The organism is Rhodococcus opacus B4, from assembly GCF_000010805.1.
GTDB lineage: Bacteria > Actinomycetota > Actinomycetes > Mycobacteriales > Mycobacteriaceae > Rhodococcus_F > Rhodococcus_F opacus_C.
Genome location: NC_012520.1, coordinates 514469 through 558192, shown reverse-complemented (window position 1 = coordinate 558192; position 43724 = coordinate 514469). Strand labels below are relative to the sequence as shown.

At 64.0% G+C, this 43724-nt stretch carries 54 protein-coding genes (1 of these 54 cut by a window edge); 28 read left to right on the top strand and 26 right to left on the bottom strand.

What is annotated here, in order from left to right; all coding sequences use genetic code 11:
• Nucleotides 1-623: 623 nt before the first annotated feature.
• From ROP_RS38715 to ROP_RS38700, 4 genes are read right to left on the bottom strand one after another with little or no spacing between them, the layout of a single operon-like run.
• Nucleotides 624-893, bottom strand: coding sequence for a hypothetical protein (locus tag ROP_RS38715; protein WP_012687053.1), 270 nt, complete (start codon nucleotides 891-893; stop codon nucleotides 624-626).
• Nucleotides 890-1249, bottom strand: a complete 360-nt coding sequence (locus ROP_RS38710) for a hypothetical protein (RefSeq protein WP_012687052.1) — start codon at nucleotides 1247-1249, stop codon at nucleotides 890-892. The genes ROP_RS38715 and ROP_RS38710 overlap by 4 nt, the downstream gene beginning before the upstream one ends.
• Before the next feature lie 20 nt (nucleotides 1250-1269).
• Nucleotides 1270-1659: a DUF3846 domain-containing protein gene (locus ROP_RS38705; RefSeq protein WP_043827356.1), complete on the bottom strand. Its 390-nt coding sequence runs from the start codon at nucleotides 1657-1659 to the stop codon at nucleotides 1270-1272.
• A gap of 32 nt (nucleotides 1660-1691) precedes the next feature.
• Nucleotides 1692-2363, bottom strand: coding sequence for a hypothetical protein (locus ROP_RS38700; protein ID WP_231869129.1), 672 nt, complete (start codon nucleotides 2361-2363; stop codon nucleotides 1692-1694).
• Between the two features lie 289 nt (nucleotides 2364-2652).
• Here ROP_RS38700 and ROP_RS38695 point away from each other — a divergent pair, with 289 nt between their 5' ends.
• The 3 genes from ROP_RS38695 to ROP_RS44700 all read left to right on the top strand — a co-directional run bounded on the left by ROP_RS38695 (nucleotide 2653) and on the right by ROP_RS44700 (nucleotide 4338).
• On the top strand, nucleotides 2653-3165 hold the full coding sequence (locus ROP_RS38695; RefSeq protein ID WP_043827405.1) for a hypothetical protein: 513 nt from the start codon (nucleotides 2653-2655) through the stop codon (nucleotides 3163-3165).
• A 79-nt stretch (nucleotides 3166-3244) separates the two neighbouring features.
• Nucleotides 3245-3676 carry a GNAT family N-acetyltransferase gene (locus tag ROP_RS38690; RefSeq protein WP_012687048.1) on the top strand — a complete coding sequence of 144 codons (432 nt, stop codon included), beginning with the start codon at nucleotides 3245-3247 and terminating at the stop codon, nucleotides 3674-3676.
• 116 nt (nucleotides 3677-3792) lie between these two features.
• On the top strand, nucleotides 3793-4338 hold the full coding sequence (locus ROP_RS44700) for a hypothetical protein (protein ID WP_231869128.1): 546 nt from the start codon (nucleotides 3793-3795) through the stop codon (nucleotides 4336-4338).
• 35 nt (nucleotides 4339-4373) lie between these two features.
• On the opposite strand, the gene ROP_RS38680 is transcribed toward ROP_RS44700, so the two are convergent.
• The 3 genes from ROP_RS38680 to ROP_RS38670 form a co-directional block, all read right to left on the bottom strand.
• Nucleotides 4374-5309: a DUF2971 domain-containing protein gene (locus ROP_RS38680; RefSeq protein ID WP_012687046.1), complete on the bottom strand. Its 936-nt coding sequence runs from the start codon at nucleotides 5307-5309 to the stop codon at nucleotides 4374-4376.
• Nucleotides 5310-5579: 270 nt separating this feature from the next.
• The gene (locus ROP_RS38675) at nucleotides 5580-6053 is read right to left on the bottom strand and encodes a hypothetical protein (protein WP_012687045.1); all 474 of its coding nucleotides are present in this window, start codon (nucleotides 6051-6053) and stop codon (nucleotides 5580-5582) included.
• Nucleotides 6054-6360: 307 nt separating this feature from the next.
• The gene (locus ROP_RS38670; RefSeq protein ID WP_012687044.1) at nucleotides 6361-7485 is read right to left on the bottom strand and encodes a DUF4062 domain-containing protein; all 1125 of its coding nucleotides are present in this window, start codon (nucleotides 7483-7485) and stop codon (nucleotides 6361-6363) included.
• 120 nt (nucleotides 7486-7605) lie between these two features.
• On the opposite strand from ROP_RS38670, the gene ROP_RS38665 reads away from it, so the two are divergent.
• Nucleotides 7606-8598 (top strand): hypothetical protein, encoded by a 993-nt coding sequence (locus ROP_RS38665; RefSeq protein WP_012687043.1) that lies wholly within the window; start codon nucleotides 7606-7608, stop codon nucleotides 8596-8598.
• Between the two features lie 115 nt (nucleotides 8599-8713).
• Here ROP_RS38665 and ROP_RS38660 read toward each other — a convergent pair whose 3' ends face one another.
• Entirely contained in the window at nucleotides 8714-9523 is an 810-nt protein-coding gene (locus ROP_RS38660) for a hypothetical protein (RefSeq protein ID WP_012687042.1), read from the bottom strand.
• A 147-nt stretch (nucleotides 9524-9670) separates the two neighbouring features.
• Here ROP_RS38660 and ROP_RS38655 point away from each other — a divergent pair, with 147 nt between their 5' ends.
• Nucleotides 9671-10690, top strand: a complete 1020-nt coding sequence (locus ROP_RS38655) for a DUF6414 family protein (protein ID WP_012687041.1) — start codon at nucleotides 9671-9673, stop codon at nucleotides 10688-10690.
• Nucleotides 10691-10954: 264 nt separating this feature from the next.
• On the opposite strand, the gene ROP_RS44695 is transcribed toward ROP_RS38655, so the two are convergent.
• Entirely contained in the window at nucleotides 10955-11293 is a 339-nt protein-coding gene (locus tag ROP_RS44695) for a hypothetical protein (RefSeq protein WP_231869127.1), read from the bottom strand.
• Between ROP_RS44695 and ROP_RS43050 the strand changes: the two genes are divergently transcribed.
• The gene (locus tag ROP_RS43050) at nucleotides 11286-12632 is read left to right on the top strand and encodes an LGFP repeat-containing protein (protein WP_231869126.1); all 1347 of its coding nucleotides are present in this window, start codon (nucleotides 11286-11288) and stop codon (nucleotides 12630-12632) included. The two genes, ROP_RS44695 and ROP_RS43050, sit on opposite strands and share 8 nt — an antisense overlap.
• Nucleotides 12633-13237: 605 nt before the next feature.
• Here ROP_RS43050 and ROP_RS43325 read toward each other — a convergent pair.
• The 4 genes from ROP_RS43325 to ROP_RS38625 form a co-directional block, all read right to left on the bottom strand.
• A complete protein-coding gene (locus ROP_RS43325; protein ID WP_158306533.1) occupies nucleotides 13238-14197 on the bottom strand; it encodes a hypothetical protein in 960 nt (319 codons plus the stop codon).
• Nucleotides 14198-14234: 37 nt separating this feature from the next.
• Nucleotides 14235-14615, bottom strand: coding sequence for a PLDc N-terminal domain-containing protein (locus ROP_RS38635; protein ID WP_012687038.1), 381 nt, complete (start codon nucleotides 14613-14615; stop codon nucleotides 14235-14237).
• A 103-nt stretch (nucleotides 14616-14718) separates the two neighbouring features.
• The gene (locus ROP_RS38630; RefSeq protein ID WP_012687037.1) at nucleotides 14719-15804 is read right to left on the bottom strand and encodes a M48 family metallopeptidase; all 1086 of its coding nucleotides are present in this window, start codon (nucleotides 15802-15804) and stop codon (nucleotides 14719-14721) included.
• A gap of 177 nt (nucleotides 15805-15981) precedes the next feature.
• Nucleotides 15982-16239 carry a hypothetical protein gene (locus ROP_RS38625; RefSeq protein ID WP_012687036.1) on the bottom strand — a complete coding sequence of 86 codons (258 nt, stop codon included), beginning with the start codon at nucleotides 16237-16239 and terminating at the stop codon, nucleotides 15982-15984.
• Between the two features lie 624 nt (nucleotides 16240-16863).
• Here ROP_RS38625 and ROP_RS42150 point away from each other — a divergent pair.
• The 4 genes from ROP_RS42150 (at nucleotide 16864) to ROP_RS43035 (ending at nucleotide 20268) form a co-directional block, all read left to right on the top strand.
• Nucleotides 16864-18363 carry an LGFP repeat-containing protein gene (locus tag ROP_RS42150; protein ID WP_148222670.1) on the top strand — a complete coding sequence of 500 codons (1500 nt, stop codon included), beginning with the start codon at nucleotides 16864-16866 and terminating at the stop codon, nucleotides 18361-18363.
• Nucleotides 18364-18387: 24 nt separating this feature from the next.
• Nucleotides 18388-19176, top strand: a complete 789-nt coding sequence (locus tag ROP_RS43040) for a hypothetical protein (protein ID WP_148222669.1) — start codon at nucleotides 18388-18390, stop codon at nucleotides 19174-19176.
• Between the two features lie 376 nt (nucleotides 19177-19552).
• On the top strand, nucleotides 19553-19927 hold the full coding sequence (locus ROP_RS38620; RefSeq protein WP_043827348.1) for a hypothetical protein: 375 nt from the start codon (nucleotides 19553-19555) through the stop codon (nucleotides 19925-19927).
• Nucleotides 19928-19989: 62 nt separating this feature from the next.
• Nucleotides 19990-20268, top strand: coding sequence for a hypothetical protein (locus tag ROP_RS43035; RefSeq protein ID WP_148222668.1), 279 nt, complete (start codon nucleotides 19990-19992; stop codon nucleotides 20266-20268).
• Between the two features lie 306 nt (nucleotides 20269-20574).
• Here ROP_RS43035 and ROP_RS43665 read toward each other — a convergent pair whose 3' ends face one another.
• The gene (locus ROP_RS43665; protein WP_167315994.1) at nucleotides 20575-20739 is read right to left on the bottom strand and encodes a hypothetical protein; all 165 of its coding nucleotides are present in this window, start codon (nucleotides 20737-20739) and stop codon (nucleotides 20575-20577) included.
• Between the two features lie 135 nt (nucleotides 20740-20874).
• On the opposite strand from ROP_RS43665, the gene ROP_RS38615 reads away from it, so the two are divergent.
• From ROP_RS38615 to ROP_RS38595, 6 genes are all read left to right on the top strand, one after another.
• Complete coding sequence (locus tag ROP_RS38615; RefSeq protein WP_012687033.1) at nucleotides 20875-21246, top strand: helix-turn-helix domain-containing protein; 372 nt, start codon at nucleotides 20875-20877, stop codon at nucleotides 21244-21246.
• 35 nt (nucleotides 21247-21281) lie between these two features.
• Complete coding sequence (locus ROP_RS38610) at nucleotides 21282-21794, top strand: ImmA/IrrE family metallo-endopeptidase (protein ID WP_231869125.1); 513 nt, start codon at nucleotides 21282-21284, stop codon at nucleotides 21792-21794.
• A gap of 826 nt (nucleotides 21795-22620) precedes the next feature.
• Nucleotides 22621-23193: a hypothetical protein gene (locus ROP_RS42145; protein WP_012687031.1), complete on the top strand. Its 573-nt coding sequence runs from the start codon at nucleotides 22621-22623 to the stop codon at nucleotides 23191-23193.
• 584 nt (nucleotides 23194-23777) lie between these two features.
• Complete coding sequence (locus ROP_RS38605; protein ID WP_050785275.1) at nucleotides 23778-24446, top strand: LGFP repeat-containing protein; 669 nt, start codon at nucleotides 23778-23780, stop codon at nucleotides 24444-24446.
• A gap of 120 nt (nucleotides 24447-24566) precedes the next feature.
• Nucleotides 24567-25166, top strand: coding sequence for a hypothetical protein (locus tag ROP_RS38600; protein ID WP_148222667.1), 600 nt, complete (start codon nucleotides 24567-24569; stop codon nucleotides 25164-25166).
• A gap of 171 nt (nucleotides 25167-25337) precedes the next feature.
• Nucleotides 25338-25856 (top strand): hypothetical protein, encoded by a 519-nt coding sequence (locus ROP_RS38595; protein ID WP_148222666.1) that lies wholly within the window; start codon nucleotides 25338-25340, stop codon nucleotides 25854-25856.
• Nucleotides 25857-25948: 92 nt separating this feature from the next.
• On the opposite strand, the gene ROP_RS38590 is transcribed toward ROP_RS38595, so the two are convergent.
• The 5 genes from ROP_RS38590 to ROP_RS38570 form a co-directional block, all read right to left on the bottom strand.
• Nucleotides 25949-26686 (bottom strand): hypothetical protein, encoded by a 738-nt coding sequence (locus tag ROP_RS38590; protein WP_043827346.1) that lies wholly within the window; start codon nucleotides 26684-26686, stop codon nucleotides 25949-25951.
• Nucleotides 26683-27534: an RAMP superfamily CRISPR-associated protein gene (locus tag ROP_RS38585; protein ID WP_012687026.1), complete on the bottom strand. Its 852-nt coding sequence runs from the start codon at nucleotides 27532-27534 to the stop codon at nucleotides 26683-26685. The genes ROP_RS38590 and ROP_RS38585 overlap by 4 nt, the downstream gene beginning before the upstream one ends.
• Nucleotides 27531-27971, bottom strand: a complete 441-nt coding sequence (locus ROP_RS38580; RefSeq protein ID WP_043827343.1) for a hypothetical protein — start codon at nucleotides 27969-27971, stop codon at nucleotides 27531-27533. Before ROP_RS38580 ends, ROP_RS38585 begins: the two co-directional genes overlap by 4 nt.
• 866 nt (nucleotides 27972-28837) lie before the next feature.
• Complete coding sequence (locus ROP_RS38575; protein WP_012687024.1) at nucleotides 28838-29071, bottom strand: hypothetical protein; 234 nt, start codon at nucleotides 29069-29071, stop codon at nucleotides 28838-28840.
• A 159-nt stretch (nucleotides 29072-29230) separates the two neighbouring features.
• Nucleotides 29231-29884: a hypothetical protein gene (locus ROP_RS38570; RefSeq protein WP_043827340.1), complete on the bottom strand. Its 654-nt coding sequence runs from the start codon at nucleotides 29882-29884 to the stop codon at nucleotides 29231-29233.
• Nucleotides 29885-29908: 24 nt separating this feature from the next.
• Between ROP_RS38570 and ROP_RS38565 the strand changes: the two genes are divergently transcribed.
• Both ROP_RS38565 and ROP_RS38560 read left to right on the top strand, forming a co-directional pair.
• Nucleotides 29909-30703: a phosphoadenosine phosphosulfate reductase family protein gene (locus tag ROP_RS38565; protein ID WP_043827337.1), complete on the top strand. Its 795-nt coding sequence runs from the start codon at nucleotides 29909-29911 to the stop codon at nucleotides 30701-30703.
• 90 nt (nucleotides 30704-30793) lie between these two features.
• On the top strand, nucleotides 30794-31222 hold the full coding sequence (locus tag ROP_RS38560; RefSeq protein ID WP_012687021.1) for a YciI family protein: 429 nt from the start codon (nucleotides 30794-30796) through the stop codon (nucleotides 31220-31222).
• A 127-nt stretch (nucleotides 31223-31349) separates the two neighbouring features.
• Here ROP_RS38560 and ROP_RS38555 read toward each other — a convergent pair whose 3' ends face one another.
• Both ROP_RS38555 and ROP_RS38550 read right to left on the bottom strand, forming a co-directional pair.
• Entirely contained in the window at nucleotides 31350-31559 is a 210-nt protein-coding gene (locus ROP_RS38555) for a hypothetical protein (RefSeq protein WP_012687020.1), read from the bottom strand.
• An 11-nt stretch (nucleotides 31560-31570) separates the two neighbouring features.
• Complete coding sequence (locus ROP_RS38550; RefSeq protein ID WP_012687019.1) at nucleotides 31571-32446, bottom strand: hypothetical protein; 876 nt, start codon at nucleotides 32444-32446, stop codon at nucleotides 31571-31573.
• 391 nt (nucleotides 32447-32837) lie between these two features.
• Here ROP_RS38550 and ROP_RS38545 point away from each other — a divergent pair, with 391 nt between their 5' ends.
• Both ROP_RS38545 and ROP_RS38540 read left to right on the top strand, forming a co-directional pair.
• A complete protein-coding gene (locus ROP_RS38545; RefSeq protein WP_012687018.1) occupies nucleotides 32838-33530 on the top strand; it encodes a class I SAM-dependent methyltransferase in 693 nt (230 codons plus the stop codon).
• A 104-nt stretch (nucleotides 33531-33634) separates the two neighbouring features.
• Nucleotides 33635-33937 (top strand): hypothetical protein, encoded by a 303-nt coding sequence (locus tag ROP_RS38540; protein WP_012687017.1) that lies wholly within the window; start codon nucleotides 33635-33637, stop codon nucleotides 33935-33937.
• A gap of 53 nt (nucleotides 33938-33990) precedes the next feature.
• On the opposite strand, the gene ROP_RS43660 is transcribed toward ROP_RS38540, so the two are convergent.
• A complete protein-coding gene (locus tag ROP_RS43660; protein WP_012687016.1) occupies nucleotides 33991-34155 on the bottom strand; it encodes a hypothetical protein in 165 nt (54 codons plus the stop codon).
• 129 nt (nucleotides 34156-34284) lie between these two features.
• On the opposite strand from ROP_RS43660, the gene ROP_RS38535 reads away from it, so the two are divergent.
• The 5 genes from ROP_RS38535 (at nucleotide 34285) to ROP_RS43315 (ending at nucleotide 38032) form a co-directional block, all read left to right on the top strand.
• Entirely contained in the window at nucleotides 34285-34785 is a 501-nt protein-coding gene (locus ROP_RS38535; protein ID WP_012687015.1) for a hypothetical protein, read from the top strand.
• 555 nt (nucleotides 34786-35340) lie between these two features.
• Nucleotides 35341-35754 (top strand): hypothetical protein, encoded by a 414-nt coding sequence (locus ROP_RS43320; RefSeq protein WP_012687014.1) that lies wholly within the window; start codon nucleotides 35341-35343, stop codon nucleotides 35752-35754.
• 242 nt (nucleotides 35755-35996) lie between these two features.
• Entirely contained in the window at nucleotides 35997-36146 is a 150-nt protein-coding gene (locus ROP_RS44690) for a hypothetical protein (RefSeq protein WP_231869123.1), read from the top strand.
• Nucleotides 36147-36318: 172 nt separating this feature from the next.
• Nucleotides 36319-37266 (top strand): hypothetical protein, encoded by a 948-nt coding sequence (locus tag ROP_RS38520; RefSeq protein WP_012687013.1) that lies wholly within the window; start codon nucleotides 36319-36321, stop codon nucleotides 37264-37266.
• A 229-nt stretch (nucleotides 37267-37495) separates the two neighbouring features.
• Complete coding sequence (locus tag ROP_RS43315; protein ID WP_158306532.1) at nucleotides 37496-38032, top strand: hypothetical protein; 537 nt, start codon at nucleotides 37496-37498, stop codon at nucleotides 38030-38032.
• Between the two features lie 97 nt (nucleotides 38033-38129).
• Here ROP_RS43315 and ROP_RS38510 read toward each other — a convergent pair whose 3' ends face one another.
• The 4 genes from ROP_RS38510 to ROP_RS43450 form a co-directional block, all read right to left on the bottom strand.
• Complete coding sequence (locus ROP_RS38510) at nucleotides 38130-38459, bottom strand: hypothetical protein (protein WP_012687011.1); 330 nt, start codon at nucleotides 38457-38459, stop codon at nucleotides 38130-38132.
• A gap of 16 nt (nucleotides 38460-38475) precedes the next feature.
• Nucleotides 38476-38823 carry a histone-like nucleoid-structuring protein Lsr2 gene (locus ROP_RS38505; protein WP_012687010.1) on the bottom strand — a complete coding sequence of 116 codons (348 nt, stop codon included), beginning with the start codon at nucleotides 38821-38823 and terminating at the stop codon, nucleotides 38476-38478.
• A gap of 527 nt (nucleotides 38824-39350) precedes the next feature.
• The gene (locus ROP_RS38495) at nucleotides 39351-40649 is read right to left on the bottom strand and encodes a CopG family transcriptional regulator (protein WP_012687009.1); all 1299 of its coding nucleotides are present in this window, start codon (nucleotides 40647-40649) and stop codon (nucleotides 39351-39353) included.
• A gap of 164 nt (nucleotides 40650-40813) precedes the next feature.
• Entirely contained in the window at nucleotides 40814-40969 is a 156-nt protein-coding gene (locus ROP_RS43450) for a hypothetical protein (RefSeq protein ID WP_162130652.1), read from the bottom strand.
• Between the two features lie 613 nt (nucleotides 40970-41582).
• Here ROP_RS43450 and ROP_RS38490 point away from each other — a divergent pair.
• The 3 genes from ROP_RS38490 to ROP_RS43030 all read left to right on the top strand — a co-directional run.
• Complete coding sequence (locus tag ROP_RS38490; RefSeq protein ID WP_043827329.1) at nucleotides 41583-42350, top strand: hypothetical protein; 768 nt, start codon at nucleotides 41583-41585, stop codon at nucleotides 42348-42350.
• 329 nt (nucleotides 42351-42679) lie between these two features.
• Complete coding sequence (locus tag ROP_RS38485; protein WP_050785273.1) at nucleotides 42680-43375, top strand: hypothetical protein; 696 nt, start codon at nucleotides 42680-42682, stop codon at nucleotides 43373-43375.
• 280 nt (nucleotides 43376-43655) lie between these two features.
• Nucleotides 43656-43724: the 5' end (the start) of a hypothetical protein gene (locus ROP_RS43030; RefSeq protein ID WP_148222665.1), read on the top strand. The gene runs 330 nt beyond the window's last position; the window shows 69 of its 399 coding nt (coding positions 1-69); its start codon is at nucleotides 43656-43658; its stop codon lies beyond the right edge, outside the window.

Below are 43724 nucleotides of genomic sequence, written 5' to 3'. Positions count from 1 at the left end.
CGCGGCGCTGCTCCCGGCGCTCCGCGCCGGGAGACGGGGCGAGTCGCTTCGCTCCCCGCCAGGGAGCCGCTGCGCGGCTCGCAGTGGGCCGATTCCCGTTGCCGTCGATCGAGTCGCTTCGCTCCTCTGAGTTTTCCAAGATTAGGTTCTCACCTGCACTTTTACTCGGAACGTTTGATCCGGTCCCCCACACCCCAACGAGGCCGGGGAGGCGGAGGAACGTGCCTGACCCGCCGCCCACTCGCCTTCCCTCGCCGCTCCATGTCATACCCACAGCATACCACCCCACCCCCACGCAACCCAAAACAATCGAAAATCTCAAAACACCCAAAACTATTGATCAACAACAAATTACGAACCTTACAACCTGACATTTGTGCACAACACGGGTAAAAACTTATTCACCAATTGATTATCCAAACATGTTGTAAATCAACATCATTCAAAAACGGCTCAAACCGGACGAAACAGACACACGCGTGCCCCCCGGCACGTCGCCGGCACCCCCACATCACAAACCGGGGACATGTCATCACACCAGGTCACAGCACCATTACGCCCACACGCAGCACACAGCCCGCACCCCAGGGGTCGGGTGCGGGCCGTGTACGGAGAGAGGCGGACTAGGCTGCGGGGTCCAGCCAGGGCCGATCGTCGCGGCCCTCGACATAGACCCCGCCGGGCGGACCGTCGAGCAGTGTGAGCATCAATTCACGGGCCGCCGGAGAGGCACCGGCGAGCATCTCGTCCCGGTGCTCGCACCAGTCGTCCCAGTCCCAGCCCGCACCGGCATCGATGCAGCTCTCCACGGCCTCGACCGGCTCACCGCCCACGAACACCCACACGCTGGTCGGCCCATCAGGATCGCGGACGATCACCGCCTCCACCGTCACGCCTGCACCGCCCTCGTCACCGTGTAACCGAGCGACTCCGCCAACAGGTGCAACAGATCATCCGCCGTAGGCAGGGCCGCCCGATCCATCCGATCCCGGATCGCGTTGCACTCAGCCTTGTCCTCACACATGCACTCACTGTTGCGGGCACCGTTCTCGAGGCCGGAGTCCAGCCCGCAGCCATCCACCGTCACCGGATCGAGCACCCACCGATCGATGCCGTCCCAGTCGCGCATCAGGTAGACCCAGATCGATTCCTCGATGAAGTGGGTGCCGCGATTGAGGGCGCGCTCGCCCTGCGACATGTAGACCTCGGCAGTGGTGGGGATATTCGTGTTCGCCGTCGCTGTTGTCATCGTGGGGTTTCCTTCCGAGGTCAGTGGTTCACGGTGGGCGCGAACACCGCACCGGTCAGCAGGGCATCCTTCTGGGCGTCAGACAGGCCCACCGTCGCGCCGTTGCCGTCGTGGGCCGCGAACACCACGGCCCCGCAGAACGGCTGCCAGATCGCCCCGTGGGCGCGCGCAATCGCCGTCGCCATCAGATTGACCTGGGCGGCGGCCTGGATTGCGCCCTCGTCGTCGACCCACATATCCAGATCCGGCGTCAGCCGCACCACGTCGAACCAACGGCACCCGATCGCGGACCGGATCGCCGCCCCGGTGCTCACCTCCGCCCCGAGGTCGATCACCTCCAGGCGCCCGTCCACACCGATCCGCACCGCCTGCACAGTCACCGTGGTCTGCGTGCTGGTAACGGCGTTCATGCCTGCACCTCCGTCACCGTGTACTCACGCAACTACAGACCGTGACGGCGGAACCCACTGATCCGGCGGCCCAAAGCCCGCGCCAGCACCTCCCCGTCCACCTCGTCTTCGGCGACCTCCTCGGACCGGGCCGACACCGGCACCGACACCTTCGTGGTGATCGTCACCAATGCCTCGACCGTGAACTCCCGGCTACGCGGCGGCAGCCCGTGCTCCTCCATGAACCGATCGAACTCACTGCACAAGTTGTTCTCATCCGCCCAGGTGCCCGCGTCCTTCGCGATGTGCTCCACCCAGTCCGCGTGTGCCTTCTGATTGGCCTGCAGGTGCTCACGCAGCCACGCCACCTCCCGGCGATCGCGCATCGCCTCCGCCAACGACGTGGCGATCCGCTCCCACCACACCGGCACCGGGCGCTGCAACGACGCGACCACCACCTGATCCGGGTGCACCCGGCCCTGCCACACCGGCGCATCCGGTGAGAGCGGCACCAACGCTACCGACACCAGACGCTTGTCCTCGGCGACACCGCTCACCGACAACGCCGCCACATCGGTGCGGTCCGCGACCAGCCAGCCAGCCGTCCACGCCTCACCCTCACACACCTCGACGAACACCCCATCCGCCGGGAACACCCCACCGGCAGGGGCAGCTACACCCGCCCCGCTCGTCACGTTCTCGACAACTGCAACGTCCACAGACATCACAACTCCAAACCCCCGGACAACACCCCGGGCTCACCGGAACGGAAGGGTGGTCAACCCCTCCGTCCCGCATCAATTGGGACACCGAAAACATAGCCCACCCCACCGACACAAACAACCCGAAACACACTGCACAACAAACGAATTCGATCCGTATACCGCTCACAAAAACACCCCAGAATCAAGCCCCCGAGCACGTAAAACGCCACCTACCCATCCCGTGCCGGGGCACGGGATGGGTAGGGCAAAGGCGCATCGCGGGGAGTCGTCGACGGCGATGATGGGTTCCATGCCGATGCCGGAGTGGAACCAGGACAGTTTGGTGTGGCGATTCGCCATGACCGACGACGGTCCGGACTTCCACGACACCCCCGGCTTTGAGCCACCGGACCCGTGGCTGCTCGCGATCGCAGCCGTTGTGCGCGACCTGCGGTGCCTGCGATACGGACGCGACGTGCAGGTACACCGTCTGGTGTGGGAACTCGCGATCAGCGACCAGTACGCCGTCACCATCGGCTGGCGCGGACCGGGGGTTGGTGGGTTCAACCTCTGCCACGGCGTATCGATGGATGCCCCCTACCCGCAGACAGCGGTCTGGGTCGCCGAGACCACGCAAGGCGAGCTGACCGGATACGAATTCATCCAGTGGCCATCGCGAGGACGGCACATCCTCTACCCCCGCCTACGCCAGGAAGGACCGGTGTGGGTCGACCCACACACCGACACCGCGGTCGCCGCCATCGGTGAACTGTGCGCGCAGCGCGCCGCCTGGGACGCCCTCGACCGGTGCCAGGGAGGATGAAGGTCGAAGGTTCCTGGGGAATCGAACTCGTCGGGTCCCGCAGACGGCGCGTCCAGCACCCCGCCTTACCGTGGGCCACGTGAGCGCAACCCCGGCCGCTATCGACGTGACCGATCCCGACGCCGACGGAATCATCCGCCTTCTGACGTACGCGGTCGGATCGGCAGATCGGGACCGCCTAGACGTGGCACTCGTGCCCTACCGGACCAGATCCGCGGTCCTCGCCGTCGCCCGAACCTCCCGGCTGCCGGTCGGTGTGATCGGATACAGCGCCACACCGGATCAGCTGACGCTGCTGCACCTCGCCACCGACCCCACCTGCCGGCAACAAGGCATCGGCACCGCCCTCATCCACTGGGTGCACGCACGCCATCCCGACATCCCGCTCGCCGCCGAAACCGACGCCGACGCAGTGCGCTTCTACGAAAAGACCGGGTTCACCAGCACCTCGCTCGGCGAGAAGTACCCCGGCGTCGAAAGATTCCTCGTACGCCGGCCCCCATCCAGCTAGTCGCATCGATGACCCCACGGCCAGAACGATCATGGCCGCACGGTTTTGACTGCCCGCATTGCTCCGGCCACCGTGGGGACACGCTGCCGGAAGGCACGGTTCTAAGGTGGGTGCTCGTGCATGCCTTCGTCGATGAGAACACCGTCCGCGGGATCATGGTGGCTGCCGCCATCGCCGATCCGCGGTCGCTGGCGCATGCCCGGAAGGTGCTCACCGAACTACGCCTGAAGGGGCAGGAGCGTCTACATTTCAAATCCGAACGCGATTCCCGTCGGCGGGAAATCTGTAACCAGTACGCGCTCAACGTTGCACTCCGACAGCTGTGTTGGCAAAAGCACGAAGGTTACGAAAGTGAGGAAGAGATCCGCATCGCCGTGATGAATCCGGCGTCTGACACGCGACACGAACGGCCAAGCGCCTACGGGCCGCGCACCGTTGAGTATGTCGAACTCGTCAATGGCGACCCCACCGATCACGATGCCACTCTCATCGCCGCAACCGAGACCGTTTTCGCACTTCCGATCCTCGCCGTCCGCATCGGGCCGCGGAACACCCCCACCAAGCTGACCGAGGACCTCAACGAAACCGCGCGTCTCCTCGACGAGAACGGCTACAACGTTCCCGTCGTCGCATCGACGACGCCTTTCCTGCGAGGACGGTAGCGGCGCGGATGCCGACCGGTGCACTGCTCGGTCGATTACCCCCGGAAGGGGACGTCGGATGGAACGACCACTTCAGGGTCGTGCCCGTTGTTTCGCAGTAACTCTCGGGCCGCTGCCACCTGGGCCGGCTGGTGAGGACCCGGTCCCACTACCAACCGTGAGATCGTCGGGCAGGAAGACGCATCGGACTCGGTTCGTATATTCACGGCCATCTCCAGGTAGGGCAACAGCCCGGACCGACCTGCACGAAGATTCGCCGGGTACTTCACGTCGCCCTCGGTTGTCAGGCGCCATTCATGTTCCTGCTCGAATGCAGAGTCCTTTACCGCCGCGATTTCTCGAAAGGCCGACGCCGCCAGCATGAACATATCGAGCTTCCCGTCGGGGCCGGCGACATGGAACCCAGACCCTGAAACCACCCCCTGCACGAACTGGATCGCGGCCTTCTTCGCTTCGTCTTCGCCGTACACCACTTGTCGAAGTGTTGCGCGCACCGTACCAGTACCCATGACTGTGGTTCCTGGATGAAATGCCCACGTATTGAGGGCAATCGATTCCCCGGAAAACCCGACCGCGTACCCACCGACGCCACCGGCATAACCACGCCACTGGCTCAGCAGATTGCCCTTCTTGCAGAAGCAGGTGGCAAAGCATCGCAGTCCCCACTCGAACAATCTGTCGGGATCAAACCAGCGCGCGAGTTCGGCGAATACTTCACGCAACTCCGGGCTCACTGCCGGATCGGCGGCAGCCGCCGTGAACTGTTCACGAAACACCTCTGCCCCGAACTTCAGCTCGGATGAGTCATTCATGTACCGCACGTCCGATGCCCACAACTTCGCCGCAACCCCGTACGCGAGCTTGTTGTTCTCGTACTTGACCGGCCACGAGGACGGATTCACAATTCCGGCGAGCCCCGCGGCGTCTGTGTAGTGATACAGAATCGGCGGCACGGTCATGGTCTCATCCATGGCCAAGAGTCTCCCCTAGCGGCTCCGAACTTCCGCTCAGCGGCACCCTCAGAAAGTCCACTTGAGCGGGAAACGGTTGTCGGGTCCCACCTGTGGTCACGTTGCAGGTAGCACCACTTGGCGACGACGGGTACGGGGCATGCACAGCGGCCGCAACCCATCCGGCCCTCCGCACCCGTTCGCACGTCGCCGCGCTCGTGCAGGCAGGCCGCGGGTACGGTGCGGCCGGCTCTGTCATCCCGGGTGCAGGTGACGCGGAGACGCGGGCCGTCATCCAACCTTGCGCCAGCGACCGAACTTCGGAGGATCCTCGGCGCGGACTTGCAGCTGACTCAGGTTCTCGCCGATAACCTGGCCAGACGTCATCGACCCGGTGATCATCCATTTCCAGCCGCCGCCGAGATAGATCGTCTCGCCACTCGATTTGTCGGTGACCGTCAGCTCGACACCGTCCACCTCCACCGAGCCATCGTTGAGGTCCAGCCGCCACCACGGAAGAGTCTCCAGATGATCCAAGTACTTACCGACCGCCTCAAGGTCGGGGAAGTAACGATCCTCTCCCCCATCTTCGGCCCCGAAGGGGCGCACGGAGTAGTGAGCCTCGAATGTTTCACCATCCTCGCGTCCGAGTCTCCCGTGGGCTGACGTCAGCACGGCGTAACCAAGCGGGACGGCACGTTTGTTCAGTTCCTCGGCGCCGACGAACGCGGAGGACGCGCTCGTGACGAAGTCGTCGGTAGTCACGCGCAGAAGCTACATCGGCCCACCGACATCCTGGCCGACACGGACGTCACCAAATCGTGGTGGCGGCTTGGCGAGCGGCTTTCTGGAAGCTGTTTCCTAGCAGGTCTGCCGCGACTGACACCCGTCCGCTACTCCTGGTTGTTCCCGCAGCGCGGCGGTGATTCCGAGCGAGCGAACCAGTTCATCAGTGCATACGCCAACAGCTTTCAGAAGGCCGGAAGAGGGTACTAGTAACCGCGCCGCCCGGAGTGAGGCACGTCCGCGATCACCTCGCCCTGTCGGGTGCGCGTTGCCCTAGGTAGGACTGTCATCGGGTGGATGCGCGGAACGCGTCGAGGAGGCCCGCTACCAGGACCTGCGCGGACTCTTCGGCACCGCGATCGAACGCGGCGGCCGATAGGCTCTCGTCCGGGTCGACGCGCACGGTCGGGACGCTACCGAAGCCGAGAGACACCCGGCTGCGGGGTACACCGGTGACCTTGTCTTCAGTAATTGATCTCTGTTTTCCGCCCAACCCGATGCCGAGCGCAAAACGCTCTCCGGTCAACAGCTTCATCGCGCCGATCAGTCGAAGATGCCTCGCTGTCGTTGCCGTGAGTTCCTCAGCGTCGATGATCGAGCTCAGGCTGTCGTACGGCAGGGACCACCACAGTGAGCACTGCCCGGTGCCGTCGACCCGCACGCCCCGCAGCTCGGTCGGGCGCGTCTGTTCGAACCCTGCAGGACCACGGGTCGGTAACTCGACCACGACCGCATCACTGGTCGCATCCGGGCTCGCCCCTGCCTCCGGGGGCAGAGCCCCCGCTGTTCGCAGCGCACTGATGAGCTGCTCTGGCAGGGTGCGCATCAGCCGGGCGGAGCGGGGCTCGCCGTCGAGTGGGCGTACGTGCAGCTCCACGTAGGGGTCTTGTCTCTGCGGTCCGGCAGGAGGTCGATCCCACTGGTCTTTCCAGGCGAATGCAACTGGTTCGGTGAGTCGTTCGTAGGTCAGCGCTGTCGGCAGGGTGTCGAGTGTCCTGAGCGCCTGGACCACCTTGGATTGCAGGTCCACCGCATCGGTGAATTCTCCGTAGAAGTTGCCGGTGCTGTAGTCGCCAACCATTCGAGCGAATTCGTCCTGCTTCGGTTCGAAGTCCACACCAACTTTCCGGAAGACCAGCCTCGGCATGCCCCTTGTCAGGGCCGCTACCCATTCGTCGTGAGTGGCCGACTGCCCGGTTTCGGGAAAGACGTGCCCGTACTTTGGTCCGAGAAGCAGCAGATAAACATCACTGCTGTCGACCCCTCGGATGCATGCTTCGCGGCTCGGGTGCGGCTGGGCCCCGAAGTCCTCGAACCGCACCGGCTCGTGGGCTACGGCCTGAATCAGGCCGGGAAGGCTGTCCCGCTCCGGTTCCAGACCTGACCGGACGCTGCTGATGAAGATCCGCATACCGCAAGTGTGCCCGGTTCCTACGACAGACCACCGACGTGACGGTCCCCCACGGGCCGGCACAGTGAACGCGAGGCGTCGCCCGCGCTACGCTGTTACGTCTATGAGGGGAAGGGCACCGTGGAGTTCAGGAAGCGGACACTGAGGCAACTTGCGGACATGATCTGCGGTAACGCCACGTCGGAGGACGCCCATTTTCTGTATCGGACCAGCTCGTCGCTCACCGAGTTCTTCGAGGACCTCGACACCGACTACCGCCACGACGGGTCAACGCGACGCGACTGGGTCGCCGACGTCCTCACCCAGATCCTGCAGGAACCGACCACGGGTGCGACGACTCTGCCCGACACATTCTCCCGGGTCATCAGCCACTTGATGGAACCGAAGGATGCCCTCAACGAGGGAACGGACAGACCCGGAGCGCTCTCGCTACTCAACGTCGCGTTGGAACGAGAGCAGTACGAGGCGTTCTACGGCCCTGACCAGATCTGTTACCTGCGACATCTCCCCACCAACACGATCGCCATCCCCGGCCCCAACCCCCATCGACCGTTCTCCGCCGCCGAACGCGAGCGTCGGGAGCTGCTGATCGCCTATCTGGATACCTCATCCGAGGACCAGCTGATCGAGGAGGTCCTACTCCCTCTGTTCCGACAGCTCGGCTTTCATCGCATCACCGCCGCCGGCCACAAGGACAAGTCCCTCGAGTACGGCAAGGACGTGTGGATGCGCTACACACTGCCGAGCCAACACGTCCTCTACTTCGGAATTCAGGCCAAGAAGGGCAAGCTCGATTCCTCCGGAATGACGAAGACCGGCAACGCCAACGTCGCCGAGATCCACAACCAGGCGCTGATGATGCTTGGCCACGAGATTTTCGATCCCGAGATCGGAAAGCGAGTCCTGGTCGACCATGCCTTCATCGTGGCCGGCGGCGAGATCACCAAGCAGGCCCGAAACTGGCTCGGCAACAAGCTCGATGCCGCCAAACGGAGTCAGATTCTGTTCATGGACCGTGACGACATCCTCAATCTCTATGTCGTTACCAACCTTCCGCTCCCAAACGACGCCTTGCCCGCCACCGGGACCTGGCCCGACGGTCCTCCCTTCTGACGCTGCCCCGCCGTCCACATGCGCCTACCGCTCGGTCGGAATCAGCGAGAGGGTGGTTCGACTGCGATCAGCCGCGGCGCCGACGTCAGGTGACGGACTCACCCGGCCTCGCCGCCTACCGAATCGTTCTACCCTGCTGGCCGGCGCTGTATGCGAGGGCACGCTGCGCGGCAGGATCGGCGATCAAGTGATCGACCACCGTGCAAGTGCGCATCCACGCCTCGACATCTACATCGAACCGCCCCACCAGGGTCCGGCACTCCTCCACGATGCTCTTCGGGCTGTACCGGATCTGGCCGTGCTGCACCTGTCCTGGCTGGGGAAACCCGAAAACGACGCTTTCGCAGTGGTTGACTCGGTTACGCGCCCAATTCAACCGCTGACACGCCTTCTGCGTCATGCTCATCGTCCACGCCGGCGCCCCTGGCCGACGATTGGCGTTGAAGCATGCCTCGAGCGCGGGAGTCCACAACGTCGTCTGATGATCGGCATCGTTCGGTGTGCGCAACAGCGCTACCCAGAAACCGAGCATCAGCGCCGCTACCACCTTGTCCGCCGAGGGTGTTTGCGTCTGTGCCGGCGCTGCGCGGCCAGCCGCGGCGCGACGCTGACGTTGCGGCCTCAGAGTGTCGTATGCATCACGCACCTTCTTGCTGGCCTCGCTGGACAGATTCGCCCCCGTCCGGCTGTCGAACCAGCGCGCTCCGTACGAAACCTTGAGAGCCACATGCATTTGTTGGCGAAGGACAACCTCGACAATCCGCAGGTGAGCGTGGATATGCGAGGCGAGCTTCGCGTCGAGAAGGTATAGGGCCGCCGCCGGCCCCTCGTGACCCGAGTACGTACGACGGAACGGTGCCAGACGGACATTTGCCGTGGTGGCAGTCAACGCCGCCTGCTGCCGGGGCGTGAGTTGAGTAAGCACGCGGCGAACGCTACACTTGTGCCATATTCCCGGCTTGGACCGGGTTTTCGAAGCCGCCGTCGCCCTCCGGGGAACGGTGGCTTCTTTTTTGGGGAACCGTAGCGTCGACCCTTCGACGAACCGGCTAACTGTGCAACCATCTCACCCGTGACAGATTCCGAAATCGCCCCCTACGTCGCGGTATACCAGAACACGGACTTCATCGGCGGGCTGACCCAGTCAGCGACCAATTCCGGCATCTCCCTGAGCGGCGAGAGCGAATACACCGAGGGCGTCGAACACGGAGACCAACGCGGTCGCGGCGGAAAGACCCACCTGACAGCCCGCGCCGCCATGCCGGGACTGGGCGAAGCCGGCCTCGACGTCGGCGGCAATCTCGACAAAGCCACCACCGACAAGAATACAAGCGCCACCCGACACAGGCTGTCGGTTTCCTACGACATGGCGTTCCACCTGCACCGGTTGCACGAGCTGCTCGAGCAGCACACCACCACCGTCGCAACTCCCGACGATGCCGAGCCCCTTGAAACCGGCGCCATCGTCAAGTTCACCGGCAAGTTCAACCCTGACCCGATCAGCGCGATCCTCGACATCGCCAGCCCCGATCTCATCTCGGAAGTCGCTCGGTTCGCAGCCCGAACTCGTCGGCCTGCGGTTGATGGGGAGACCTTCAACGTCGATGAACTCAAATACAAATGGGAACTCGCCGAGCAGAACGCGACCACGCAAGCCGATTTCGCCCGGGCGATTACCACAGCACTGCACACCGACTTTCGGCGCAGTACTACCATCGAATTCCACTGCGCGATCGCATCAGGCCTGACCGCCATCGTGGTATGCGAGACCGAGCACTTCACCACCGCCGATCCGGACAGACTGCTCGATGGCGAATTCACCGTGCTCGGAAAAGTCGTGACTTCGCCCGAAACCGACATCCCCGTCCTCCGCAAGAACAAGTTCCTGCGCAGACTCGACACCGACTGGGTGCGGTGGCTCTTCCACAGCCTCGGAAGCAGCGTCGACAGGCTCAACGATGCTGAGGTCACCGCCTTTGTCAGAGACCACCTCAACCGCAACGAAGCAGCCGCACCACCCCTCGACTTGCACTTCCCTGCAGTGATCGAGGGCCGATCATTTACCGTTCTCCCGATCGGCATATACGCCTAGTACCTCCCCGGGCGCGCGAACCATATCGAGATGACGTAAAGCACTGCATAACAATCTGTTCCCGGTTTCTCCGACACGCCGGAGGCGGCCGTTGGAGTGGAAGCGCCAGCCGAACGTGCAGTTCACCAGTGTCGGAGAGGACACTTCGCCCGCTGTTACTGGAGGGGCTAATGATTCCTGAGTGGTTCCTGAGCATGATCGGTTAGGTTGAAAGGAGCGAGCGGGCCCGCCGCTGACCGAAGTCCCCCACAGAGACGACAGGTGTCAGATGGCTAACGCAATACTAAATGTGGTTTCGCCACGCCCCAAACGTGGTTCACCGCTGAAAACCCTAGTTGTCGCCTCGCTGACGTCGGCGTTGCTCGCCTCCGGTGCCGGTCTCGCCGCGGCGCAACCGACCACCACACCAACTCCGACACCGGGCACCACCACCTCCACGGCGCCCACCACGACCACAACGACACCGTCGGCACCGTCGGCGGAGGCCCCGGCGCAGCGGATGGCACCGAACAGCTCCACCGCAACCCCACCAGCACCGCAGTCGCAGGAGTCGGCGCCGACGGCACCGGAGACACCCTCGGTACCGTCCGCGGAGGTGAGCACACCGGTTCCCTCCAGTGAGGTGCCCGCCACCTCGCCCATTACCGAGGCACCGGCGCCAGCTCCGGGCGAGAAGCAACCGTTCGTGGAGTGGACACCTACCGAGAACCCCAACGCCACGATCGTGCCCGGCAAGATGCGCTCGGACCGCCAAGAACTGCCCGAGGGCTTCACCAAAGAAGACGCCGACAAGGCCGAGATCGCCGAAGCGAAACTCCAGGCATCGTCCCGGTCGCGCAGCACCGCCACCACCGCCACCACCGCCCTCGCCGCCGCCGCTCCCACCGACTGCATGGTCTACTGGCCCGCCTGGCAGTACACCGTGTGCGGGCTGATACGGGTCAAATACGACTCCCTCGGCGGCCCGAACAGCTTCCTGCTCTGGCCCGCCTCCAACGAGCTCACCAATCCCGACGGATACGGCAAACGGTCGGTGTTCAACAATGGCCCGATCTACTGGTCTTCCGCCAGCGGCGCTCACCCGGTGGTGAACCACTTCTTCGCCGCCTGGCAACGCAACGGCTGGGAAGCCGGACCTCTCGGATACCCCACCACCGACGAAATCGCCAACCCAGGCACTGCGCCCGGGCGGCGTCAAGAGTTTCAGAATACCGCCGCCATCTACTGGAAACTCAACGAGGCCTACGCCATCCGCGGAGCGATCCGCGCTAAATGGAATGAACTCGGCGCAGAGCAGGGCTCGCTTGGCTACCCGCTCAGCGACGAGATCGTCCCTCCTCCAGAACTCTCCGTGGCTGGCACGCGAATGAACAAGTTCGAGGCCGGCATGATTCTATGGAGTGCAGAGCAAGGGGCTGCCGAGGCGAACTGGTTCGTCACGCAGGATGGATCGTCGGCCAGAACCATGGACCAACCAGGAGATGGTGTCGTCAAGATTTCTCCAGGTAAGCCACGGGAGACGGAATGCCCAGCGGAGACAGTGCACCCTGGAACCCCCTTCAACTGCGAAGAAGCATGGCCCGACTCGTATGACAGGACGGTCGTTGCACGGTTCGGCCGACAGAATTCACAGGCCACCCCCGGTCATGGGGCGTTTGGGTGGATGCATGCACTTGTCGACCACAATCTTGATCTGGACGCGATGGGAAAGATCATTAACGTATCCCAGAAGGTACCCATTGGTGACCGCCTGGAGTACCAGGCGGAGTTCAAAGCAAGAGGTCAGACGATCATCCGAGCAGCTGTGCGTACTCGGGAGGTTGCGATGGACGAAGATGGCCATCTTGACGAATTTGCTCAGGGCGTTGTCACCGGATACTGCAAGACCGGATCAGAGGCCGGGGAAGGATGGTGCCCCGACTGGGTCAACGGCACGCTGTAGAAGTGTCCGGTCACCATCTCCTTAACCTGTGATTTCATGTGTGGTCCTGTCCGCCTCCGTCTGCGGGCAGGACCACACCGACGTGGAATACAGCGGCATCTCGATCGAAAGCTCGTCACACTCTCTCGTCCCCGTCTGGGGAGATCGCCGTCCATTCGCCTGGGGGAATCGGCGAGGGATCGCTCGGTACAGCCGTACCCGCCAGTCGAGCGGCGACCACCCTCCAATGGAGCAACTCCGCATCGGTAGCCTTCAGTTCCCCACGCGCGTTAGCGAGCAATTCCTCGTTCCCACCCGGGCCTTCTGAATAGGCTCGCACGTGTCGGCGAAGCAGATTCGCTCGCGCTTCTATACGGTTCACTATCTCATTGGCGAGAAGGACAGAGTCAACCGCCGGAGACAAACTTGCCCCGAACTGGTCGACAAGGTCGAAAACCGACTCATGCATGCAACCAGCCTGACAGAGAATCTTGAGACTGGTAAGAACGCCAGCAAAAGAGCAACCTATCGGCCTTCGGAGCCCTACCTTTGAACACCAATGGGCCATGACGGCGATCCGATGGCTACGATCTCTATGTCATCGGTCTGTTTCACCCTCCGCTGAATCAATCCGAACTTCGTATGACCCGCGAGGTCAGTACGGACCGCTGGGTCCTGTTGTGTCGGAGTCGGGTTCGGTAGTCGTCGGCGGCGCGACGTTCCATCTCCGAATACGCTCGTGCTGTGCCGTAGGAACTCCCCGGGAGCGGAGTGGTAGTCCGGGCATGCCGGCGCAGCCTTTCGACCAACTCACGGACCGCGTCGGCGGCGTCGGCGTCGGCTTCGGTGACGCCGGCGCCGGCGCCGGCGCCGACGCATTCGACGATGACCGGGCCGGTCCACCCCAATCGCCGGGCTTCGGCCTCCACGGCCGCGGCATACGCCGCGGTGTACGCGGCGACATCGCGCAGGTAGCGCTCCTCGACCTCGGTGAGCTCCGCTTCGAGAACCTCTCTGCGCCGCAGAAGCGCCTGCACCTGCTCATGGGCTCGCTCGGATTCCTGGTCGGTGGCGGTCTCCCGGTGGGTGGCGAGTTGCTCGTCGACCGCCGCGAGCTCCCACCCGATCAATGCTTTCTCTGCCTCGACGACCCCGTCGATGCCGATGTCGACGAAGAACGCCTCGAAATCCACCCGGACCCGGATCAGCCCGGCACGCGCAGCCGGATCCTCGACCTCCCGTGCTTCATCCCCGAAGGCTGGATCCGCAGAGGCGGTGTGTCCGACGCCCCTGCCGTCGACCGCCTCGGGGAGGGTGTCCGCCGCGGTGAGGGTGCGACCCCAATAGATCTCCGGCGGAGCAACGCTGTCGGTGCCGGTCAGGATTCGCAGGGAGGCGCCCTCGGGCCAGCCGAGGGACTGATCGATCCGGACCAGAGTGGTGTGCTTGACGGTACCCTCACCGGATTCGATCTTGGCCAGAGTCTCCAGTGACGGACCACCGATCCTGTGCAGCTGGATCGGGGTCAGCCCCAGCTCTTCCCTCCGGTGTTGTACTAGGGCGCCGAACCATCGCTGGTTCTTCATCACCCCAGATTAAGCGGCGAACCCGCTGCGGCCGCGGTCACACGCTGGGGTCGTCGCCACCTTGTTCGCGCCGCCGCTTCTCCTGCTCCTTGGCGATCCGGCGCTGTTCTTCGGCCCGCTGACGGCACCGGCGCAGAAACTCCTCATCCGATTCAGACTGCTGGCCGGCCTGCCGACCGGGACGGTCGTACTCCGGGAACCCCGACGACGCACCCGTGGTGAGCCGCGGCCCAGACCACCCGCCGCCATGCGGACGGCCTACCACAAGCCACAACACCGACCCCACCAGAGGGAGCAGGATCACGATGATCAACCACACCGTCTTCGGCAGGTGCCGCACCCGATACTCCTCGGCGCAGATCACGTCGACCAGACAGCCCACCCACACAATCAGCACGATCAACCCGAGATACGGCATACCCACCCCTGTTTCGTTCCCGGCCGGCACCGGCCCGTCTGTTCATCACGACAGCGGGCACTGGCGTTACGACGACCGCTCCGCACCCGGTGCGTCTGGGTGATCATTCGGGAGTCTCGGGCCCCTCATTGTTGTTCCCGGACCCCCGGCGCCAGTGGTTGAACCGGTCTTTGATGTCGGTGGCCACCTCCCCCACACCGTTTCCGACCACCGTGGCCGCCCCGCCGAGCCCGGTGCCGATCTCTCGCAGCATCCGGATCAGCGGATCATTCGAGGCATCGAAGTTCTGCTTGTACGTGCGTGCCGCGGTGCGGAACTCGTCACCGATCCGGGCGTCATCGTCCTCCCCGCGCCGCAGGTACTCCCCGCGCAGGACCGCCGCATATCCGCCGCCGTCGACCCACTTCTTCAGCTCCGCCGCCCGCAGCACCGAGAACGGGTGCGCGAGCAGCTCGATGTTCAACAGTTTCAGGACCCCGTCCCGCAGATCCCCGCTCGCGTCGTATTCGGCGGCCTGGGAGAGAAAGGCGTCGATATCGATCTCACTGACCCGCGAGCCGCCGGCCAATTTCATCTGCACCCGCAGCGCGGTGTGCACGTCCTGACCGCACAGCAACCCGGCCCGATCCCCCGAGAGTTCGGATTTGCGTTGCCATTCCATCAGGGCGGCGATGATCGCCCGCAACGCCCACCCGCCGACCGGTATCCAGCCGATCGTGCCGGCCAGTCGCATCAAATGCAGCAAGATCGTGCGGTAGACAGCATGACCGGAGAGCGCGTGGCCCAGTTCGTGGCCGATAATGAACCGCTGTTCCTCGTAGGTCATCACGTCCAGCAACCCGGTGGTGACCACGATGAACGGTCTGTCCATGCCGATGGTGAAGGACTGCACCACCGGAGTCTGCAACACGAACAGCTCCGGAGTCTCGTCGGCGCCGAGGATGCGGACACAGTCCGCGCGTAAATCGTTGAGGTCGCTGAACTGGCGACCGTCGACCCGGACCGAGGTGCCCAGGTACATCAACCGGTGCTGACGTTCCTGCAGCAAACCCGACAGGGTCCGCAGCACGGTGTCGAACCCCTTCAACGTGCGCAGGGTGACCAACGCTGCGCGGTCCGCCGGGTGCTCCCACGCCCGCGAACTGATACCCGGAAACTCCATCCGGGTGCGATCCGGTGCTGTGCTCAACGTTCTTCTCCTCGCCTCAGCCCCGACAGTCCTGCCTGTTCACAACATCAAACTCGTTCAAGCGGTCCCACCGACGCATGTGCGTTTGCGTCACGCGAGAGACGTGACCGCGAGTACACGGGCCCGGTCGGTGGCCTCACGGTCGACGAACGACGAGAAGCCACCACCGGAGAATGCCTACTCCACGTAGGCACCGGTCGCCGCGGTCCAGACGATCGCACCACCGAGGAATTCTTGCCGCTTACTGCCGTCCGGGTTGGTCACCTCATTGCCCTTCGGGAACGACAGGCTGCTGCTCGGGCCGCCGAGGCTGTCGTACAGATCCTTGATCTCTCCGCACACCTGATACGGCGAAGGCCAGTAACCCTTGCAATCGGCCGCCTGCACGTGCACCGGGCCCGGCGCAGGAGCAGCGGCGGCCGTCACCGTGCCCATCGATAAAGCCCCCGCTACCGCACCGGCAACCGCCAACGCGGACACCATCGAACGCGACCGAGCGAACATCGAACTAGTTGTCATCAAGACAAGTCCTCTCACTTCCATGAAAACTACGGTCCCTACCTCGCGCGGCGGACAACACGATCGCCGTGCACCCCCATACTCTGGGTTCACGCCCCGCACGCGTGCTGGATCAAACCAGCCGCCCCGTTTTGTTATAGAAGCGTCACCTGTTACCTGTGAGCAAACTGTGAATCATTGGTTTAGGTTACTAACGAGCGACGGGCCCGCCGCTGACCGAATTCCCCAAAAGAAGATGGGCGTCAGATGGCCAGAACCACGAAGTACTTGAACTTGTCACGCCCGAAACGATATTCGCCAGCAAAGACGCTGGTCGTAGCGGCACTGGCGTCGGTGTTGGTCGCAACGGGCGGAGGGCTCGCGGCCGCACAACCCACTAACACCCCCACTCCTACTCCGTCGGGTGTGCCGGAAGCCGCGCCACTTCAATCACCCGAACCCGCATCCGATCCGTGCGCGACGACCACGCCAAACGCACAGCCCACAACAACAGCAGCACCGACGACACCGACGACGACGCCTGCGCCGTCGTGTGACACAGTGCCGACAGAACCCGAATCGACGACGACAGCCCTTCCGGTTCCCACCTCAGAATCCGTCACGTCGACGGCAGCCCGCCCAGCGCCGACCTCGGAATCCTCTCAACCATCGGCCGCTCCGCAACCAGCGGACGCCACACCGGCAGCACCTGCGCCAGCGGCACTCGCCGATGCTCCGCTACCTGCAGACCCGCCGGCCGATCAGCCGGTCGCTCCGGACAATCCGGAGCTGTCCTCGAAGACCGCCGAACCTGATCCCGACTGGGCCCCGACCCAGGACCCGAAGTCGACGGTCGTTCCCGGGCAGATGCGATCCGACCGTGAAGAAATCCCCGCGGGCGCAACCAAGGAAATGGCCGACAAGGCCGAGACCATGGAAGCACGGCAACGGATGTCCCGAGTCGCGGTGGGATGCCAAACGTACTGGCCCTTCCCCTACGAGGTGTGCGGGGCGATCAGGGACAAGTACAACTCCCTCGGCGGGCCGGGAAGCTTCCTCTCCTACCCGAATTCACCCGAATACACCAACCCCGACGGCTACGGAAAGCGCACCCAGTTCCTGAACGGACCGATCTACTGGTCCGCCGCCACCGGCGCGCACCCCGTGGTCAACAGCTTCCTCAACCGCTGGGGCCTCAACGGTTACGAGGCCGGTCGCCTGAAGTACCCTACGACCGATGAGATTTTGTTGCCGGACGGCGGACGCCGTCAAGAATTCCAGCAGGGCGCGATTTATGTCGCGTTTCAGAACGCAGTCGGTTCCTTAGTTTTAAACGGCCCAATTAGGGACAAATGGAATACAGTAGGCGGCGCAGCCCCAGGGGGAAGCTTCTTGGGTTACCCGACTGAGGACCAGATTGCCCCCCTCCCGGATGGTCAAGGCCAGATGGCACGCTTCCAAAATGGCGTGATTTACTGGTCGCCCGCAACTGGAGCATATCCAATTACCGGAGACATACTAAGCAGTTGGTCTGAAAGCGGTTCCGAAAGAGGGCAATTCGGCTATCCTACAACAGATCAAATTTCTACCCCGTCCGCACAATTCTCGCAGACTTTTCAGGGCGGTACAATCGACATCGAGTCATCACCGGTGCTCCAACTCGAGAATACAAGCGGAGGATACTGCTTATTCACGCTCAACAACGATAGGATACACATATCCACAAGCAAAAAGGACGGCGTAGTCGTACCGCCAACTGTTTCGAGCCACGGATGGTGGGAGCCTTTGGCAAATTGCCCGTCGAACGCTCGCGCCAATCTCCGGGCAAACTTGCAATACCTGGATGCTGACGGAAATTGGCAGAATCGCGCGGATTCTTACAATACAGAATCGAACAGAGGACCCGGAAGCGGTAGCACAACTTGGGTCGCGGCCAACTCTCGGTGCATTCATCTGGGGCCCAGGACCTGGAGGATTGTGGTTGACGCAGCCTTGGTGGGCGCAGCAGATGTATACTCACCGAAGCACTACGGGAATGCCCTCGAGCTTAACTGTTCGTGAGTTGCGTAATGAGTAGGTGAGAGAATGCTGGCGACGGATGAGCTTTTTATTGCAGTATTCGGCAATGTCCGTCGCCAGCAAGTTCTCGACGAAGATCCGACCTACTGCGACCCGTACAGGGCCTTCAATACCTACGCAAGTGTCCTCGGTTGGGGTGGATCGGAGTCCTCCGACAAAGCACCCTGTTTCCCTCCCTTATGGGAAATGGAAGAAGCGGGAGGAGACTGGGATACCCGTGAAGGTCAGCCACGCTCCGGCAGTGCACTGTGGGTTCAGGTTGGATTGCCAAACAGAACCGGCCGCATCATTGTCCCCATTGTTCAGATTGTGGCTTGTGCCGAAAAAGTATTGATGCGTAAAGGTTTCGATAATTTATCAGACGTGCAACTAATGATTCCCCTTGGATGTGGACCAATTGTGCGACCCAGCTGGATAGCACCGTTGTTCGAATTCTCTAGAACACGTTCCGCCACTACTCTTCGATACGAAATAGACGGTGGGGAAGACAATTCATGCTTACACTATGCGCAACAGATTATTGAGGAAGCAAATCGCGGGCTCGCCAGAGATGGCATCCGGTTTCAACCCCCAGATGTTGTTGGTGATTCTTCATATCTTTTGCAAGAACCGGGTGAGATGTCGCGTGATGCGTGGATGGGTCGGAGCACTGGGAGGATAAAGTCCGAAGTGTCCATCCCCGAAGCGTTCTCATTTGATATAGCTGCACACCTTGCAGCTCACGTGGCCAGATCGTGTCAAAAGCTAGGCGTCAGAAGCCATATTCTGACAACGGCCTCCCTCCGAAATTCCTAACACTTCGGACAAATAACTCAAGTAGCCGAGCCGCAGTAAGGTACTTAAATTGCTCTCAAGAATCACTTTCGCCGCAATCTCTGGAATTGTTTTTTCGTCAGCAGTGTGTGCCTTTACACTGTGGGCAGTATTCGGGTCCTTCATTCCTGATGATTTGAGGGTTTCAAATTCAACCGAAGAGCCGTTGACGCTAGGTGTGGCGTTCTATTTCCCATGGGAACTGGTGTTCATTCCGATCGCGGGCGCAATTTTCGGTGCGTCAATTGGATTTTTTCTAACACGGAGTAGATCGTGACCGCTGACGCGGCCACGGCATTGCACTGCTGGGACTGGGGCAGCGGTGGGGTGGCGTCGACCGATGCCAGGTGCGGGATTGATGGCACTTGCCGTGGTTACGGCCGCCGCTCTGCTGTCCGCCAACGCGACGTTCGACATCGTCGCCACCCTGGCGTACACGATCGCTCTACCAACCGCACGGGGCCTGGTCGCGGCCTCATCTTTACCGGCCCGAACACTCGTGGCGGTCACGGGTTCGATGCTGCCGTTGACCATGACCTTCTTCGCGATCTCCGCGCCGATTGACCGCGAATTCGGTTGGTCGAACGGCTTACCCGCCCCAGACGACTACCCATTGGTGGCCGTGGCGGCGCCATCGCCGATCGGAATCATCGTCGCGACCGTCACCGCAGCCCTTGCCGCCCTGGTCGTCACCCGCCGGTCACACGTTGCCCCGGTACCTGCCCGTCCATAGTGACGTTCCGGTCGACAAGCCAATGGGACACACAGTCCTACTCACCTACTCATTCCGCTGAGGTGACCATCCAATTGCACAATCTTCAGACTGTCCTCGGCTGGTTCCTGGTCGCCGTTGTCGCGTTCTGTGCCATCTGGCCGCCGGTTCCCACAAAGCGTCGAGCGATCGCCGGTGGTCTAGCGATCGCCGGTGTTCCCGCGCTGCTATCAAGGATCGACGGTTCGCATACCCCTTGGGAAATGGCAGGATTCGGAATCGCTCTCTGTGTGACGGCATGGGCTCTCGCCCCCGTCATCTTCCAGCCGAGTCGGCTCGGCGACCCCAGCAAGATGCAATGAGGTGTTCAACCCTCACCTCACCTGTCGGTGCCGTGTCGCGTAGTGTGGGACAGGAGAACGGCGTTGGGGATGGGTCCTACATCCCCAACGCCGTTAGTACTTTCTGTCAGCTCTCCTTGCGCACTCCCTTGAACGGCGCGTTGTCCGCCTTTCGGTCCAGGAAGCGTCCCGTGCCGGTATCGCGCTTGACCCACCCAGTCGCGGTCTTTGTCTGTGACCTTCCGGTGACTGCTCCGCGGCGGGACCCATTACCAGTGTTCTTAGCCATTTCGTGCTCTCTTTCGGGGTTGTTCGGATCGATCGATGTCAGGCGAGCTGGGTCAGCCGCCAGGTCACGGCCTTGCCGGCGTACGGGGGCATGGTGTTGCCCTTGGCGATGGGCGCCGTCGTGGACGGCGTCCCGACCACTGCCCAGACACCGCTCTCGGGGCATTTTTCGCCCGTGGACGCAGTAGTTCCAATCTGTGCCATCTTTGTGCTCCATTTCTTCCAAGGTGCGTCGAGTTCGACGCACTGATGCAACTGTACATCAGTGCGTCGACTAGCACTCGGTGCGTCGAACCTGCAACACTGGGGATGTGGGACGAATCAACGAAACCAATGAGAATGAGTAAATCGAAGATCGATGTGGCCGCCTTGTTTGCAGCAATCGACGGTGTGCGCAAACAACGAGGTCAGTCCATGCGCCAACTGGCAAAGGAGATCGGGGTGAGTCCATCGCTCCTCTCCCGGCTGGGGAACGGCTACCGCCCCGATGCCGACGGCTTTGTCACCCTCACCCGCTGGCTGGGAATGCCGGCGGAGCAATTCATCGCCGACGACGACACCGCCGTCACACCGGACCAGCCTGAATTGGTGGCACAACTGGCGCCGCTGTTGCGGGCGCGCAAGGACTTGGCGGCTGAGGACGTCGAGTACCTGGAGGACATCATCGAAGCCACCGTCCGAAGGACGCGAGCAGCCCGTATCGAGCAATGAGACGCGGTTTCAAAGCGGAGGCGAGGCGACTCGCTGTGGAGCTGCGCGAGGAGGTCGGGCTGGGGTTACAGGCACGGTTCGATCCGTACGCGCTGGCAGAACTCTATGGCGTCGATGTTGTCCGTCTGTCCGAACTCGACTGTTCGGCCGAAGCCTTGCATCACTTCTCGTCCGTGCGGTCCGAGGCCTTCTCCGGAGCGGTTCTGCCGATCGGCACCGTGATCGTCATGCTGGAGAACGACGGTCACACCACTGTGCGCCGCCGCTCCACCGCAAGTCATGAGATGGCCCACGTCGTGCTCGAGCACCCTTTTGCCGCCACCATGATGAGTGACGACGGCTGCCGGTCCTCGAACTCCGAGCACGAAGTCGAGGCGAACTGGTTGGCAGGCGAGCTGCTCATCCCGACCGAGGCCGCCCGCACTCTGGGTGTTCGCGGTGTCAGCAACGAGGACGCTGCCACACGATTCGACGTGAGCGTGGAGATGGCCCGGTGGCGCCTCAACGTCAGTGGTGGTCGCACAATTCGCCGGAGGGTGTCCAGGTGACGCAGTGAAGGGTTGCGCCCGTTCGTTGCACCGAGCGAATTGAACACATCGCGGATCTTCCACAGGCCCGATACGGGGCCGGCCAATAGAACTGGCGATCCGCCGCCTGAGCCTGCGAGTGCACCCGGGGGATACCCGGCCCGCCTGAGCAGCGACAGCGTTGCCGCAACCATGCCCCGCTCCGGTCAAGGCTGCGGCCGTCCAGCCGCACACGCGAACCGTTCTTGGCGTTTGATATCGCCGATTCAGACTCCTCCGGTCACCTGAACAATCCGTCAATGAACAGCCCAATCTTGCCGCCCTCTATCACGCGGTGTTATCGCTTGAGGACACGTTTGGGTCACATCCATCGACCCGTCGGACCAGCGACGACGGTTGCCCGTCATCGCGCCACGAATATCGGACATTGCCAGATAGCGTTACGTGAAAAGCTTTGCAGAACAGGGATGTAGACTTTTTCTCGCGACACGCGCGACGTTAGAGAATTCTCAAACCCCAGGGAACCGCCGGGTTCCCAGGTCAAGCGCACAGACCGCTTCTTCCTGTCCGGTTGTTGTCAGACCGACACCCGCCTACCTGAGAGATTCCTGTGAGGGATTGCCTTACGTTGCTAACCAGTGACGGGCCCGCTGCTGACAGACGTTCCCCAACTAGGGCAAGGAGATACGAGATGCCAAACCTTGCACGATGCGCAGATTTCTGCACGTAACCGCTATCCACCACACACCTCGCGCAATGTGGTCTCGCTTTCGCCACTCATCACGGTTCGATGCAGCGAAACCGGTATCGAACCCAAAGATTGACGCTCTGATCAGGAGGTTGTTCTTTGAAGACCCTCAGAATACTGGCAATTGCCTTCACATCCATCCTGCTGCTAGCCGGGCAACAGTTCGCCTCGCCTGTGGCATACGGGCAGATACCCGATGACGAGCCGTGGAATTTCCCGGTTAACGGCCAGGCAATCACGGAGAACACTGCTTGGAAAGATATGTCTGTGAACATAATTGGACGCTACTGCCGCACAGATGGACTTGGATGCGGCGACCCAACCGACAAAATCACCTACAGAGTCACCACCAATCCGGGGTCGATCACACAGAACTTCGATTGGAACAAGACCTACTCCCCTAACGGCGGCAACTTCAAAGGAGGACACATCGATGTCTTCGCCGTCATCGATGGCGCGGTCCGCGGTGGAGGCGAACAGGCGACCGAGACCACTAGTAGCGGCCGCAAGACCTGGGAGCACTCATCGGCCGCAAGTAACTCCATCATCACGGCGTACGCATTCTGGGCCCTAAAGCCAGACGGAAGCTGGCAGTCCGCGACGGCAAGGACAACCGGAGCGAAGTGCGAGCCCATATCTGTAGGAAATGTGTGCAAGTACAACCAGCCGTGACATCTACGATGTCAGGTCGCTAGCACAGACCTGCGCGTGGGATTATCGCCCAATTTTGCTGATCGGCAAGGGGATAACTAACATTGAATACCACAAAGACTGGCAAGAATCAGAGTCGGGTCGTAATCGCATCGCTCGGCGTATCGCTCGCCTTACTCGCGGGCGGTGGTTGGGCCTATGCCCAACCACCGTCAGAAACGCCGGGTCCGAGTTCGCCCCCGGTGACTAGTACCTCACCTTCGCAGTCAGCACCCGCAGACCCCTGCATCACGACGCCGACACAAACGCCATCGTCATCGCCAACACCGACTACGACGCTCACACCATGCCCGCCGTCTACGCCTCCCGGTACACAGACGCCAACCGAGAGTCAGTCCCCAGAAGCGGAACCGACAGAGACGACTGCATCCGCTGAAAGTTCGGCAGCGAAATCGACGACATCCCTCCCCGCCGAGTCCGCACCGGCGTCTGAGGTTGTTCCTGACACGACCCCGCCCGGCCCGACATCGTCGACCCCCACAGAGGAAACAGGGGGCGATTGGAAGGCCACCGAGAACCCGAAATCCACGGTTGTCGCTGGCCAGATGCGTTCGGATCGGGAGGAGATTCCGGAAGGTTTCAGCAAAGAAGATGCCGACAAGGCCGAGACCATGGAGGCACGCCTCCGTATGTCACGAGCCGCAGCGGGGTGCCAGGTCTTCTGGCCGGCTCCGTTCGAGGTCTGTGGCGCCATTCTCGATAAATACAACTCTCTTGGCGGCCCGAACAGCTTCCTGCTCTTTCCCAAGTCCAATGAACTCGTGAATCCGGACGGCTATGGCCGACGCTCCGAATTCATGGGCGGGCACATCTACTGGTCGGGCGCAACAGGAGCGCATTTTGTCGCCCATGATTTTCTCACCAAGTGGGGGAACGTCGGCTACGAGGGCGGGTTCATGAAGTACCCCGTCACCGACGAGATCGTGAATCCGGACGGCACCGGTCGACGACAGGTGTTCCAAGACGGGGTGATCTACTGGCACCCCTCGACTGGTGCCCACGTCATTCACGGGCGCATCCTCCAGAAATGGGCCGAAGTAGGCTACGAAACCGGAGAATTTGGATATCCGACCAGTGACGAAATGGCCAGCACAGGATGGTGGGCCACACAGAGCCAGATCGAGCAACGTTTCCAAAGGGGTGCGATGTTCTACAACGGACCGACTGACTCAGTAATCCTTGCGAACTTCAAGGTTGAGGTGACCGCCAACTGAGCATCGCCTCGCGTTGTCGCCGGGTAGACCATCCACCTACCCGGCGACAGCGCCCGGCAAGGCTCCCCGGACGATCGGCCCACATTGCGCGCGACAACAGGACAAGAGGACCCTTTCAACATGACCAACCCAGGTGACGCCAATGTTGTGTTCGATCCCGACGCGCCCCGGCGAATCGTGCCACATATACCTTTTCCGCCGAACGTAGACTCGGATCCGGGAGTGGAATTACCCTTCACTGCCACCCTTCTCGACAGTCCCGGGCTCGAGGTTTCGGTGCTCTCACCTCTGCACATCTACCCGTCCGGGCTCTACATCACGATCAGCTGGAGGCTGCGTCGCGTCGACGACGGTTTCGATGCGGCCCGTACCGTGCTGCATAACTTGTCGGCGGCGCGCCGGATCGAGACCCCGACTGACCGACTTCCGACGATCGAGATCGATTGCGGGAATGAGCACGTGTTGACCACCCAGAAAGTGCGGCCTGACTGCGAGGACACAGAGCCGACGACCGACTCAGCGCTGATCTTCGAAGGGATGTGGTGGTCGCTCACCGACGAGGGCGAATACCACTACAAGTCGCCCCTGTGGGTGTGGCCGCTGCCGCCCGCGAACGCTCTGACATTGACCGTCGCCTGGCCTGCCCTCGACATGCAAAGCCAGCCGGTCCGCCTCGATGGAGCGAGCATCGTCTCTGCTGCAGCCGAGTACCCCAGATAGCCCCCGGATGAGAGCTGAGGGAGAGGCGGTCACAGTCGAATGGCGGTTCATTTGATCAGAACGCGAGGGGGGTGGAGTCTCGTCGCGGTCCTAGCGACCGTCGGCGTACTGTTCGGAGCGTTAGGGGCGTTGGCGTGGCGTTTCACGACCCCGTTTGGCCCGCCTGTCAATGTGGGCATCCAGCCGTCACCGCCTCCCCCTGCCACCGATGGCGACGACGAGTACTACTTCGACGTGATCACCGGATTCCTGTACAACGACCCTCCGCAGTGGTTCCCGGCATCGGCCTGGTTTCTCACTTTCGGAGTCGTTGCCGCGCTGATTTACTCGATTGTTCTGGCTAGCGCCGGGTGGGGGTTGGAACGACGAACGCCCGGGAAGGTTTCGCTCGCAGTTCTCTTCGCCGTCTTCGGAGCAATATTTGGTCTGTTGGTGGCGCTGATCGGCCATGTCGTGCCACCCCGATTCCATTCCGTCGTCCAAGAGGAACCCCGCGATCCGACCAATCCGGATCCAAATCCGGTACAGATGTCGGACCATTTCCATCTTGAGTTTGGTCCCACGTGGATCACCTTTACCGTCGTGGGATTGGCGGCCGGCCTCATGATCGCATCCTTGCTAGTTGTTGCCGGATTTCGGGCGACACGCAGCAATCGAAGAGGTGCAGTTGAGTCGATGGAGCGACCATAAACGATCACATCCTCACGGCGATCGCTCGAGACTGTTGAGCTCATTGAGGGCCTGGTCGACGGCGGTGATCGGGCTACGGAATCGGCCCACCTTCAGGTCGCCGGCAACATCACCTGTGCACGACATGCGGGGTGCATGTACGGCGGCCGCAACCCCATCTGTCCCTCCCCGCCGGTACGCACGTCGTCGGCGGCGTTTAGACAAGCAGTGGGTGCGGTGCGGCCGAGGCTGCCGTCGGGGTGCAGGTGCGCGAACTCCCACGGGTCGGCGTCCGGCTGCTCGGTGATCTCCCAGGACAGGACGTGGCCGTGCCCGGCACTGCGCTTCTTCCCGATCGAGACGATTGGTGCGAGTAGCTCGGCGACCGCCGCCGGGTCCCCGACCGCCCGCCACACCAGGTGCCGGCAGACGGTCAGCGGCAGCGGCATGACGCGGGAGCGGTAGCGGCCCTGGCGTTCGGACACCAACGCCGGTAATTCCGCGGACATCTGGTCCAGGGCCTGCTGATCCGGTCGGGCGGACCAGTACTGTACATGCGGACCCGGGACCGCGTCCTCCGGGTAGGCGAATGTCGCCGCCCAATGCCATCCCTCTGCGCCGTCGCCGGGGCAGCGGGCCAGCGGCAGGTCCAGGTCCTCCGGCACGGTATCGGGGCTGTACGGCTCGTAGTCGGTGCCCGCCATCCGGGCGGCGGCCTTGGTGTTCCCCCGGATCTCGGAGGCGAGGAGGCCATCGAGGCTGATCCCCCACGGCACCGCGTGCGCGACACCCGCCGCCATCTTTGCCCGGACGAGCAGCGGCACCATCCCCGCAGCGATCTGAAGGGTCATGCCGGGAGTGCGAGCAGGGTTTCCAGGGCCTCAGAACGCCGGGAGGCGACGATCTCTCGCCAATCGACCACCGGGGCACCCCCTGCCTGGTCAGCGATGGTGGTGGCGATCTGGCCGTGCCCGATCCCGGTGCGCCCGCCGAGCCAGCCCGACCGGGTGAACTCGGCCAGCACGTCGGCAGCGAAGGCATGGTCGAGGTCCGAGCCGCGGACCAGTTGTACCCACGATTCGAACCGCGTGCCGGCGGCGAGGGTTTCGATGTCGTACCGCATCACCGGCGACCCCGACCCACCCGTCTCGGCCTCGGGGTCGACGGTGGTGCCGGCGTGGCCGGTGGTCACGTCGTCAAGGTGCGAGTACGACTCGAGGGCTTCGATGTCGAACCGGGACGGCAACGGGCCCGGGTACTCCCGGCGCAGGATCGGCGTGGCTTCGGTGACGATTGGCACCACGTGGCCGACGCGTAGGCAGCCGTCGATCGGGGCGGCGCCGATCGCGCCGCCGAAGACACTCAGATGTGGAATCAGCTCGCGGAGTTGGTGCAGGCGGCGGCCGGTGATCGGTTCCGCCTGGGTTTTCACGATCGCGCCGCCGTTGCGGAGGGTGTGCGCGACCGCCAGCGGCAGCTGGCCTTCGTAGCCGAGGACGTCGCGCAGCAGTTCCTCGCCGATTCGGCGCAGCACGCCGCGGAAGGAGTTGCCGGAGATGACCGGGACCAGCTCCACCGACCCGTCCGCCTGCAGGACTTTCATCCGTCGGCCGATCGCGGTCGTCCCGATCAACTCCCCGCGGTGCGAGATCGGCGAACGGGCGGTCATCTCGATCTCCCACACCCGCGACACGATCACGACGCCAACCCTTGCTCGGTGCGGGCGGCGCGGACCGCGTCGGCCACGATCCGGGTCCGCAGCGTCAGCGCGGTCGTTTGATCGCGCATCACCTGCAGCACCGGCCGCGGCTCGCTCGTGAGCACCATGGCCAGCTCGGAGCGCTGCTCATCGGTGCGCGGGCTCGACCCCAACCGGGCCGCCGACGCGGTCCACCACTGATGCAAATTCACGCTGTTGTAGGTGGCCAACCGGATCCGGGTGGGCAGAAGGGTGTCCCAGTAGTCACCCCGCCGGGAGGCCACCCAATTGTTCTCGGACCAGTCGACGCCATAGTGCAGCAACAACACCAACCGCTCCGCCACCTGCGCGGCCGGCCCGATCAACGGGGGCAGCTGCGGCACCGCAGCCAGCCAGCGGTCAGTCACCGACATCGTGTCTTCCCCCGTCGTGTCCATTACCGCGAGCCTAGGGAACCGAGCGAGATTTCTCGAGCCGAAGACTCCAGCGACGGCGTCCTCGGCATCGGGCAGAGGCCTGTGCGTCCCGTGTGATCGGCGGGCCGTCACTCGCAGCTCGGCGAGATGGATCCGGTTGACTCCGATCCGATGCGTTCCTCAACTTCGACAATGCGTTGCCGGCCTTTGGTCGACACGTCGATGCAGGTAGAACGCATTCGCTCGATACAGCCAGGCATCGAACCATGAGCGCACCCGAGTCCTTCACCCCTCACAGGTGACCTGCACCTATAAACTCATCGACAGACGGCGACTCCGTCCCGGAAGAACCATCGAACACGAGAAAGCCCTCGCCTCTGTGAGAGGTCGGCGAGGGCGCTTCTCGAAACCACATCTGCCCGCTGATGAAGACATCTGGAGGTTTCAATCACCACGGTACCGCCCCATTCCCCCATCAACAACGGCGACCCGCAGTCCAGCGGCGCTCCGCCCTGGCACAGTTTCCTGTGGTTCATCGCCGCCGTCGCCGCTATCTGCCTGATCATCGCGGTGATCACCTACTCCCCGGCCCCCGTGGTCGGCGCCACCGCCCTCACTACTCTTCTCGGTGGCGGCGGCGGATTAGTGGCATTCATGCGGCGCGCGTAGAGGGTTCGGCCGCCTTCGTCCCGACGAGGAGGCGGCCGAACCCTGCTACGCCGCTGACATTTCCGATCCCACGCGGTGCGGAGATCTTGACGACGTTGCCGAATCAGGATGACAGCGCGCGCATCCGCGCCTCGTCCTTCCATGTGCGAGCCGGGGACAGTGCACAGGCCAGGCACGGGGTGTACCCGTGCCGGCCTCACTGCTGCGGCGAGCGCCGATCAGGCCACCCCCGCCCCGATGGTCAAGACGATCCCGAACAGGACCACCGCGGTCAACGCAGCGCCGAACCGAGCGGCGTAAGTCTTCCTCAGCGCGAACTCGCTGCTGTACCAGTCACGCGTGGCGCCGTCGCGCTGGTGGGCGAGGGCGCGCCGGTACCACCGGAACCGGCGGCACAGTTCGACCGCCGCAGTGATGGCGGCGCAGGTCCAGATGAAGGTGGGGTCGATCATTGCAACTCCTCAAGGATTGCTCTCGGAAGGCACCGCGGGGATTCGCTGTGCCTACGGTGCTTCGCTGATCGCTCCACACCGCGCCGAGAGCATCTCGGAGGGGTTCTCCACCCCCCACTTGAGAAGCGCTGAATTGTCCTCTCAGCTGCGGAATCACCGTTACCGGCTGGCGCGCAGACCCACCTCGAACCACGGGGTGGCCTGACGCCACGGGGCGAGGTGGTGCCAGTCGTCGAAGACCTGCGGCCATTGGTCGGCGTCGACCCGGCTCAGGACGGGGTAGGCCGGGGTGTCGTCGCGGAGCATGGTCTCGGCGAAGCCGTGTGCTCGGAGTCGGCGCAGCACCGCCAGCCGATGCGCGTCCGCCGCCGACCAGGTCAGGGAGGTGTCGTCGACCGTGACCGTGCCCCAACGGGCATCGGGAAGCAGGTGTTTGCGGCCGGGCCGCAGTGGCGCGATCACCGCGGTGTCCGTACCGACCGAGGTGGAGAACACCTGGTGTAGCAGTGCCGGGTTCGCCGGCGTCAGGGTCACCGGGTCCCGGGTGACGATGTGCGCGTCGGTGCGCAGCGAACGGTGCCGGTACGCCCACACACATACCTGACACAGGCTGCGGCCAGCGAGGTTCGTCCACGACTCGTACCCGGTGAACCGCCGTGATATGACCTGCCCGACCGGGCTCATCGCCGCGGTGGTGTGGCCGCAGCGTGCGCACCCAGCCGCCCGGGTATCAGGTGCGCCGGCCACGTCCGGGATCCCGACAGCGGCGGTGTACGCGGCCCACACCACATCGACGGGAGCGGCAATGGTCATGGGCGGCACCGTAACCTGCCCACTGTGGTGAACGCACCGGACCCCGGCCTGGACCTGGCGATGCTCCGCGGCCTGCGAGCACCGTCCGTGAAGGCCGGACCAAACGCGGTCGCCGACATCGCGGCCCGGATCGAGGCGCACCTCGCCGCCCATGACGGGTACGTCGCGTTCTCCGGTGGCAAGGACTCGCTGATCGTCCTCGACCTGGCCCGTCGCGTCGAACCGGAGGTGCCGGTGGTGTTCTTCGACTCCGGACTCGACTATCCCGAAACCTACGACTATCTCACCGAACTCGCCCACACCTGGCGACTGGACCTGCACCGCATCCCCACCGACCCACCACTACTGCAGGTCCTCGCCGACTCCGGCCACTGGGACCACTGCGCCCCTGTCGGCACGCCCGTCGACCTGCATGAGGTGCTGATCACCGCACCCGCTCGCCGCGCTCACGCACTGCTCGGACCGGGCGAGCTGTGGGGTGTGCGCGCCGACGAATCCGCCGCCCGCCGGCATCTCTACACCCGAGGTGGCCGCCGCGATGGCGTCATCACCCGCGCCGACGGCACCACCGCGTACGGGCCGATCTGGAACTGGACCACCACCGACGTCTGGGCACACATCGCCCGCCACCGTCTGCCGGTGAACCCGGTCTACGCCAAACTCCGTGAGCTGGGTGTCCCCGAGCAGCAACACCGCCTCTCCCACCTCATCGACGGTGGCCACCTCGACCGCGGCCGTCTCACCTGGCTACGCCGCGGATGGCCCACCCTCTTCGAGCAACTCGCCGATGTACTCCCCCGACTCCGACAAATGAGCTAGGAAATGTCACCGCGGAATGTCGAGAACCCGCGCACGGCTTCGTCCCCGCAGTGAAACGGCCACAACGGCCACACCGCACCAAAGGAGAACATGATGGCCAAGTACCTGCTGCTCAAGCACTACCGCGGCGCGCCCGCATCGGTCAACGACGTACCGATGGACCAGTGGACGCCGGAGGAAATCTCCGCCCACGTGCAGTACATGAACGACTTCGCCGCCCGGCTCGAGAGCACCGGCGAGTTCGTCGACAGTCAGGCACTTTCCGCGGAGGGCATGTTCGTCCGCTACGATGGCGAGGGCCGGCCACCGGTCACCGACGGCCCGTTCGCGGAGACCAAGGACCTGATCGCCGGCTGGATGGTGATCGACGTCGAGACCCGCGAGCGAGCACTCGAACTGGCCGGCGAACTGTCCGCGGCCCCCGGGGCGGGTGGCAAGCCGATCCACGAGTGGCTCGAGGTGCGCCCCTTCCTGACCGCCGCATCGACCACTACGGAATGCGGTTTTCACCAGGGATGATGACACGTCCCCCGGATCCGCTGATCGCGGTGCCGGGGGCCGCTCGAACAAGGCCGGCTGTCTAGTGCGTGGGCAAGATTGGGCTAGAGTTTGAACACTGCGGATGCACAGGATGAGCCGGAGGCGTTTACCCCTTCTCGGGGTTGGTGCCTTCGGTTTTCTGTTTCGCGAGCCGCTCCTCGGTCATTCGCTTCTTCAGCTCCCGGCGGCCGCGTTGCTTCGGGGTCTCCTCTGGTTCGGGCTCGTCGTCGACCGGTCGAAAGGTCGCACGCCCGAGCACGATGTCCGGGTGCACGACCAGCTCGGGGCGGCCCTTGTCGTCGGTGAACAGTCCCATCTCGAACCTCCTCAGTCTTCGGTGACGTCCCGCAGCTGCACGATCATCCGCCGGCCGATGCTGCCATCCGGGCGACGGTAGCGCCCCTCACCGGACGAGACCACCTCGAATCGCATCCCCCGTGGCAGCAGGTGCGCGGTGTCGTCGACGGTGTCCGATCGGCCCAAGTACATGCCGCGGTCGGTTTCGATCTCGAACACCACATCCCGTTCCCCGAGTGTCTGATCGAGTTGATGAACCGCGTGGGTGGCCATCGTGTGCCGGTCGAAGTCCAACCGCGATCCCGGTTGCAGGGTCGAGGGCAGGTTGACCGCTTCCTGCGGCGCCGTGTGCGGGAGGGTGACTGCACAGTAGAGGATGTGTCCTCGGTCGCCCCACCGTTCCGCGGTCTGAATTGCCCGGTCCACCCGCTGGACCTGCGAGCGGGTCTTCTCGTCGAGGTGCTGGGCGTCACCGCGTGCCTTCGACAAGGCTTCGCCGACGTTGTTCCACCGGTCCGGGTTGTCGATCAGGGTCTGCACGGCGGTGTAACCGACCGCCGGCAACCGCGACTGCGCCCTGTGCTTATTCACCGAGCGCACCTTGCGCTGACGTGAACTCAGCGGCTGGCGAATCGAATCCGGGATCGGCAAGTCCCGGCGTTTACGTTCGGAGACCTCGGGCACTGTCGCTCGGGGGAAGGCCCGCTCCAGGTCTTTCCGAGCACGGGTGAATTCGGCATCCTCGACCATCCGGTCCAGTTCCCGCGCCGAATCACGCTCCTGTGCGCGGTCTTTGTACGTGTCGGCGGAACGATAGCCGGCGGGCTTCGATGCGGGCGTGCTGCTGGTGCCGGCCTCCGGATCCAACCGGGTTGGAGGCGCGTCCGGGCTCACGTTGTACGCCACCAGATCCCCTCCCGCTGCGTCGAACACACCCCTGATATGACGAAGCGTGGCAGGCATTAGTGTCCCAATTGACGGCCTGCCACGCTCGGACCCGACCCGAGGGCGGGTCTACCGCGGGAGAAGCATCCCGGTGACCAAACCAGTGACTCGCTCCCACGCGTGCTGTCGGCGTTTCCGCCGAACACACACCAGCATAGCGAAACACACTGAGATGAAGATCATCCATGACGGCGGCGGCGGCGCCCGAGCAACATGGGCACGGACGGGCGACCCTCCCGAACACGCCGCGGCACTCGCGGCAGACAAATCGACCGAGTCCATGAAATCGGCGCCGTTTACGATCGGTGATGGCGGGGGAACGCCATCACGTGAACACCGAGGGGGAACACGCATGTCTGCAAGTGCGGTCACACAGGCGGAGAAGGCCGGCGCCGCCCCATACAGTCGGGCGCTGCTGTCGGTGTACGACACCGTCGTGCTGCGGTGGAGCAACACCCTCGTCTGGCGCTGCCCCCGCGAACGCCTGCTCGCGCATTACAACTCCCACCTCGGTGACCGGCACCTCGACGTCGGCCCCGGAACTGGCTGGTACCTCCAGAACGCCACCTACCCGACCCCGAGCCCGATGATGGTGCTGCTCGACCTCAACCCGAACACGTTGCAGATGACCACCGCACGTCTCGCCGACCGCGGCATCGCCGCGGCCGCGCATACCGGCAGCATCCTCGCCCCACTTCCCACGGACAGCGGTGTGTTCGACTCCGTGGCCGCGAACTTCGTGCTGCACTGCGTGCCCGGTACCTGGGCGGAGAAGGGCCGTGCGTTCGGGCACATCGCTCAGGTCATGGCCGACGACGGGGTGTTCTTCGGCTCAACCATCCTCGACACCGGTGTCCACCACACTCCTCTCAGCCGCGCCCTGAACCACCTCTACAACGGGCCGATCAAGCTGTTCCACAACCGCGACGACGACCTCGACGGTCTGCACACGGCCCTGGCCGCCGCGTTCGAGGGGGTCGAGATCACCATCGTCGGCTCCGTCGCGGTCTTCGCCGCCCGCCGGCCGCGGCGCCTGGGCAGCTGATACCGCGCGCGGGAGCTTAAGCCGAAGACGTTAGGCCCGCCGGCGCGAACACCACCCCGCTGCTCCTGATCCGCCATTCCTGCCTGCCAACGAGAGGAACCCCAGTGCTGACACCCGAACCTGACGACCAGAAGATCGTCAGCCTGAACGCCCTGCGGCAGAGGAGAACCGACGACCTACTCTCCGGCCACATACCACTGACGTCGCTGCTGTACCGCCGACGCGACCGGATCGCCGCCAACCTACTCGTCACCGACGTCCTCACCACGTACATGCGCGGATCCGGGATCGGGCCGGCCGGGGTCATGGTCATGCTCGGCATCGCCGACGACGCCCGGGTCCGGGACCTGACCGCCGAGCAGCGCGGGCAGATCACCGACGCCATCGCCGCGACGAGCGGGCGATAACCCACGCGAGGGGACGTGACATCTCCGCCGTTCAGATGGCATTTCTTGGTGGGTCAGGACCCGACCGGGACCAACCGATCGAGGCGGGCATGGAAGGGGAACCTACCGGGGACGTCGTCGCGCACGGACTCGATCACCGCGTCCTCGCCGTCGATGCTCACAATGACGAACTCCGAGGTGGCGTCGGTATGTACCTTGACGCGGTCACCCACATTCACCGGCCCAGTCCTTCCGTTAGGGGACCTGTCATCACTGCAGGTCAAAACCCTATTCTGCCGGATAGGTCGTCGGTCGACGAATCGCCGTCGCCCCGCGGGCCGTGTATCGGCGGCCCGTACTCTTGCCCCATGTCCGCTGATCCAGGCAGCATCCGCGCCGACGGCCACCAGACGCTGCCGAACCTGGCCGTACAGGATGCTTCGGCGGATCCCCACATCATCACAGCGGCGGCGCGCACCGGAACGGACATCGAGCTGCAGATTCACACGTCCGTCGCGCCGTTCGACATTGCGGCCGAGGAGTGGTTTCCCGCGGCGACCGGGTTCGCCGTCACGGTCATCGTGCACATCGTCGACGCGCAGACGAGCGTGCCGCGGTATCTGCCGCCCACCGAGCCCGCCGAGTGGGCGCGGGCGATCTTCTCGACCGTCGACAACGCTCACGGGTACTTCCTCGGCGCCGTCGACCCGGACACCGGCGTCCATCGACGCGGGCAACTCGCATACCGCCTCTACCTCGACACCGACCGCCGGGCGATTCCCGTACCTCGGCAGGTGGCCACCTGCCCGCACTACCTACTATCGGCCATCGACGGCAGAGCCGAGATCGCCATTCCCACGACGGCCTGACCCGGCCGGCCAGCTGGGAGCTGGACCACGGTCTGCGGGCGCCGCTTCCTCCGCTGGCCGATCTGCGCGACCTCCGAAGGGGGCGACCTTGAAGTCGCGTCCACGCTGCTCGCTCATGCGGTTCCTCCATCCGTCTCGATTCGATCCCCTGCCAGAGACAGCTGGTCGCCGCTGCCCCTCAAAATCGAGGACGACGCCGTGGGGCAGAATCGAGACGGTGATCCCCCCGGGGATGGCTGCGGCACTTGGATATAGTTGTGCCACAAGCTCATTGCCACTTCTGAAGCCGACCACGACAGACTTCAGGAATCTCCCGGGTGGGAGCGCGGCGACAACACTACCAGCGCACCGAATCCCGCGACAGGGGACGTGTCATTTCGGCTGGTCAAAGAGCAATTCAGGTGCGGATTCGGCACCACCACCCACCGCCGGCGCTGATGACCATCCGGTGCCAGGCGGTGGCGAGTTTCTCGAACGGCAAGGCAAGCATGTCCGCGGTCGGCCGCCATCACAATCGCCGCCCTACCGGTCCGGTTAAGCTTCCCGGCATGGCGCTTGGACTCACCAGGCGCACGCGCGCCCACCCCCGTCGATCTCGAAAACCTCGCCAACGCTGCGTACGAGTTCCGGGAAGCGCTGATTCCGCTGCACGGCATCACCCCCGACCGCTGCGATGCCGCAGCCACCGAGTTGCGGAACAGAGCACTCGTAGCCGAGGAACGATTCTTCGCAGCTGTCGCTGGGCTCCCCCGCCGCGAGCGCACACTCGCCGGCCACTGGGAGAACGCCGCGGTCATGCGCTACCGGCACGGGCTCGAAGTCTTCGCCCGCGCCGAAGACCTCGGCGCCGAGATGCTCGCCCAACTCGCCACCCACCGGCGGCCGTCGTTGCCCGCGCTCACCGAACTGTGTGACGTCTGCACCCATGCCCGCACCCTTGATCAACACCAACGGACCGAGATGTTATAACCCGCAGGGCGACTACCCGACGGCTCCGCACCGCCCCCGGCCACGATCGGGCCCTGAGCGGTCCTGCATTGTCGATCAAGCTGAACTTCGGTGGCGGATCCGCCGCGATCTGACAAGTCTTCTCGTCGAGAACGCCCTCGCGGGTGACGGAATCAGCCGGGAAGCCGAACGCCATCTCGTCCCGTGGCTTCGACTGGCGTGCGAGACCCTCGACAGTCCGATGAGTATCGACGGTCTCGAGGATGTCGCCGCAATGGCGCGAGCGCCGCCGCCCCTACATGCTCGCCGCCGCCGATCGGGCCGACTTGATCATCGTCGACCCGATCCCTCGTCAGCGCGCGACCCTGTGGTGGAAGCTCGTCCACGGCGACGAACCGCCGCCGCTACTGTAAGGCGGCACGCGTCGTCGTCGCCCAGAAGAGATGGGGACGTGTCATATCCGCAGTTCATCACCACTTTTCGCGGAGACCGGCGGTGCAATTGGCCGCATGGGGTGAACCGTACGCACCGGGACCCGAGCCAATAGGGGTACAGCGCATCACGCCCGCGCTACCGTTCGACGTTATGGGGACGACATTTCATGGGCCGAGTCCCTGGCCGCACATCACCCGCGCCATCCGAGTGAGAGGGCCGCGGCGCGCCGCGATCGCCTACCTCGGCGAGGACGCACCCGCTCTGCTGCCGCTGCGGGCCGGCGATCTCCTCGTGGTGAATGCCTCCCGGGCGGCGGTGCGCGCGCATGTGACCTCGCCGATTGCGCTTGCCTACTACGTCGAGGCCGGTGTCCGGGTCCTGTCGTCACCGAACCTGCACGCCAACGTGATCGCCACCAGTCGGCGGGCGGTCATCGGGTCCGCGAATGCCTCCCACAGCTCGACGATCGCCGATGAGGCCGTGGTCATCACCGACGATCCGGAGGTCGTTGCCGGCGTCCGCGCGTTCATCGAGGGTATTGAGGAGATCACCGAGGTCGATCGGGTGTTTCTCGACAACGCCACCACCGAATGGCAGATCGGTCGGTCGGTGCCGATCCCCGGGGTCGGTGGCCGGGTGCGCGCCGAACTGGATTTCCTTCCTGCACGGGTGACCCGGATGTTCGTGCGTCACATCGTCGAGTACGAACCCAGCGCCACAGAGCAACAGACCTGGGACACCCAGGCGCGCCGGCATCACACCACCACCGCGGGGCCGGCAGCGACCTATCAGCTCGAATGGTTCCGCCCAGGCGACCGACGTGCCCGCCTCGAGCGTGGCGATGTCCTCATCTTCGTCACCGACAACGAATGGATCTACCCCCCGGCGGTCGTGGACTCAGACGCCATCGCGATCCCTCACACCCACAGAGCCTTTGGCCATCTCCTGCTCGTCCGAGCGGATCTGCAGCCGGTCTCGGTTGCGGACGCCGAACAACAGCTCGCCGACCTCGGACACCCCAATCCCCGGCTGACCACCGATCACCGGATCATCTCCGCCAGCCTGCGTGCCGCGCTACTCCGACTCTGGAACCTCTGATGCGAGGAAAGGGGCAGGCCTGCACGCTGATCTGCTTGTTATGCCAGGCCCAGGCTGAACGCGTCGGGAAGGAGTTTCGGGTCACACTGGTGGGGCCGGCTGAGCGACATGCCCGAGCGCGTGCGGGGGTCCTTGGAGAAACCGTCACCCAGCGGATTCACTGTCTTCGCGCCAAGCACCGCGCAACTGTCCAACTGAGACGCTCGTAACAAGAGTGAACAGGAGTGAAATGCCCGAGCAGTCGTGGATCACTGCCCAAGAACTGTACGACCAGGGATATACGGTCGATGGAGCACGTCAGCTCTTCGGGGAGCCACAGACAGGCCCCGATGGAACCCTCGGTTGGGAAGATGAGTGGATCGACCGCGCAGAAGGAAGAGCTCTCATCCCTGTACTGCCCTTCCTTATCGAACGTCTGCGCGGACATTCCGAGGTGGGAGAGGCCGCTGGCGAGCTGGTCAGGCTCTACGAGGAGCTCAATCGCCGAGCAGGAACTGATGGTGCACCCGATCCGCTCCATCACCATGAGATCTCCGAAGATGATCTGGTAGAGCTGGGATATGACCGTGAGATCCTGGATGCGATCTACGGACTGGAACACCGTACGACGCAAGAGCCCGTGGTCGAGGGCAATCCGGTTCCGTTCACGTCGCAGGAACCACGCCGGTTCGGAGATGGCGCGCGATTGGTCGGAAGCCGGAAGCTCCGATGGTGGCTCAAGAGTGCAGTGAGCGAAGTGACGAACAAGCCGAACGAGAACGCCTGACTAGAGAGCTATTGGGGACGGAGGAGATGCAATGGATCCCCTCAGCCCCGCCACGATGGGGACGTGTCATCTCCCCAGGTGAATGAGCCAATCCGGCTTACCAGTCCGAGGCGCTGGACGTGATCTCGCGGGCGCGGTGGGGCCAGTCCGGGTCGCGTACCAGAGCGGTGATGGCGGCGGCCATCTGCTCGGTGTTGCCGTCGATGCCGAGCCGGCGGAGCGTACGGGCGATGCGTGAGGGGTGGGCCGGCCACCGGCCGCCGGTGGTTTCGACCACGGCGGCGAGGACGGTGGCCGCCTCGGTGTCGCTGAGTTCCACCGGCTCACCGGTCATGCCACGTAAACCCCGGCTGCCGGTGGTCAGCCAATGCTCGCTCGCCGCTCGGCGCACCGAGGCCCGGTACCAGGGATTGCGCAGCGATCGCATCAACGCTCCTTCGCGTTCAGTGGGCGTCCTGGAACCACTGCTCGACCTCGGCGGGAATGCGCCCGCGCGAGGAGATTTCATAGCCCTGTTCGGTCGCCCAGGCGCGGATCTCCTTGCCGTTCCCGCGTCGCCGCACCGGGGCGTCCGGGGCGACGGGACGATCGGAGCGTCGTGTGCGGTCACCGACCCGGGTGGCGTGCTCGATGAAGAATCCGATCTGCTTGTGAAACTTGCTGGCGTGCTTGTCTTTCAGATCAATTTCGTAGTCCACCCCGTTGACGGAGAAGGTGATGCTCTCCCCGTCCTCACCGAAGACGGTTCCGTCGATGTCGTCGACGAGTTCGACAACTACCTTGCGCGCCACAGTTCCCCGATCTCTCACGTCTTCTCGATACAGCAGGCAGAACCCTACTGGCGGCGGCGGCCGATCGGGGGCACCGACCCCGGGGACGTGTCATTTCCGCAGGTCACTTGCCGGTTGTACGGCGCAGGAGCAGCCGGGGGCTGGTCCTATCGGGTGTGCACCCGGGTGTCCCTCAGGGGGCCGAGCGTGAAGTAGATGGGCGGCGGACACAGTGCGATGGAGGGCAAGGAGGTGGGCACCTCCGGCCCCCACACGGTGATGGTGTTGACGGGATAAATCAAATTGGTAAACGGGACGCACACCAGTTCCAATTGGTGGGTATTCACCGATCCGGGTGCACAGGTCGACATGGCACCGACCGCGAAGAACTGTATGTCGCACCCACTCGGAGCTGGGGCGGCGTGTGCGGGCGCCGCGGTCAGGGACAGGGCGGCGGCCGCAGTGGCCGCGACGACAGCGAGGCGCAGAAACGAAAGACATGGCATCCTCCGGTGGTGCGGACCCGACCCACCGTCCATTCTCGCAGGTCAGGTGCCGCTGCCGCGGTCCATCCGACGAATCCGCTCACGGCGGGCATGTGTGGCCAGTAGGTGTTTCCGGTTGTTCGGGGCGCGGAACATCTCGTCGAGCATCCGGTTCTCGATGTTGTGATGGAAGCGGAGGATGCGTGTGGCCGCCAGATGCACCAACTCCTGGCGGTCCGAGCCGAGCCGGTCGGCGAGGGCGTCGAGGTGCGCGAGGAGTTCGTCGTCGAGGGCGACGTCGACCCGGGCTGTGCGCGGCGGGGCGGCGACGCGGCGGGCCTGCGCCAGGGCCTCATCGGCCGCCGGGTTCTCGATGAGTCTGCGAATCCCGACCCGGAGCAGCGCGGAGAGCCGGCGGGGACCGTACTCGTCCGCCAGCTCCTCGAGGCGGCGTTTGGTGTCCTCATCGAACCGGAAGACGTGCCGTTTCCCGAACGGGTTGCCTTGCGGGCTCGGCGCCGTGCGGACGGCGGGCGCGGCGGTGGCCTGGTCCGCGGTCTGCCGGCGGGTGTTGCGGGCGAGGAGCTTGTCCCGGTTGGCGTCCCCGCGGTAGATCTCCTCGGTCACCGCCTTCTCGAGGTCCCGCGGGTTCGCCAGGAGCTGGCGGGCGGCGAGGCGCATGAGTTCGGCGCGGTCGGAGTCGAACCGTTCGGCGAGGGTGTCGAGTTGGTCGCGCAGGTCGTCGTCGAAGTGCACATTCGTGCGCGGGCCGAGGTCTTCCGGGGTCAGGTCGCGGATGGTCCCGATCGTGCCCAGGTCGGCGGTGAGGTCTCCCGGGTCGTCGAGGAGTCGGCGTACCGCGACCCGAATGGCCGCCGCGGTGAGGGCGTCGCCGTTGCGGCTGATCAGCTTCTCGAGCCGGACCAGCGTGGAGCGGTTGAGGTACACGCGGATGCGGCACGTCAGATCGGTGCGGGCGTCTTCGCGGAGCACCGGGTGCCGGAATCGGCCCGCCGCGGTGAGGAAGCGGTGCAGTGCAACGCGGACGATCGCGCTGCGGTCGGTGTGGAACTCGTGAGCGAGTTCGTTGAGGCGAGTGCTGGTGGCGGGGTCGAGGTCGAGAGGTCGTTCCGCCCAGGGGATGCGGCGGGCGTCGGCGGAGGCGCGCCGCGCCTGTGCCAGGGACTCCGGCACCCGGTCGGGGTCGGCGAGAAGTCGCCGCGCGGCGACCCGCACCAGCGCCCCGAAGCGGCGCGGACCGATGCCGGCGGCCAACTCCTCGAGGCGTTGTTTGGTGGTCGGATCGAACCGAAGCGGGATCGGATCCCCCACCGGTACGCGGCCCATGTTTGTCTCGCTCATCACCGGCCATTGTTCCGGTACGTCCGGGGACCTCGATTCGCACCCCACGGCACCCACCGCCACCACAATCGGCCACTGCACCCTGGCGAGCCGACAGCTGCGAAACGCAGTGCGCCCCAGCACCCGAGGGGGTGGGTGCTGGGGGGCGCGGGCGTGCGACCGACTCAGGAGAGGTTGAGCGGTGTGTACGGGGGCGGGGGCGGCGGGGCGTACTGACTGACCGGGACTCCGCCGATGGTGCCGAACTGGTCGAGGTCCATGCGGAACACGACGCCGTGCTCTTCGGTCCCATTCGTAGACGCCGAAGCCGTTCTCGGCATGCTGCGGCACCACGGTGCCTGTGGGCTCGGCCTAGTTGTCGATGCGGCTCTGCGCGTCCTCCGCCTGCTGCACCCTTTACAGCGTTGCATTGTTACGTTTCAAGTTGGGAAGGAAACGAAGCCGCTGTCACGGGGAAGGCGACAGCGGCTTCCCTTCGCTCGCACCACGCGCTATCCGAAGCCCATCCATTCCCGAAAGCCCGGAATAGGGACGTACCACACCGAGTCCCCGAGCAACCACCACACGAACTCCTGCAGCGACATCATTACTCCTCCTCCTCAGCTGACGGCGTCTTCTACGATTCGGGCACGAAGACTGGCGGTAGGGCGGTATTCCAAACCTGCAGTATTCCTGGGCGATTCCCGACAGGTTTCGAGGACTTCGGGGCGGTCCGCGGTCGCCCAGTTGCCCCACTCGCGAGTGACCCGGTGAGCGCCCCGGCAATGGGAATGTCACCGGACGGGGCAAACGGCGATTCGCCAGCTCAGAGCGGTACCGGTGAACGCCCCCTACTGGGACGCGCCGCTGAAGGTTCGGCTTGCGGGACGCCGTGGACGTTGTCAGCATGCGATCTGTGCCGTCACCTGGACAGCGCATGCAAGTATCGATGGCATGTCCAAAAAGCGGTTCAACTTTGCCTATGTCGGCGATCCTCCACCAGAGTGGACTGCTCACTTGAAGTGGAGTGCCCGGATCTTGCGATTGGCCGGCGAATCCATCCCGGACAAAGAACTCGAGCGCGAACTGGAACGCGAGGAACAGGAACAACGCGAGAAGCGCGCGCAGCGGCCGCCCGGTCGCCGCGAGGTACCCGAATTTCGGAAACGCCCCGACGCGTTCCTGACAACAGAGGACGACGATCCAGTCCTTTACGAGCCGAAGTTGTCCATCCCATTCAAAACCAACAACGGCCTCGACCTCCGGTTCACCAGAGCGAAGGTGTACGAGAACGGGGTGGGCTTTGACCTGGTCGCCCGCGAACCGGACCCAGACCCCACCGCAGGAATTCCCTTCGACACCGAAACAATCAATCTCGGTTACAGGATCAGGCCGGACAAGGCTCACAAAACCAGAATCCGGCTTATCCTCGCGGTTTCGCCAACTCTCGGTGAGCATGGATTCTTCGGAGGGACAGTGCTGTCTAGCTCATTCAGGCAGGACGACTTTCCCGATGATCCGAACGAGCCATGGCTTTCTGGTGGTGGCGACTCCCGCAGCCGTGTCCGCGACTTGGGCGTGATTGAAACGCGCGCGCACTATTTCCTCAGCCCGGTACCTACGAAGAGCGTCGTCCACGTCGCGGTCGCTTACCCCGAGTTTGGACTCGAAACGACCAGCATCGAGTTCTACGCCGCCAATCTCCGCCCGCCGGGCCGATAGCAGAACCACCAGCGAGACAGTCTGGCCGACAGCGCGCCGGCGGACGGGGTGATTCCGCTAGCCGATCCGCTTTCGGAACGAGGGCGGACTGCCGTCGACATGCGCTGGGGCGCCAGTTCGTCCCGATGCGGGTTCCGCCAACGGCGATCGCTTTTAAGCGCCCATCTCATCGCGAACATGGTCCGGAAGGGCGCACGGGTCTCCCGCTCATCAGGCTCGGAGAAGGGTGCGGAGCGGTGAGTGAACATGGTGGATCCGTTCTCGGAGCAGTGATGGCGTCGATACGCTGCTGTGAAGACCACCGCATTCATACGCTGGGAGGCCCCTGGATGCCGGAACAGACCCCCATCTCGGCGGTGCCCCTCTCAGGGGCACCCGGCAGTTGGTTTGAGCAGGGAGAGTGGGGTGCCCGAGCACTGGATATTCTGGGTGAACCCGTTTCCGATCGTGCGCTGGCCGAGCAGTTCGCCAGCGAGAAGCAACTGCCGCTGGAAGACCGACGTGCGTTGCTGATTCGCAGTCGCGACTTGCCCGACTGGCGACGTCCACCGAAGCCGGATGAGACCTCCATCGCCACCGACGATCATCAGGTGACGATCTACCAGCGGGAGGGCCTCGACCTCGGTGTCGGAAACTTCCGCGTCTACGACCGAGGAATCCTGTTCCGCATCGAAGCGCTTGAGCCGGACCCGATCGGGGAAGTCCCAACCGGCGCCGATGTGATGAACTTCAGCTACCGGATCATCCCCCCGAGCCAGCCCCACCGTCTCCGTCTGCTCGTATACACCGAGCCCGGCGGCACGCTGCTGACCAACACCGCACATTTTGGTGCATTCCCGGACGATCCGAACACATTGTGGCTCGCCGGCGGGATAAGTGGTGGCGGCCGCCGGAACCCTGGGATGGCGACCTGGGGCGAGTATTTCCTCTCCCCTCGACCGACCAGCGCGTCGCTGACGGTGATCCTGTCCTATCCGGAGTTCGACATCCCACCCAGCGGGGCCGTTCTCACCCACCCCTGGTGAACAGCGAACGTGGCACATCTCGTCCGGGGCTGCTTGCTGGTACCGCTTTCGTCCAGTGAACTATCAGTGACCGGTTGCCGATCCGCTTACGGAACGAGGGCCGACTGCCGCCGGGCATGCGCTGGGACGCCACTTCGTTCCGGTGCAGGTTCCGTTAGTGGGATCGATTCAGGGCGAGGGCCCGGGCCGACCGTCGACGGTTTGAGTTTCGCAGGACCGGCTACCGCCCGCGCAGGTACCGTCGAATGAACGTCGAATCCACAGACTTGGGGGAACTATCGTGGAATCCCGCAATCGCGCCTTCTCTGATTCGGATTTGCCGCTGGAAGTTTGTGCGCCGCCAGCGTTC

Excerpts from the sequence above, each read along its gene's own strand:
- ROP_RS38695 (WP_043827405.1), top strand. The coding sequence starts at position 2,653 with ATGCCGATGCCGGAGTGGAACCAGGACAGTTTGGTGTGGCGATTCGCC.
- ROP_RS38700 (WP_231869129.1), bottom strand. The coding sequence starts at position 2,363 with ATGTCTGTGGACGTTGCAGTTGTCGAGAACGTGACGAGCGGGGCGGGT.
- ROP_RS38670 (WP_012687044.1), bottom strand. The coding sequence starts at position 7,485 with ATGCGGATCTTCATCAGCAGCGTCCGGTCAGGTCTGGAACCGGAGCGG.
- ROP_RS38590 (WP_043827346.1), bottom strand. The coding sequence starts at position 26,686 with ATGACCCTTCAGATCGCTGCGGGGATGGTGCCGCTGCTCGTCCGGGCA.
- ROP_RS38575 (WP_012687024.1), bottom strand. The coding sequence starts at position 29,071 with ATGATCGACCCCACCTTCATCTGGACCTGCGCCGCCATCACTGCGGCG.
- ROP_RS38625 (WP_012687036.1), bottom strand. The coding sequence starts at position 16,239 with ATGGGCACGGTGACGGCCGCCGCTGCTCCTGCGCCGGGCCCGGTGCAC.
- ROP_RS38620 (WP_043827348.1), top strand. The coding sequence starts at position 19,553 with ATGGCACTTGCCGTGGTTACGGCCGCCGCTCTGCTGTCCGCCAACGCG.
- ROP_RS38710 (WP_012687052.1), bottom strand. The coding sequence starts at position 1,249 with ATGACAACAGCGACGGCGAACACGAATATCCCCACCACTGCCGAGGTC.
- ROP_RS43450 (WP_162130652.1), bottom strand. The coding sequence starts at position 40,969 with ATGCCGAGAACGGCTTCGGCGTCTACGAATGGGACCGAAGAGCACGGC.
- ROP_RS38490 (WP_043827329.1), top strand. The coding sequence starts at position 41,583 with ATGTCCAAAAAGCGGTTCAACTTTGCCTATGTCGGCGATCCTCCACCA.
- ROP_RS43040 (WP_148222669.1), top strand. The coding sequence starts at position 18,388 with ATGCTGGCGACGGATGAGCTTTTTATTGCAGTATTCGGCAATGTCCGT.
- ROP_RS38580 (WP_043827343.1), bottom strand. The coding sequence starts at position 27,971 with ATGGACACGACGGGGGAAGACACGATGTCGGTGACTGACCGCTGGCTG.
- ROP_RS38485 (WP_050785273.1), top strand. The coding sequence starts at position 42,680 with ATGCCGGAACAGACCCCCATCTCGGCGGTGCCCCTCTCAGGGGCACCC.
- ROP_RS38635 (WP_012687038.1), bottom strand. The coding sequence starts at position 14,615 with ATGCCGTATCTCGGGTTGATCGTGCTGATTGTGTGGGTGGGCTGTCTG.
- ROP_RS38560 (WP_012687021.1), top strand. The coding sequence starts at position 30,794 with ATGATGGCCAAGTACCTGCTGCTCAAGCACTACCGCGGCGCGCCCGCA.
- ROP_RS38570 (WP_043827340.1), bottom strand. The coding sequence starts at position 29,884 with ATGACCATTGCCGCTCCCGTCGATGTGGTGTGGGCCGCGTACACCGCC.
- ROP_RS38495 (WP_012687009.1), bottom strand. The coding sequence starts at position 40,649 with ATGAGCGAGACAAACATGGGCCGCGTACCGGTGGGGGATCCGATCCCG.
- ROP_RS38545 (WP_012687018.1), top strand. The coding sequence starts at position 32,838 with ATGTCTGCAAGTGCGGTCACACAGGCGGAGAAGGCCGGCGCCGCCCCA.
- ROP_RS43325 (WP_158306533.1), bottom strand. The coding sequence starts at position 14,197 with ATGAAGAACCAGCGATGGTTCGGCGCCCTAGTACAACACCGGAGGGAA.
- ROP_RS43315 (WP_158306532.1), top strand. The coding sequence starts at position 37,496 with ATGCCCGAGCAGTCGTGGATCACTGCCCAAGAACTGTACGACCAGGGA.
- ROP_RS38535 (WP_012687015.1), top strand. The coding sequence starts at position 34,285 with ATGTCCGCTGATCCAGGCAGCATCCGCGCCGACGGCCACCAGACGCTG.
- ROP_RS38520 (WP_012687013.1), top strand. The coding sequence starts at position 36,319 with ATGGGGACGACATTTCATGGGCCGAGTCCCTGGCCGCACATCACCCGC.
- ROP_RS38680 (WP_012687046.1), bottom strand. The coding sequence starts at position 5,309 with ATGGATGAGACCATGACCGTGCCGCCGATTCTGTATCACTACACAGAC.
- ROP_RS43665 (WP_167315994.1), bottom strand. The coding sequence starts at position 20,739 with ATGGCACAGATTGGAACTACTGCGTCCACGGGCGAAAAATGCCCCGAG.
- ROP_RS38600 (WP_148222667.1), top strand. The coding sequence starts at position 24,567 with ATGACCAACCCAGGTGACGCCAATGTTGTGTTCGATCCCGACGCGCCC.
- ROP_RS38705 (WP_043827356.1), bottom strand. The coding sequence starts at position 1,659 with ATGAACGCCGTTACCAGCACGCAGACCACGGTGACTGTGCAGGCGGTG.
- ROP_RS38510 (WP_012687011.1), bottom strand. The coding sequence starts at position 38,459 with ATGCGATCGCTGCGCAATCCCTGGTACCGGGCCTCGGTGCGCCGAGCG.
- ROP_RS38555 (WP_012687020.1), bottom strand. The coding sequence starts at position 31,559 with ATGGGACTGTTCACCGACGACAAGGGCCGCCCCGAGCTGGTCGTGCAC.
- ROP_RS44690 (WP_231869123.1), top strand. The coding sequence starts at position 35,997 with ATGTCGCCGCAATGGCGCGAGCGCCGCCGCCCCTACATGCTCGCCGCC.
- ROP_RS38615 (WP_012687033.1), top strand. The coding sequence starts at position 20,875 with ATGAGTAAATCGAAGATCGATGTGGCCGCCTTGTTTGCAGCAATCGAC.
- ROP_RS38605 (WP_050785275.1), top strand. The coding sequence starts at position 23,778 with ATGCGTTCGGATCGGGAGGAGATTCCGGAAGGTTTCAGCAAAGAAGAT.